Origin of the sequence: Mesorhizobium sp. M0518 (assembly GCF_040321125.1) — a bacterium.
GTDB lineage: Bacteria > Pseudomonadota > Alphaproteobacteria > Rhizobiales > Rhizobiaceae > Mesorhizobium.
The window spans coordinates 278,094-333,137 of the sequence record NZ_JAMYQY010000002.1; the positions used below are offsets into that span (position 1 = coordinate 278,094).

59 protein-coding genes and 1 pseudogene (1 of these 60 cut by a window edge) are annotated in these 55,044 nt (G+C 61.5%); 22 read left to right on the top strand and 38 right to left on the bottom strand.

Annotated features, from left to right (window positions below; translation table 11 throughout):
- Window positions 1-270: 270 nt before the first annotated feature.
- The 4 genes from NKI66_RS04335 (at window position 271) to NKI66_RS04350 (ending at window position 1,692) form a co-directional block, all read left to right on the top strand.
- Window positions 271-570 (top strand): PRC-barrel domain-containing protein, encoded by a 300-nt coding sequence (locus tag NKI66_RS04335; protein ID WP_013531539.1) that lies wholly within the window; start codon window positions 271-273, stop codon window positions 568-570.
- An 81-nt stretch (window positions 571-651) separates the two neighbouring features.
- Complete coding sequence (locus NKI66_RS04340) at window positions 652-1,086, top strand: GFA family protein (RefSeq protein ID WP_352751030.1); 435 nt, start codon at window positions 652-654, stop codon at window positions 1,084-1,086.
- Between the two features lie 80 nt (window positions 1,087-1,166).
- Window positions 1,167-1,367 carry a KTSC domain-containing protein gene (locus NKI66_RS04345; protein ID WP_023811991.1) on the top strand — a complete coding sequence of 67 codons (201 nt, stop codon included), beginning with the start codon at window positions 1,167-1,169 and terminating at the stop codon, window positions 1,365-1,367.
- Between the two features lie 160 nt (window positions 1,368-1,527).
- Window positions 1,528-1,692, top strand: coding sequence for a hypothetical protein (locus NKI66_RS04350; protein WP_023811992.1), 165 nt, complete (start codon window positions 1,528-1,530; stop codon window positions 1,690-1,692).
- 62 nt (window positions 1,693-1,754) lie between these two features.
- On the opposite strand, the gene NKI66_RS32645 is transcribed toward NKI66_RS04350, so the two are convergent.
- From NKI66_RS32645 to NKI66_RS04370, 4 genes are all read right to left on the bottom strand, one after another.
- Window positions 1,755-2,111 (bottom strand): DUF6894 family protein, encoded by a 357-nt coding sequence (locus tag NKI66_RS32645; RefSeq protein ID WP_502897967.1) that lies wholly within the window; start codon window positions 2,109-2,111, stop codon window positions 1,755-1,757.
- Window positions 2,059-2,298, bottom strand: a complete 240-nt coding sequence (locus NKI66_RS04360) for a hypothetical protein (RefSeq protein ID WP_352552075.1) — start codon at window positions 2,296-2,298, stop codon at window positions 2,059-2,061. Before NKI66_RS04360 ends, NKI66_RS32645 begins: the two co-directional genes overlap by 53 nt.
- Window positions 2,299-2,503: 205 nt before the next feature.
- Entirely contained in the window at window positions 2,504-3,682 is a 1,179-nt protein-coding gene (locus NKI66_RS04365) for an acetate/propionate family kinase (protein WP_352751032.1), read from the bottom strand.
- Entirely contained in the window at window positions 3,679-6,090 is a 2,412-nt protein-coding gene (locus NKI66_RS04370; protein WP_352751034.1) for a phosphoketolase family protein, read from the bottom strand. Before NKI66_RS04370 ends, NKI66_RS04365 begins: the two co-directional genes overlap by 4 nt.
- 262 nt (window positions 6,091-6,352) lie before the next feature.
- Between NKI66_RS04370 and NKI66_RS04375 the strand changes: the two genes are divergently transcribed.
- The 4 genes from NKI66_RS04375 (at window position 6,353) to NKI66_RS04390 (ending at window position 9,411) form a co-directional block, all read left to right on the top strand.
- The gene (locus tag NKI66_RS04375) at window positions 6,353-8,344 is read left to right on the top strand and encodes a protein-L-isoaspartate(D-aspartate) O-methyltransferase (RefSeq protein WP_352751036.1); all 1,992 of its coding nucleotides are present in this window, start codon (window positions 6,353-6,355) and stop codon (window positions 8,342-8,344) included.
- A gap of 101 nt (window positions 8,345-8,445) precedes the next feature.
- On the top strand, window positions 8,446-8,652 hold the full coding sequence (locus NKI66_RS04380) for a hypothetical protein (RefSeq protein WP_013531530.1): 207 nt from the start codon (window positions 8,446-8,448) through the stop codon (window positions 8,650-8,652).
- A gap of 45 nt (window positions 8,653-8,697) precedes the next feature.
- Window positions 8,698-9,168, top strand: a complete 471-nt coding sequence (locus NKI66_RS04385; protein ID WP_352751038.1) for a YbhB/YbcL family Raf kinase inhibitor-like protein — start codon at window positions 8,698-8,700, stop codon at window positions 9,166-9,168.
- Between the two features lie 84 nt (window positions 9,169-9,252).
- Window positions 9,253-9,411 carry a hypothetical protein gene (locus tag NKI66_RS04390; RefSeq protein WP_128304463.1) on the top strand — a complete coding sequence of 53 codons (159 nt, stop codon included), beginning with the start codon at window positions 9,253-9,255 and terminating at the stop codon, window positions 9,409-9,411.
- 110 nt (window positions 9,412-9,521) lie between these two features.
- Here NKI66_RS04390 and NKI66_RS04395 read toward each other — a convergent pair whose 3' ends face one another.
- On the bottom strand, window positions 9,522-9,950 hold the full coding sequence (locus tag NKI66_RS04395; protein ID WP_128304515.1) for a hypothetical protein: 429 nt from the start codon (window positions 9,948-9,950) through the stop codon (window positions 9,522-9,524).
- A 191-nt stretch (window positions 9,951-10,141) separates the two neighbouring features.
- Here NKI66_RS04395 and NKI66_RS04400 point away from each other — a divergent pair, with 191 nt between their 5' ends.
- Window positions 10,142-12,043, top strand: a complete 1,902-nt coding sequence (locus NKI66_RS04400; RefSeq protein ID WP_023812001.1) for a multicopper oxidase domain-containing protein — start codon at window positions 10,142-10,144, stop codon at window positions 12,041-12,043.
- 55 nt (window positions 12,044-12,098) lie between these two features.
- On the opposite strand, the gene NKI66_RS04405 is transcribed toward NKI66_RS04400, so the two are convergent.
- Both NKI66_RS04405 and NKI66_RS04410 read right to left on the bottom strand, forming a co-directional pair.
- Window positions 12,099-12,257, bottom strand: a complete 159-nt coding sequence (locus tag NKI66_RS04405) for a hypothetical protein (protein ID WP_023812002.1) — start codon at window positions 12,255-12,257, stop codon at window positions 12,099-12,101.
- A gap of 150 nt (window positions 12,258-12,407) precedes the next feature.
- Window positions 12,408-12,635 (bottom strand): hypothetical protein, encoded by a 228-nt coding sequence (locus NKI66_RS04410; RefSeq protein ID WP_023812003.1) that lies wholly within the window; start codon window positions 12,633-12,635, stop codon window positions 12,408-12,410.
- Between the two features lie 251 nt (window positions 12,636-12,886).
- On the opposite strand from NKI66_RS04410, the gene NKI66_RS04415 reads away from it, so the two are divergent.
- Window positions 12,887-13,282 carry a hypothetical protein gene (locus NKI66_RS04415; protein ID WP_352751041.1) on the top strand — a complete coding sequence of 132 codons (396 nt, stop codon included), beginning with the start codon at window positions 12,887-12,889 and terminating at the stop codon, window positions 13,280-13,282.
- A gap of 453 nt (window positions 13,283-13,735) precedes the next feature.
- Window positions 13,736-13,921 carry a hypothetical protein gene (locus tag NKI66_RS04420; RefSeq protein WP_023812005.1) on the top strand — a complete coding sequence of 62 codons (186 nt, stop codon included), beginning with the start codon at window positions 13,736-13,738 and terminating at the stop codon, window positions 13,919-13,921.
- Window positions 13,922-13,959: 38 nt separating this feature from the next.
- Here the strand turns inward: NKI66_RS04420 and NKI66_RS04425 are convergent, their stop codons facing one another.
- On the bottom strand, window positions 13,960-14,709 hold the full coding sequence (locus NKI66_RS04425; RefSeq protein WP_352751043.1) for a metallophosphoesterase family protein: 750 nt from the start codon (window positions 14,707-14,709) through the stop codon (window positions 13,960-13,962).
- Window positions 14,702-15,511 carry a nucleotidyltransferase family protein gene (locus NKI66_RS04430; RefSeq protein WP_023812007.1) on the bottom strand — a complete coding sequence of 270 codons (810 nt, stop codon included), beginning with the start codon at window positions 15,509-15,511 and terminating at the stop codon, window positions 14,702-14,704. The genes NKI66_RS04425 and NKI66_RS04430 overlap by 8 nt, the downstream gene beginning before the upstream one ends.
- 366 nt (window positions 15,512-15,877) lie before the next feature.
- On the opposite strand from NKI66_RS04430, the gene NKI66_RS04435 reads away from it, so the two are divergent.
- On the top strand, window positions 15,878-16,789 hold the full coding sequence (locus NKI66_RS04435) for an agmatinase (RefSeq protein WP_352751045.1): 912 nt from the start codon (window positions 15,878-15,880) through the stop codon (window positions 16,787-16,789).
- 2 nt (window positions 16,790-16,791) lie between these two features.
- On the opposite strand, the gene NKI66_RS04440 is transcribed toward NKI66_RS04435, so the two are convergent.
- The 9 genes from NKI66_RS04440 to NKI66_RS04480 form a co-directional block, all read right to left on the bottom strand.
- The gene (locus tag NKI66_RS04440; protein WP_352751047.1) at window positions 16,792-17,448 is read right to left on the bottom strand and encodes an imm11 family protein; all 657 of its coding nucleotides are present in this window, start codon (window positions 17,446-17,448) and stop codon (window positions 16,792-16,794) included.
- Between the two features lie 64 nt (window positions 17,449-17,512).
- Window positions 17,513-18,175: a glutathione S-transferase family protein gene (locus NKI66_RS04445; protein WP_352441524.1), complete on the bottom strand. Its 663-nt coding sequence runs from the start codon at window positions 18,173-18,175 to the stop codon at window positions 17,513-17,515.
- 40 nt (window positions 18,176-18,215) lie between these two features.
- On the bottom strand, window positions 18,216-19,088 hold the full coding sequence (locus NKI66_RS04450) for an aldose 1-epimerase family protein (RefSeq protein ID WP_352441525.1): 873 nt from the start codon (window positions 19,086-19,088) through the stop codon (window positions 18,216-18,218).
- Window positions 19,089-19,264: 176 nt separating this feature from the next.
- Window positions 19,265-19,981, bottom strand: coding sequence for a Bax inhibitor-1/YccA family protein (locus NKI66_RS04455; protein ID WP_023812012.1), 717 nt, complete (start codon window positions 19,979-19,981; stop codon window positions 19,265-19,267).
- Between the two features lie 23 nt (window positions 19,982-20,004).
- A complete protein-coding gene (locus NKI66_RS04460; RefSeq protein ID WP_127294473.1) occupies window positions 20,005-20,796 on the bottom strand; it encodes an anti-sigma factor family protein in 792 nt (263 codons plus the stop codon).
- Entirely contained in the window at window positions 20,793-21,308 is a 516-nt protein-coding gene (locus NKI66_RS04465) for a sigma-70 family RNA polymerase sigma factor (protein WP_245273246.1), read from the bottom strand. Before NKI66_RS04465 ends, NKI66_RS04460 begins: the two co-directional genes overlap by 4 nt.
- 251 nt (window positions 21,309-21,559) lie before the next feature.
- The gene (locus NKI66_RS04470) at window positions 21,560-22,093 is read right to left on the bottom strand and encodes a response regulator transcription factor (RefSeq protein WP_023812014.1); all 534 of its coding nucleotides are present in this window, start codon (window positions 22,091-22,093) and stop codon (window positions 21,560-21,562) included.
- Window positions 22,083-23,363, bottom strand: a complete 1,281-nt coding sequence (locus tag NKI66_RS04475; RefSeq protein WP_031213491.1) for an ATP-binding protein — start codon at window positions 23,361-23,363, stop codon at window positions 22,083-22,085. The genes NKI66_RS04470 and NKI66_RS04475 overlap by 11 nt, the downstream gene beginning before the upstream one ends.
- 38 nt (window positions 23,364-23,401) lie before the next feature.
- Entirely contained in the window at window positions 23,402-24,697 is a 1,296-nt protein-coding gene (locus tag NKI66_RS04480) for an MFS transporter (RefSeq protein ID WP_352751112.1), read from the bottom strand.
- 184 nt (window positions 24,698-24,881) lie between these two features.
- Here NKI66_RS04480 and cyoA point away from each other — a divergent pair, with 184 nt between their 5' ends.
- The 7 genes from cyoA (at window position 24,882) to mazG (ending at window position 32,292) form a co-directional block, all read left to right on the top strand.
- Window positions 24,882-26,051, top strand: a complete 1,170-nt coding sequence (cyoA, locus tag NKI66_RS04485; RefSeq protein WP_352751049.1) for a ubiquinol oxidase subunit II — start codon at window positions 24,882-24,884, stop codon at window positions 26,049-26,051.
- Window positions 26,052-26,066: 15 nt separating this feature from the next.
- Window positions 26,067-28,079 (top strand): cytochrome o ubiquinol oxidase subunit I, encoded by a 2,013-nt coding sequence (cyoB, locus tag NKI66_RS04490; protein WP_352751051.1) that lies wholly within the window; start codon window positions 26,067-26,069, stop codon window positions 28,077-28,079.
- A gap of 5 nt (window positions 28,080-28,084) precedes the next feature.
- Window positions 28,085-28,711 (top strand): cytochrome o ubiquinol oxidase subunit III, encoded by a 627-nt coding sequence (cyoC, locus tag NKI66_RS04495; protein WP_127270912.1) that lies wholly within the window; start codon window positions 28,085-28,087, stop codon window positions 28,709-28,711.
- Window positions 28,708-29,088 carry a cytochrome o ubiquinol oxidase subunit IV gene (gene cyoD, locus NKI66_RS04500; protein WP_352751052.1) on the top strand — a complete coding sequence of 127 codons (381 nt, stop codon included), beginning with the start codon at window positions 28,708-28,710 and terminating at the stop codon, window positions 29,086-29,088. Before cyoC ends, cyoD begins: the two co-directional genes overlap by 4 nt.
- Window positions 29,089-29,183: 95 nt before the next feature.
- Entirely contained in the window at window positions 29,184-29,885 is a 702-nt protein-coding gene (locus tag NKI66_RS04505; RefSeq protein ID WP_352751114.1) for an SURF1 family protein, read from the top strand.
- 257 nt (window positions 29,886-30,142) lie between these two features.
- The gene (locus tag NKI66_RS04510; RefSeq protein ID WP_352751054.1) at window positions 30,143-31,327 is read left to right on the top strand and encodes an amino acid aminotransferase; all 1,185 of its coding nucleotides are present in this window, start codon (window positions 30,143-30,145) and stop codon (window positions 31,325-31,327) included.
- Window positions 31,328-31,467: 140 nt separating this feature from the next.
- Window positions 31,468-32,292, top strand: coding sequence for a nucleoside triphosphate pyrophosphohydrolase (mazG, locus tag NKI66_RS04515; RefSeq protein ID WP_352751056.1), 825 nt, complete (start codon window positions 31,468-31,470; stop codon window positions 32,290-32,292).
- A gap of 6 nt (window positions 32,293-32,298) precedes the next feature.
- Here the strand turns inward: mazG and hflX are convergent, their stop codons facing one another.
- The 8 genes from hflX to dusB all read right to left on the bottom strand — a co-directional run bounded on the left by hflX (window position 32,299) and on the right by dusB (window position 42,426).
- Window positions 32,299-33,690: a GTPase HflX gene (hflX, locus tag NKI66_RS04520; RefSeq protein WP_352751058.1), complete on the bottom strand. Its 1,392-nt coding sequence runs from the start codon at window positions 33,688-33,690 to the stop codon at window positions 32,299-32,301.
- Entirely contained in the window at window positions 33,691-33,936 is a 246-nt protein-coding gene (gene hfq / locus NKI66_RS04525; protein WP_006202172.1) for an RNA chaperone Hfq, read from the bottom strand.
- Between the two features lie 145 nt (window positions 33,937-34,081).
- Complete coding sequence (locus tag NKI66_RS04530; RefSeq protein ID WP_352751060.1) at window positions 34,082-34,945, bottom strand: D-amino-acid transaminase; 864 nt, start codon at window positions 34,943-34,945, stop codon at window positions 34,082-34,084.
- Between the two features lie 99 nt (window positions 34,946-35,044).
- Entirely contained in the window at window positions 35,045-36,406 is a 1,362-nt protein-coding gene (gene ntrX / locus NKI66_RS04535; RefSeq protein WP_023812026.1) for a nitrogen assimilation response regulator NtrX, read from the bottom strand.
- A complete protein-coding gene (locus NKI66_RS04540; protein WP_023812027.1) occupies window positions 36,396-38,681 on the bottom strand; it encodes a sensor histidine kinase NtrY-like in 2,286 nt (761 codons plus the stop codon). The genes ntrX and NKI66_RS04540 overlap by 11 nt, the downstream gene beginning before the upstream one ends.
- Window positions 38,682-38,810: 129 nt before the next feature.
- On the bottom strand, window positions 38,811-40,271 hold the full coding sequence (gene ntrC / locus NKI66_RS04545; RefSeq protein ID WP_023812028.1) for a nitrogen regulation protein NR(I): 1,461 nt from the start codon (window positions 40,269-40,271) through the stop codon (window positions 38,811-38,813).
- The gene (locus NKI66_RS04550) at window positions 40,268-41,410 is read right to left on the bottom strand and encodes a two-component system sensor histidine kinase NtrB (RefSeq protein WP_023812029.1); all 1,143 of its coding nucleotides are present in this window, start codon (window positions 41,408-41,410) and stop codon (window positions 40,268-40,270) included. The genes ntrC and NKI66_RS04550 overlap by 4 nt, the downstream gene beginning before the upstream one ends.
- On the bottom strand, window positions 41,407-42,426 hold the full coding sequence (gene dusB / locus NKI66_RS04555; RefSeq protein WP_502900921.1) for a tRNA dihydrouridine synthase DusB: 1,020 nt from the start codon (window positions 42,424-42,426) through the stop codon (window positions 41,407-41,409). Before dusB ends, NKI66_RS04550 begins: the two co-directional genes overlap by 4 nt.
- Here dusB and NKI66_RS32650 point away from each other — a divergent pair.
- The 3 genes from NKI66_RS32650 to NKI66_RS04565 all read left to right on the top strand — a co-directional run bounded on the left by NKI66_RS32650 (window position 42,310) and on the right by NKI66_RS04565 (window position 44,406).
- Window positions 42,310-42,636: a hypothetical protein gene (locus tag NKI66_RS32650; protein ID WP_502900924.1), complete on the top strand. Its 327-nt coding sequence runs from the start codon at window positions 42,310-42,312 to the stop codon at window positions 42,634-42,636. The genes dusB and NKI66_RS32650 overlap by 117 nt on opposite strands.
- A gap of 61 nt (window positions 42,637-42,697) precedes the next feature.
- Window positions 42,698-43,927: a bifunctional 2-C-methyl-D-erythritol 4-phosphate cytidylyltransferase/2-C-methyl-D-erythritol 2,4-cyclodiphosphate synthase gene (locus NKI66_RS04560; protein ID WP_352751062.1), complete on the top strand. Its 1,230-nt coding sequence runs from the start codon at window positions 42,698-42,700 to the stop codon at window positions 43,925-43,927.
- Window positions 43,924-44,406 (top strand): CinA family protein, encoded by a 483-nt coding sequence (locus NKI66_RS04565; RefSeq protein ID WP_352611734.1) that lies wholly within the window; start codon window positions 43,924-43,926, stop codon window positions 44,404-44,406. Before NKI66_RS04560 ends, NKI66_RS04565 begins: the two co-directional genes overlap by 4 nt.
- A gap of 45 nt (window positions 44,407-44,451) precedes the next feature.
- Here NKI66_RS04565 and plsY read toward each other — a convergent pair whose 3' ends face one another.
- The 12 genes and pseudogenes from plsY to eno all read right to left on the bottom strand — a co-directional run.
- A complete protein-coding gene (plsY, locus tag NKI66_RS04570; protein ID WP_352552030.1) occupies window positions 44,452-45,126 on the bottom strand; it encodes a glycerol-3-phosphate 1-O-acyltransferase PlsY in 675 nt (224 codons plus the stop codon).
- Window positions 45,127-45,136: 10 nt separating this feature from the next.
- Entirely contained in the window at window positions 45,137-45,592 is a 456-nt protein-coding gene (locus tag NKI66_RS04575; RefSeq protein ID WP_128304450.1) for a type II toxin-antitoxin system RatA family toxin, read from the bottom strand.
- Between the two features lie 12 nt (window positions 45,593-45,604).
- Window positions 45,605-46,570 carry a lipoyl synthase gene (lipA, locus tag NKI66_RS04580; RefSeq protein ID WP_352751065.1) on the bottom strand — a complete coding sequence of 322 codons (966 nt, stop codon included), beginning with the start codon at window positions 46,568-46,570 and terminating at the stop codon, window positions 45,605-45,607.
- Between the two features lie 137 nt (window positions 46,571-46,707).
- Complete coding sequence (locus tag NKI66_RS04585; protein ID WP_023812036.1) at window positions 46,708-46,965, bottom strand: GlsB/YeaQ/YmgE family stress response membrane protein; 258 nt, start codon at window positions 46,963-46,965, stop codon at window positions 46,708-46,710.
- Window positions 46,966-47,054: 89 nt separating this feature from the next.
- Complete coding sequence (lpdA, locus tag NKI66_RS04590) at window positions 47,055-48,500, bottom strand: dihydrolipoyl dehydrogenase (protein WP_352441534.1); 1,446 nt, start codon at window positions 48,498-48,500, stop codon at window positions 47,055-47,057.
- A gap of 12 nt (window positions 48,501-48,512) precedes the next feature.
- A pseudogene (locus NKI66_RS04595) lies at window positions 48,513-49,147 on the bottom strand (SGNH/GDSL hydrolase family protein).
- On the bottom strand, window positions 49,144-49,560 hold the full coding sequence (locus NKI66_RS04600) for a hypothetical protein (RefSeq protein WP_352721382.1): 417 nt from the start codon (window positions 49,558-49,560) through the stop codon (window positions 49,144-49,146). Before NKI66_RS04600 ends, NKI66_RS04595 begins: the two are co-directional and overlap by 4 nt.
- A gap of 13 nt (window positions 49,561-49,573) precedes the next feature.
- Complete coding sequence (locus NKI66_RS04605; protein ID WP_352677855.1) at window positions 49,574-50,941, bottom strand: pyruvate dehydrogenase complex dihydrolipoamide acetyltransferase; 1,368 nt, start codon at window positions 50,939-50,941, stop codon at window positions 49,574-49,576.
- Between the two features lie 18 nt (window positions 50,942-50,959).
- The gene (locus NKI66_RS04610) at window positions 50,960-52,363 is read right to left on the bottom strand and encodes a pyruvate dehydrogenase complex E1 component subunit beta (protein ID WP_023812041.1); all 1,404 of its coding nucleotides are present in this window, start codon (window positions 52,361-52,363) and stop codon (window positions 50,960-50,962) included.
- Window positions 52,364-52,378: 15 nt separating this feature from the next.
- The gene (gene pdhA / locus NKI66_RS04615) at window positions 52,379-53,416 is read right to left on the bottom strand and encodes a pyruvate dehydrogenase (acetyl-transferring) E1 component subunit alpha (RefSeq protein ID WP_023812042.1); all 1,038 of its coding nucleotides are present in this window, start codon (window positions 53,414-53,416) and stop codon (window positions 52,379-52,381) included.
- A gap of 194 nt (window positions 53,417-53,610) precedes the next feature.
- Window positions 53,611-53,934 (bottom strand): FtsB family cell division protein, encoded by a 324-nt coding sequence (locus tag NKI66_RS04620; protein ID WP_023812043.1) that lies wholly within the window; start codon window positions 53,932-53,934, stop codon window positions 53,611-53,613.
- A gap of 270 nt (window positions 53,935-54,204) precedes the next feature.
- Window positions 54,205-55,044, bottom strand: partial view of a phosphopyruvate hydratase gene (gene eno, locus NKI66_RS04625; protein WP_023812044.1) — the 3' portion only. It continues 435 nt past the right edge of the window; the window shows 840 of its 1,275 coding nt (coding positions 436-1,275); its start codon lies off the right edge, out of view; its stop codon occupies window positions 54,205-54,207.

Sequence of the window (55,044 nt, forward strand, 5' to 3'; positions counted from 1 at the left end):
GCAGACCGGGGTGCTCGGGCTCCTCGCCATGCAAGGCCATGCCTCGTGATGGGCAAGAGCGATGGTCACTCCCAAGCGTCAGCGCCCAACTGTGCTGCTGACGATTTTCCTTTGTACGCTTCCGTACGGAGCTTTGCGAGTCAATTCGGGCCGAGGCTGATTTTGAGGGTTCTTGCATCCTTGCGTCGTCCGTCCGTCGCCCCCGAAATTGTTCGGAACGATTGCTCGGCTGAGAGGTTCAGATATTCCACCCAACAGGAGTCTCGAACGATGGATCACACCAACCACGTACGCCTCACAAGCACCGAACTGACGCCAGACATTCTCGAAGACGCCACGATTTACGACGCGGACGACAACAAGGTCGGCAGCGTTTCGCATGTCCACGGCTCTGGAGCCGCCAGTCAGGTCGTCATCGATGTCGGCGGCTTCCTCGGCATAGGCGCCAAGCCAGTGGCCGTTCCCGCGAGCCAGTTGGAATTCATGCGCGATGAAGACGGCGACGTTCACGCGGTGACGAACTGGACCAAGGATCAGCTCAAGAGCATGCCCGAGCATCACGATGCATGATTTCAGCGACTTCACCTTGAATGGGAGCGGCCGTTCGGCCGCTCTCTGAACGTCCCTTGGGCGCGACAGGATGGACAGACGATGCGGCGCGAGACCGGAGCCTGCTTCTGCGGACGGATCGCGGCAGCCGTGGATGGAGAGCCTTTCTGGATATGCTACGATCACGACGACGATTGTCGCCGGGCCATCGGAAGTCCGCTGACGATCTGGGTCGGTTACCGGCCGAAGCAATTTCAGCTTCTTAGGGGAACTCCGAAGGCCTTTTCCAAAACGCCAGGCGTCACCCGCACGTTCTGCCCAGACTGTGGAAGCTCGATAGGCTATAGCGACGAAGGCCTGCCGGACGAGTTCTATGTGACCATCGGCTTCCTCGACAAACCTGAAGGTTTTCGGCCGCAAGCCCATGCCTATTGGGACCTGAGGCTACCGTGCATCGAGTTTGATGACAGCCTGCCACGCATCGACCGATATTCGAGGAAGCGCGACCCGACGTTCGGCAACCCGCGCGACCGGTAGTCGCGGTGCGAGCCGCGAGGGCATCGGCGGAACCTGACTACCGCTAGCGGGTTATTCGGGCAGACCCGTCGGGTGCCACCATGCCATCGACCGTGATCCAAAACACACAATACGATCCCGCCACCAAGATCCTCTCGGTCTGGTTTGTGCCGAGCGGCAGACGTTACGATTATGAGGGTGTTGCGCCGGCAACTTATGCCGCTTTCACCAAAGCCTCCTCAAAAGGCCGCTTCTTCAATGAATTCATCCGAGATCGCCATCGATACCGCCGCGTGGCGTGACAAGTTCAGCCATGAGCAGGCGATGCACGGAACCTGACCGGCATCGTCTCGTTGACGTCTCGTCGAAGCAAACCAGGCAACGACAGTTCATCTGGATATGGTCGGGCGTTGGCACCGGCAAAGATCGATCGGAACAGGGCTTCAAGGGAGTTCAAGAGCCATGACGGCCAAGAAGCAGAAGACCGAAAGCAAGGACAAGAAGGCGCTGCGCTTGGCAGAGACCACCGACGTCTCACCCAAGCAGGCCAAGGAGCTCATGCGAAAGCATGGCAAGGACAGCCCCAAGGTCGAGAAAGAAGCCAGAAACTTCAAGGCGGAAGGATAGGATCCGCATTGACGCCCGACCTGTATGACCCTGCAAGCGATCGGCCGCCAGGCAATTCGGTATTAAGGGGGTGCCCCGGCCTTTTCGGCCGCGAGCGCAAAGGGGAAGCGCAGCACTAGGTTGCGGTTCTCGTCAAAAATCTCGAAGGCCAATCCGGTACGCAGCGGCTTGCCATGCAGCAGCTCTTCGGCGAGGATTTCCTTCGCCGACGCCATCGCGTTTTCCTCGGCGCTCGCGAGATCAGGAAATTCCTGGCCCTCCGGATCCTCCTGCAAGCTTCCGCTCTCATCTCGAAGGTCGAAAAAGTATCTGGACATGCCGACTGAACTCCTGCTCATCGCGATGGTGGCCTCGGAAGCGCCAGCCTCAGATTTCAGTGCCTGATATACCCGGATTGTCGAAGAGCACGGCGAGGCCATGCTCTATGGCGCAGGCCGCAATCAGATCATCGAAGGCCTTTCCCGAAAGCGGGCAACTTGGCATCACCTCTCGGATTGCGGTTCCGGCCTTGGCTGTAGAGATCACATCGTGGCGCTTCTTGCGTGTCTCGACATATTGCTCGACCAGGATTTTCAGGCGCCTCACCGCAACGTCGTCCGTAAACATGGATTCCTCAGCCAATGCCTGAAGTAAGGCTGTCGGCCTGATCATCGTGCCGACGGTCTCGGGGTTAGCCGGGATTGCTCGCACAATATTTCCATGGACAGTTGGTTCCCCCGACGGCTCGCTTGGTAATTTTCGTACAGGGAATACCCTTGCCCCGCGCTTTCATCGGGGCGAACCGACAGCCGATTTCCGAAATGGCGAGCCTTCAGGCTTGCATCACCTTGCGGCTGTGACGCGCAACGACACTTTCCTCATCGGTCGCAATCACGCGCACCTCCACCTTGCTCTCCGACCGACTGATGATTTCGGCGTGGGTGTCGTTGGCGTGTTCTTCAAGCACCACGCCAAGCCAGGTCAATTTTTCGCATATGGCGTTGCGGATAGACGCGGACCGTTCGCCGATGCCGGCGGTGAATACGAGGCGTTCAAGACCACCCATCGTGTTTGCAAGCGCCGCGGCCTCTCTCGCGGCGCGAAAGGCGAAAAGCGCCATCGCCTCATGAGCGCGAGGATCATTGCTCGCTTCCAGCGTCCTCATGTCGCCCGAAATACCGGATACGCCGAGCAGTCCCGACTTCTCGTAAAGGATTGTCTGCAGTTCCTCAGCCGCGATGCCTCTTTCCAGTAGGAAGTACAACAGCACGCCGGGATCGATGGCGCCGCACCGCGTGCCCATGACGAGGCCATCCAGCGCCGAAAACCCCATCGTCGTATCGATGCTCTTGCCCTGCTGCAAAGCGCAAAGGCTGGCACCATTGCCGAGATGGGCGACGATGGTGCGTTTCGCCGCAAGAGTTGGCGATATCACGCTGAGCCGCCCGGCGATGTATTCATAGGAGAGACCGTGAAACCCGTAGCGGCGCAAGCCTTGCCCTTCATACTGGCGCGGAAGGGCGAAGCGCCGCACGAGCGGATCGATCGTCTGGTGGAAAGCGGTGTCGAAACAGCCAACCTGTGGCAAGTCCGGTTGCAAGGCAGCTATCGCGCGGACCGGCGCGAGACTGCGAGGCTGATGCAGCGGAGCAAGCGGCGTCAACCTGTCGATGGCGTCGATGATGTCTGGGGTCAGACGGACAGGTTCGATGAATTCGCTTCCGCCATGCACGACGCGATGGCCGGCGCAGAGCAGGTTTCTTTCGCCAATTTCGCTCTGCACCAAATTCAGCATCTCGCCTATGGCCGCATCACGCGGCTTGTCGGCGGCGAGCTGCCGCTCGCACTGCACCGTTCCGTCGGCCGCCTTTGCGCGGAGTGTGGGTGTGTCGCCCAAGTCCAACGTGCCGCGTGAAACGAGCTGCAGATCCTGCGACGAGGCAATATCGTAAAGCGCGAACTTTATGCTGGACGAACCGGCATTCAGCGCCAGGATCGACCGGTGGGTCATCGGCGCGCCTTTGCCGCGCTTTTGCCGGGCCAGCTCCATTCCTGGATTTCGGGCATGTCTTCGCCGTGCTCGCGGACATAGGCCCTGTGCTTCACCAGCCGGTCGTGGAGTTCGCCCGCAAGCCCTTCGGCCCTTTCGGCCAGTCCCGGCACGCGTTCGATGGCGGCGAGCGCGAGGTGGTAGCGATCGAGTTCATTGAGCACCACCATGTCGAACGGCGTCGTCGTGGTGCCCTCCTCGCGGAAGCCATGCACATGCATGTTGTCATGGTTGGCGCGACGGTAGGTCAGGCGATGAATGAGATAGGGATAGCCGTGATAGGCGAAGATGACAGGCCGTGTCTTCGTGAACAACGCGTCGAAGTCTCCATCGGCGAGGCCGTGCGGGTGCTCGGTGTTCGACTGCAGCGTCATCAGGTCGACAACATTGACGACACGTATTTTCAGGTCGGGGATCGCAGAGCGCAGAATGTCGGTCGCGGCCAACGTTTCCAGGGTCGGCACGTCGCCGGCGCAGGCCATGACCACGTCGGGCTCCTCGCCCTGAGCAACCGTACCGGCCCATTCCCAGATGCCCGCCCCCGCCTTGCAATGCGCTTCGGCTTCTTCAATGGACAGCCATTGCGGTGCCGGCTGCTTGCCGGCGGTAATGACATTGATGCGGTTATAGGTTCTCAGGCAATGATCGGTGATCCACAGCAGGGTGTTGGCGTCCGGCGGAAAATAGAGCCTTACCGTATCGGCCTTCTTGTTGGCGACCAGATCGGCAAAGCCCGGATCCTGATGGCTGAAACCATTGTGGTCCTGCCGCCAGACATGGGAGGTCAAAAGGTAATTGAGCGAGGCGATCGGCTTGCGCCAGGCAAGCTCGCCGGAGGTCTTCAGCCATTTGGCATGCTGGTTGACCATCGAATCGACAATGTGGATGAAGGCTTCATAGCAGGAGAACAGGCCGTGCCGGCCGGTGAGCAGATAGCCTTCGAGCCACCCTTGGCAAAGATGCTCACTGAGCACTTCCATGACACGTCCGTCACGGGAAAGATGGACGTCGTAGGGTTCGATGCGCTGCATCCAGATCCGATCGGTAACTTCGAACACCTCATCGAGGCGGTTGGATGACGTCTCGTCCGGCCCCATCAGGCGAAAATTCCGCGCCTCGGCATTGAGGCGGAACACCTCGCGAAGATAGCTTCCGCAAATCCGCGTCGCTTCAGCGATGACGCCACCTGGACGCGGCACTTCCAGCCCCAGGCTTTTCCAGTCTGGAAGCACAAGATCGCGCTTCAGCAGTCCGCCATTCGCGTACGGGCTTGCACCCATGCGCTTTGTCCCTGTTGGGGCAAGTGCCGCTAGCTCTGGCAACAGGTGTCCGCTTTCATCGAACAGCTCTTCCGGTTTGTAGCTTCGCATCCAGTTTTCGAGGATCGTGCGGTGGTCCTCATTTCCGCGTGCGTTCGACACCGGCACTTGATGCGAGCGCCAGAAACCCTCAACCTTCTCGCCATCGACCTCCTTGGGACCTGTCCACCCCTTGGGGCTGCGCAGCACGATCATCGGCCATTGCGGGCGTTGACCATGCCATCCCGGAGCCCGTGCCTGCTCCTGAATGGACCGGATGCGATCGAGCACCGTGTCGAGCGTCGCGGCCATCGACTGGTGCATGGAAAGCGGCTCGTGGCCTTCGACGAAGAACGGTTCGTAGCCATAGCCGGCGAAAAGCTTTCGCAATTCCTGGTCGTCCATGCGGCCGAGGATCGTTGGGCTGGCGATCTTGTAGCCGTTGAGATGCAGGATCGGCAGGACGGCGCCGTCCGACATCGGGTTCAGGAACTTGTTGGAATGCCATGCCGCCGCGAGCGGACCGGTCTCGGCTTCGCCGTCACCAACGACGCAGGCAACCACCAGGTCCGGATTGTCGAAGGCCGCACCGAAGGCATGGACCAAGGCATATCCCAGTTCACCGCCCTCATGGATTGAGCCGGGCGTCTCGGGCGCGGCATGGCTTGGCACGCCGCCGGGGAAGGAAAACTGCCGGAACAGTTTCCTGAGGCCGTCTTCGCCCTGCCCGATATCGGGATAGATCTCGCTATAGGTGCCCTCGAGCCAGGTGTTGGCAACCATTGCGGGACCGCCATGGCCCGGGCCGCAGATAAACAGAACATCAAGGTCGCTTTCGCGGATAACGCGGTTCATATGCAGGTAGAGAAAATTCAGCCCCGGCGTCGTGCCCCAATGTCCAAGCAGCCGCGGCTTGACATGTTCGGCCTTCAACGGTTCGCGCAACAGCGGATTGTCGAGCAGGTAGATCTGGCCGACCGAGATATAATTCGCGGCGCGCCAGTAACGGTCCAAGAGGTCGATCCGTTCGTGGCCGATAGCCTGCGGCGTCGCGGCTGCCTTGTCGTTCATCGACATCTCCAGCTTCGGTTCGCTGGTGATAACTGGGGCATTTTTGCGCTTGAGCAACCCCCGACTGCCGCCGTCCGGGGCGGCGTCGCGACCCGCGCAGCCAAGAGACCGGACGCTATCCCGGCGGGCACACGGCTCTGTCCGCAGATAGTCGGGAACCTTGAAGTCTTCTGGCGGTTAGAAACTGGAATCGCGAAGGCAGGCTCAAGGCAGGTACCGCGAAGGATCGCCTCGAAGCGTTGCACCAAAGGGGAGCTAAAAGATGCTCGATCTTCCTCGTGCCCGTGATCGAATGGTCAAAATCCATGTCGGCCGGCGCGGCATCCATGACCGTGAGATTCTGCAGGCTATGCGCGAAGTTCCACGCGAGGCCTTCGTCGAACCCGGCTTCGAGGAATTTGCTTATGAAGACACGCCGCTGCCGATCGCCGACGGCCAGACCATATCGCAACCCTACATCGTCGCGTTCATGATCGAGATGGCGGATGTCAAACCGGGTGACCATGTGCTCGAAATTGGCACCGGCTCGGGGTACGCGGCCGCGGTGATGAGCCGGATCGTCGAACAGGTCTACACGATAGAGCGTCATCCCGGTTTGGCCGAAACCGCGAAGCGGCGGTTTGAAAAACTCGGCTACCAAAACATCGAGGTTCGGACGGGCGATGGCACCAAGGGCTGGCCGCAGGCAGCGCCGTTCGATGCCATCGTGGTGACAGCCAGCGGTCCCGGCGCACCGCTCGCCCTTCAGGAACAACTCGATGTCGGCGGCAGGCTCGTCATTCCGGTCGGCGACGACCCGGATTTGCAACGTCTGCTCAAAGTCACCCGGACAGGCGCCGCAACCTATAGCGAGGAGGATTTCGGCGGTGTGCGCTTCGTCCCTCTGATCGGCGAGCAGGGTTGGTCGGAAAACGGCACAGTCACCGACGTCGGTCGTCCGCTTCGACATCCCCATCCGATCAGCCTGCCTGATATGATCGCGGCCGCGGCCGAACCCCTGCCCGATTTCGACGATCCGGCCTTCGGCGCATTGTTCGATCGGTTCGCCGACCGGCGCATTGTTCTGCTTGGCGAGGCAAGCCATGGCACGTCCGAATTCTACAGGGCGCGCGCGGCAATCACCCGCAGGCTCATCGAACGCCACGGCTTCACCATCGTCGCGGTCGAGGCGGACTGGCCCGACGCGGCGGCGATCGACCGCTACGTTCGCCATCGTCGGCCGCGAACCGGCACTGGTGCGCCATTCCAGCAATTTCCGACGTGGATGTGGCGCAACACCGATGTCGCGGCCTTCACCGACTGGATGCGCCGTCACAACGAGAAGCTAGAGCCTTCGGAGCAAGCAGGGTTCTACGGCCTCGACATCTACAATATGAGCGGTTCCATCGGCGCGGTCCTCGACTATCTCGACCGGGTCGATCCCCAGGCAGCCAAGATCGCGCGCGAACGCTATGGCTGCCTGACGCCCTGGCAACACGAACCGTCCACCTACGGCCGCGCGGTGCTCACCGCCGGCTATCAAAAATGCGAAAAAGCGGTGCTGGAACAATGCCGGGACTTGCTCGCCAAACAGCTCGAATATGCAAAAAGGGACGGCACCGACTTTCTCGATGCCAGTCAGAATGCCCGGCTGATCGCGTCCGCCGAACACTATTACCGGATCATGTACTATGGCGGCGCGGAGTCCTGGAACCTGCGCGACACGCACATGTTCGAAACGTTGGAACATTTGCTGCATGCCGACGGCCCCAAAGCCAAGGCCGTGGTGTGGGCGCACAATTCCCATATCGGCGATGCCCGCTTTACCGAGATGGGCGTCGTCAGGGACGAACTGAACATCGGCCAACTCTGCCGGCAGCGTTTCGGGGATGAGGCAGCGCTGATCGGTATGGGCACGCATTCCGGCACTGTAGCGGCCGCCAGCAACTGGGATGGCAAAATGGAGGTGAAGCAAATTCGCGCGTCGCACGCCGACAGTTACGAACGGCTTTGCCACGATTCCCTTGTGTCGCGGTTCCTGCTCGACCTCGGGCGCGACACAACGCTGCGTGAGCGGTTGCTGGAACGCAGGCTGGAGCGATTTATCGGCGTGATTTACCGGCCGGAAACCGAGCTGGGCAGCCACTATGCGGACGCTTCCCTGCCCCGGCAGTTCGACGCGTTCCTATGGTTCGACAAAACCGCGGCAGTGACGCCGCTTGGCCCGGAGCATGCAAGAACCGGCGTTCCCGACACCTATCCATTCGGGCTTTAGCCGGCGCGCTGCGAACCAATGAAGAAGCCGAGGCGTGGAACCGGAACGAATTATCCGCTCTGCGATTTCAAAACTGCAATCCCCGTCGAAGGAGTTTTCTCATGACCGGAACCAAACATCCGAAATGGAAAAAACCGAGCGATGCCGACTTGGCGAACAATCCTGGTATCGGGACTTCCAAGGGAACGATCAAGGAAGGCGAAGAGTTCGAGCTTGAAGGCGAGAACACGGTCGAAGGTGACGTCGAAAACGACACGACCGCCGCTGGCGGAATCGATCCAAGACAAAAGATGCGGACCAACAAATAGCTGCCCTGCGCGTCGCTGGGATCAACTTCGCCGGAGGAGTGAACCATGCCACTTGCCCTTAGCAGTGCCGCCTTTGCCGAAGGCGGACAAATTCCCGAAAGATACACACGAGACGGGAAAAACGTATCGCCGCCGCTGAAATGGTCTGGAGTGCCAAATGAAGCAAAGAGCCTTGTTCTCGTCGTTCAGGATCCTGACGCGCCGAGCGGAACGTTTGGTCATTGGGCGGTGTTCAACATCTCCCCGGACACAAGGGAACTTCCCGAGGCCGAAAGCGGCAAGCCGGGTCCGGGCGCCCTCAGGCAAGCAACGAATGATTTTGGCAACGCCTATTACGACGGCCCTGAGCCGCCGGTCGGACATGGCGTTCACCATTACCATTTCCGGCTGGCCGCGCTCGACACCCCGAGCCTTGCCATTCCAGCCAGCGTGGGCATCGAGCGCATCTGGCGGGAGGCGCAGAAACATTCGCTTGAGCAGGCTGAACTCATCGGAACCTACGAGCGCAATTCGTAAGTTAATGACCAGGGGCGACCGAGGTGGCCTGCTGCGCGGAACGGTTCTCCTCCTCGCCGGTTGTCTGGGAAAGGAGATGGCGCCATGTTTGGAGATATCATGTGGTTGGTCGTCGTTGCCGGCGGCCCATTGCTGCTGATCGTGCTGATGGCCTATGCCGTTATCGCACGCCGTCGGCGTGGACCCGCCGAACGAAGGGAGAGCGACCGAGCGACCGACCGGCTATACCAGGACAAGCGTTGATCCGCATCGGCGAGACCTCCGATTGGCAAGACATCCAATCGGCAAGACATCCAATCGGCAAGACAGGGGATCGTATGCCGCACCGAAGCGACGACGATCCCCAACTACGGTCAGCGCATTATCCTTTGCCGCAACCACGCAAAGAACCTGCCGCTGATGGCTGAGCGGACCCGCGTCGCAGCCCAGCGCGCTTTCATGGTTGAGCCGACGTGGCAATCGCAGACGATGTCGTGCAACTGCCAGTCGTTCAACTCGAAAAAGCGCTTTGCCTCACCATATGTGTCGTCTTTCAAACCCGATGCGCGCAGCACTGGATCTTCGAAGGCAACCGAAATTGCCGTACCCTCGCCCCGCATCATCGCACGTGCTTCAGGGTGCAAATGTTCAGTCCCTGCAAAGGCCCCAAGGCATCGCTCGGGACTACGCTCCAGCAGTTCAGCCCAGCGCTCTACGCGCTGATTTCGTGTCATTGCGGAATAGGCAGCCGACGATTCAATCTTGGCGACGGCATGCAGTTGGTCGAGTGTTTGATGTTTCATGGCCAGCTCCTGTTGAGGCAGCGAAGCGCCCACGCCTTCAAGGGAATTACCGCGCGTTAATGCTTCGACAAGAGCGCCAGGCTGGAGAATTCGACACAACCGGATTGGGCCGGCGGGATCATAAACACGCCGGCTGCGTTCATCGACGGGGCTGCTTGTGACAAGCCACTGATCCGCGACGGGATGCATCCATGTTCATCCAGCCAATCGACTATTTCCTTGCCGTCTGGTTCGCTCTTGCCGCCGCCTCGACGCTTTATGTCGGCTTCGATCAATACCGCAACAATCCCGAACCGGTGGTGATGAAATGGGGTTTCATCCTGGTGACCCTCTATATGGGTCCATTGGGGCTGCTGCTTTATGTGCTTGCAGACAAGGAGCCACGGCCGGGCGAGCATGAAGACTTTACCAGGCCGCTGTGGAAACAGGGGGTCGGTTCGACCATCCACTGCGTTGCCGGCGATGCGACCGGCATCATTCTCGCCGCAGTCATCACGGCAACGCTTGGCTTGCCGATGTGGCTCGACCTCATCGTCGAATATCTGGCGGGCTTTGCCTTCGGCCTGTTCATCTTCCAATCGCTGTTCATGAAATCGATGATGGGCGGCACCTACTGGGAGAACGTGCGCAAGAGCTTCCTGCCCGAGTTCATCTCGATGAATTTCATGATGGCCGGCATGGCACCCGTCATGAGCTTTCTGATGATGGGGCGCGACATGCGCGCCATGGAGCCGAACGAGCTTTTGTTCTGGGGCGTGATGTCGATCGGCGTCATCGCTGGCTTCACGCTCGCCTATCCGGCCAATGTCTGGCTGGTCGCGCGCGGGCTGAAGCACGGATTGATGACGCAGCGCCCGCAGGCGAACGAAACGAGCAGTGGAGAGCCGACCGCCCACCAACAGCATGCTATGCATCACCCCAACGCCGGCGACGGCCGACGAAGCCGCAACACCTCCCATAAGTCCAAACGCAGCGGCCACCAGATGGAGACGGACGCTACCACGCCGCAGATTGCGGCCCTCGGTATTGTGTCGGTGTTGGCGCTGGCGATCGGCATGGCCGCGCCGGCCAACTGGCTGAACCTGACGCTTTCGGCGCGTGACGTCGGCGGCGCGATCATGCCGCAAGGCATGATCATGGGTCGCGACACGCCGGCGGAGGCCATGCGTGACATGGCTGCAACCGATCCGCGTCGCGTTACCTCGTCCTATGCTCTTGCCGCCAAGGGCGACCAGGAACTGCCATTCCGCCTGGAGAACGGCGTCAAGGTGTTCGAGCTCAGACCATCGGTGGTCCGCTGGCAGATCCTGCCCAACGTCGCGGTCGACGCCTATGCCTACAATGGCCAGATTCCCGGTCCGCGCATCCACATTCGCCAGGGCGATAAGGTTCGCATCGACGTCACCAACGACCTGCCCGAAGAAACCACGGTGCATTGGCACGGCATGATTCTGCCGAACCAGATGGATGGGCCTGCCGAGATCACCCAGCCGCCGATCGAACCTGGACAATCCTATTCCTATGCATTCACCGCGACCCAGCACGGGACCTATTTCTATCATCCGCATGCCAAGCCGGACCGCACCCAGGCGCTGGGGCTTTATGGGGCGCTGATCATCGATCCCGCCAATCCTGCCGACGAGGTTCCGGCTGACCACGACTATGTCATCGAACTTCAGGAATGGCTGGTGCGTGATGGGCTGACCTACCCCTCAATGCCAATGGAAGGCGGCATGCCGAACTTCTTCACCATCAACGGTAAGGCCTATCCCGCAACCGACACCATTCCTATGAAGGTGGGCGAGACGCTGAAGGTGCGTTTCATCGGCACCAACAACGGCTTCGTCCATCCAATGCATATCCATGGCGGACCCTTCGAGGTCGTCGCCCGTGACGGTGAGACGCTTTCTCCCTCGGCACGCTTCCTGGCCGATACCATCAATGTCGGACCGGGACAGCGCTATGACGTCGTGTGGAAGGCGCTGCGTCCCGGCAAGTGGCTCATTCACTGCCACATCCCGCATCACACGACGAACAACAATGTCGAGGAGAAGGGCGGCGGCGGGTTGATGGTCGTCATCGACGTCGGCTAGATCTGCCAACCCCTGTGGATTTACCGATGTTATTCGGAGGCCGCGTTGTTGCGCGCTACTTCTTGATAATGGTTCCGTTGCGCAAGTCGAATGCTTCGGTACCGCGAGCCTGACGGTAGAAATCGTCCTGCAATTCGCCCCACTCGCCGAGAAAGGCGCCGCAATTGCTGCAATGAATTGGCGTCGATTCCTCCGCGTTGTCGGGAATGTCCATTTGGATAGTCCCACAAGCCTTGCAATCGAGTTTGTCGTCCAACCGTCGTCCCATTTCCCAATGATTGCGCATTTTCGGCCATGAGCCAATTGTCGATTTCGTACCAAATCGCTTCAACCGCCGGTGAGTCCTCCAGCCATGGCTCATCGGTCAATCGCGAGAGTCAAAAAGGACGGCCAGCCCCAGTTCCCGTGCCAGCTCGACGATCGTCTCCATCAACTCATCGTCTGTGTCCTGCAAATAAGGCGCGTCCCTGCGAGCGGCCTCTATCGCCGCTTTGACCGAAACAATGTCGCCGTATCGCGCACTTCGAAGCTCCTCTGCCAGAAACGCCTTGGCGGTACCGACAGGTCTTATTGCCCATCTGGCGATGCTCATGCGGCTCCCTCCCATGGTCACCTCTGCTTGATTTTGATCCTGTCCAAGGTGCAGATCAATCGATGGTACGATTCCGTACGAAACCGCCCAACCGGTTGGGAGACAGCCGTGTGACGGACGCCCTGGCCAAGGTTTTCGGCGTCTCTCTGGGGTGAGTTGGGACGAAATCGCCCGGCGGGACCAGCCCCGCGGGAACCATCGCTCAGCATGGGGGTTTCTTCAAAATCTCCTCGAGGATGCAAGGAGCGACCATGCGCATGTTGACGATAGCTCTCGTACTTTCCGGGGCGGTCATCATTCAGCCCGTCTACGCCCAAACTGTTGGCCCGCAGCCTCCCCAGGTGACGCCACCGCAGGGCGAAGTGCAACCGGAGCTGGCGCTGCCAGATCCAGGCTCTGCTGATTTGAATTTCACCGGCGTTGCCATTATCGCCGTCGAGGATTTGCCTGACGAAATCAAGGCGCAGGCGGATGCCGTGATCAATCAAACCAGCGCCGAAGATTTGCTTCGCCTGCAAAACTCAGTCGATGCTTCGCCTCAGGCGACATCGGCTTTGAGGGCGAATGGGCTCAATTCCTCGCAGGTTGTCGCTGCAAACATAGATGGCGATGGCACGCTGACCCTGATCATCCAGACGACGACTTGAGGCGCCGAAGCAACCATTCAACTTTGCCGATCTGCAGGCGATGGGCTTTCTGTCTCGAGGTTGCGCACTTGCCCCGCGATAAAGAAGCTCCCCTTCGTCTATGCGTGGACGGGAGGCTCTTCATTCTCGTCGGGATTGGGCAGCGGGGTCTCGTCCGGGAGCCTTTCCGGTTCGGGTTCCTCGATCGGCTGGGGCTTCCATGTTGGAGGCGGCACGGGCACATCGCGATTTGGGTCTGGCTGTCTTGGCTGTGGCATCTAACTATCTCCGTTCAGTCGGAACAACTCGTGCGCCGTGCCATGGTTCCTGGCAGAATCCAGCCATCGAGATCGTTACGCCCTCAGGGCACGCGCATGTTGGTCCGCCCAGGTGCCGGCCCAAAAGTTTGCAGATCGTTCGGAACCGGTCGGATTTTCGAGCCGTTGTCATCGACAGGGATCAAGGAGAAGCGCGATGAAGGACAAGCAAGGAAATATCGACCATACATTGCCGCAGGTCGCCATCGACGATCAGCAGGTGCGACAACTGGCGGCCACGACCGATTTGCCGTCCAGGCAGGCTCGCGAACTGGTGCGCCGTCACGGCAACGATCCCCGGAAGCTGGAAGAGTTGGCGAAGTCGATCAACGCCACCAATTGAGTTCAGGCCAATGGGCACCACGGCGCATGCCGCTGGCGTCAGATTTCGAGCAAGGCGTAGGGGCGGCCGCTTGGCTTGGTCACATGCATGGCGACGTTGTAGACCTTGGCTCCGCCAGGCGTTTGACCTTCGTAAGAACCGCGATGTGCATGACCGTGCACGACAGCACTAACCTGGAATCGATCGATCGTCTCCGCCAGGCGTGAAGAGCCCAAAAATGGAAATATCTCCGGCGGTTCTCCCGCGACTGTGTCGGCAATCGGCGCATAGTGGAGGATCACCAGCGTGCGCTTCGCCCGCACCTGGCGCATCGCGTTTTCAAGTCGCATTGCCTCGTTCACGCTTTCGGCGACCATCGTTTTGATGGCCGGTTCACCGAATGAGCCGAGCATGCGTGACCCGAAGCCGCCTATGAATCCCTTCACGCCGACAAAACCCACCTCTTGGATTTCGACTGCCTGCCCGTCGAGGAGATGAACATGCGCCTGGCGCAGGATGTTCGTGACGTCTTCCACCGCACCAGACTCGTAGTCATGATTGCCGAGCACCGCCACGACCGGGATCGAGCAGTTGCGCAGATCCTCGGCCAGCATCTCCGCTTCACGAGGCTTGCCGAGATTGGTCAGATCTCCCGTGAGAACGAGAATGTCCGCTTCGCTCGAAATCTCGCCGAAGAGGTTTCGATACGAGGTTTGCGCATCTTCCCGCACATGGAGATCCCCGACCGCGGCAACTTTGAGCGCGCGTGCGCCGTCCTTGGGCCCGCTGCTCTTGACGGGATCAGCCATCACGGAATTCTCCCACACCACCGACGCCGGCGAAGCCCCATTCCTTGACGTCGATTTCGTAATCGGTTTGCGAAAGCAGTCGCCCACGGCAGATCTTCATTCTTGGAGACGGCAACTGCCGTTGCTTGGCGAGGCGGTCGAGCAATTCATCGAGCAGCCACGCCGGGATATGATCGCGCTCGCTCGGATAGATCCATCTGAAATTGATAAGCTGCATCAACAGAACCTCCCAGTGAACCTCCAGATAAGAAAGCAGCCGGTGCCAATCGATCTGATCGCCCGCCTTGAGAATCGTATGAGCGATATCGGCGCCATCGTGTCGCCCTCTGTCCTGGATAAAGCATTTGGACCAGATGAGTTCGGTCGGGCCGATGATCCGCACCCTGCTGCCCAACAGCTCTGTTTGGCGGGCGTGTTCCAGCCACAGGTCGCCAACAGGCACCGTGCCGTTGGCCGAGCCGAATATGACGTCGAAGAAATGCGTGCCCTTGAACACCTTGCCGAGCCACCGGTCATCCTCGATTTCGACGGCATATCCAAGCTGCTTGAAATGGGCGAGGATCCGCGCGTAATCGCCTGCCTTGCAGAAAATATCGAGGTCCTTGGTCTGGCGGGTGACACCCGTATAAGCGCTTACCGCGTAAGTCCCGGCGACCAGAAAGGGTATGTCGGTGGCGGTAAGCTCGCGGATTGCTTCCGTGTAAAATACCTCCGCCTCGGCATTTTTGAGCGTCGGCGCCGCTTTTGCATCGATCTTGGGAAGCGAGACCAGAACGTTTTCAGGCAATGGACCATTGGTCATGAAACGATGACTCCGAATCCGGCAACCGGTAGTCGCCCGCTGTGGTAACAACGTGAACCTCGCCTGGTTCCGCTACCAGGCGACCAGCCAAGGTTCATTCTCGTCACGCACTGGAAATTTCGGGATCGCGCCTGCCGATCCAAACTGCCAACGTCCTCGTCAGCAGCGCAATGTCGCCTCGAGATCGGCCCATGCCACCGCCAATGTCCCATTGGCCCAAATTTGAAACACCAGGTGGGTGATCGATCCCGATTGTTTTAGAGTTTATTGGGCTTACCCAATCGGCCCACAAAGCTGAAGCCGAGGCGCTTGACTTAGACGCAACCGATTGGCGTGCGCTAAGCCATCATCAGGATCCATCAAGCCATGACACCCTCGCCTCCCTTTCTCGGCTTTCCCGATCGCCTGACAGATGGCCACATGCCCCGCGCAGTGATCTTCGGAGCCGGTCACGGCAGCACTTATCCCGGCAAGGACAGCCGCGGCCATGCCTTGGCGGCGGATGCCATCCGAACTGCGAGCCAGGACGATGCCGCGCTCGTCGAGCACTGGAATTTCGATCTCGGCGGCCCGCTGTTCGACGGCAAGCCGGCCTCTTGCATCGACGTCGGCGATATCTTGACCACCATGCATGACAATGCCGGCAACAGGGTCAGGATTGAGGCAAAAACGCGCGAAATCCTGGTATTGCCGGCCGTGCCGATCCTGATCGGCGGCGACTGTTCCATGACCATTCCCTTCCTCTCCGGCTTTGCGGAGCACGGGCCGGTCTGGGTCCTGCAGATCGACGCCCATATCGACTGGCGCGACGAGGTTCAGGGCGAACGCTACGGCTATTCGAGCCCGATGCGCAGGGCGAGCGAGATGCCGCATGTCGCAGGCATGGTGCAAGTCGGCCTGCGCAGCGTTGGCAGCGCACGCATCACCGAGATCGAAGCGGCACGGCGCTATGGCAGTCGCTTCGTGACCGCCCGCGAGGTTCACGCTCAGGGCGTCGAAGCCGCGCTCCGGCATATTCCGGAAGGCGCGCGGGTTGTCGTCACCCTCGACTGCGACAGCCTCGATCCAAGCATCATGCCGGGCGTAGCGGCGCGTACACCCGGCGGCCTCACTTACTTGCAGGTGATCGACCTGATCGCCGGCCTCGGTAGACGGGCCCGGATCGCAGGGTTCGACCTTGTCGAGTTCTATCCTCCGGCCGATATTGACGGCCTGTCAGCGCTGACCGCCGCGCGCCTTCTCGTCAATGTGGTTGGCACCGTCGTCCGGCAGGTTTAACGTCAAAATCCTGCTCTCCGCCGCAGACCTGCCCAAAAGCGCGTGAGCGAGCTTGCGGTTGAAATGCCCTTTTCCACACCTGGGTATTCGATCCTGCCTTGTCCGACCGGCTCGTCGCTCCAGACCAAGTTGAAAGCAATGCCCTTGAGCCCAAGCTCCCCGATCCGGCGTACGATCGTCTCCTGCAGATAGATATCGGATATTCGCACCCCGTCCGCACGCTCGGGCAGCTTGAATATCTCGGTACCGCCGATTGCGTTCGCTCGAAGGACGAGGCTTTCGATCACCATTATGCCGCCATCGTCAAAGCGAACGATCTTTGAACGTTCCTCGTCCAGCGCATCGATCACGGTGGTGACATTGCAGAGCGATATTGGCTCGTCAGCACGAAGCGGCAGGAATTCACCGTACGGTTCGAGGGTTGGCCGAAGCAACTTCAACGCCCTCGCCCGCAGGATGAGCACATGCTCGCCAAGCCATGGAAAATCTGAATATTGCCGGAACGTACCGTCGTCGTGTTCGCGCAGGATCTCCATCCCGGGCGGATGCCATTGTGTCTGCTTCCGGCCGCAGAGCGTCGAAAACAGCTGGTAGTCGTCCGCCTGTCGAGGAAGGACCCATTCCTGTCCTTCGACCACACTCAGGACATAGATATTCATCCGATCCCCCGCACATCATTGCCTTGGTAGACTCGGCCTGCTGCGCGGCTCTTCGCGCGCGTTCTCACCGCTGGTCCGCGACAGCCGTTTGCGGCACCGGCGGCAATTCGGGTGCATCCATCCCCTTGAAAGGGTCACGCCAGGCGTCGATGTCTTCAAGCCGACGGTACCAGCGGCTGACAGAGGAATAATCGTCGAGCGGCAATCTGGCGGCATCGTTGAACGGCAGAAAGGTCGCCATTCGAAAATCGGCATAGGAAACCGAATTCCCGACCAGCCACTGCCGCTCGGCAAGCACGGCGTCGAGTATTGCCGCGGCCGTATGGAATTGGTTTAGGCCCTCCTCCACCCGCTTCTGATCGATCGGGCCGATGCCGTACCGCTGTTTGGTCCCACGTTCGAAATGCACCGTGTCGCAAGCGAGTGCGAAGTGCTCCTTGCCCCAGCTGAGCCAACGGATCATCTCGGGTTCGTCATCGCCGGTGCGCCAGAAATCCGAATGCGCGTCGCGCGAGAGCCTGCAGGCTATGGCGTCTGCCTCCCAGAGGCTCTTTCCCTCATCATCCACAAGGATGGGCAGTGAGAGATTGGGATTTAACGGCCGATATTTCTCCGCCTGCCCCGGAGCGAAGGGCGAGGCGAATTCAAATTCGACTTTCGCGTCGAGATGGAGTGCCGCCGCGACCGCCAATCGAGGATTGGGATTGCGGCTGAAATGCAGCTTCATAGGGCACTCCCGGCGTGACTGGATCTGCCGATCAGGAACGTCATAGCAGCCGTATCTGATAGCTCATCACGCGCTTTGCCCCCGGCGCGATCACCATCAGGCCTGGTTTGTCGACAAAATCACCATCGAAGTCGACCGGGCTTGCAATGCCGTGCCAGGGTTCGATGCAAAGGAATGGCGCGCCGCCCGGCTTTGACCAGACGCCCAACTCCCGAACCCCTTGCCAGGACATCTCCAGAGCCAGGCCACGCTCGGCGGCATAACGCACGCTGGAGCTGGCGATCTGGTCCATGATCACCGCGTCCTCGTCGAACAACCGCTCAGAGAGCGGGAGTATGTTGCCTTCGACAGGCGTCGGCTGTGGCGTTTTCAGCAGCAGTCCGTCCTTAAGGCGGCGGATCGGCGCCGGCTCATCATCGGCAAAGATCAGCCGGTAATCCGTCTTGGCCAAATCCGGCTGCAAGGGCCAATTGAACGCCGGGTGCGCCCCGATCGATGCCGGCAGGAACTCATCACCGGTGTTGGTGATGTCGAAAGTCACATCAAGCTGCTGGCGGACCAGCGTATAGGTCACTTCAAGCCGAAAGGCGAATGGATAGCGCGCCCAGGTGTCGGCGTCGTCAGTGAGCACCAGCGTGCAGGATCGCGCCCCCTTCTGCGTCCAGGCAAACGGCTTGTCGCGCGCAAACCCGTGCTGCGTCATTGGATAGGTCCGGCCGCGATGGCGCAGATGATCGCCCGCCAGCCGCCCCACGATCGGGAACAGCACCGGCGAGTGCCGCCGCCATTCTGGCCCCGCCTGCCACAGGAATTCAGATCCGTGCGCGTCTTGCAGCGAAATCAGTTCGGCACCCTGCGCGACGATGGTCGCCGAGATGTCGTCGCCATGAAGCGTTTGGCTGTCCTGTGCCACATTTCCTCGCGGGTCGTTGTTGAAGGCCGGCGCGGTCGGCAGACTAGCAAAAGCTCTTGGGGACTCAAGGTGTAAGCTTGGTTCTGCAGGAACGAATTGTGGCCGGAGGATCTCCCTCCGGCCACCTCTCCGCATCAAGAGCAATAACCCTCGCTCTTGCCCACAGCGGATAGTCGTTATTCGCGTTCGCCGGTAAAATTCAGCAGCAGCTGGAAGATGTTGATGAAGTTCAGATAGAGCGAGAAGGCGCCGAAGACGGCAAGTTTCTGGCGCGATTCCGCGTCGAAATTCTCGGCATACTGTTCTTTGATCGTCTGCGTATCCCAGGCGGTCAGGCCGATGAACACGGCGATGCCTATCACCGAGATGGCGAACTGCAGCGCGGTCGAGCCGAGGAAGATGTTGACGATGCTGGCGATCACCACGCCGATCAGGCCCATGATCAAGAACGACGAGAACTGGGTCAGGTCGCGCTTTGTCGTGTAGCCGTAGAGACTGGTGGCGCCGAACATGGTGGCGGCGATGAAGAAGGTGCGCGCGATGCTGGTTCCGGTGAAGACCAGGAACACGGAGGCGAGCGACAGGCCCATGACCGCGCAGAAGGCCCAGAACATCGCCTGGGCACTCGCCGCCGACATGGTCTGCATTTTGAACGAGAACAACATGACGAAGGCGAGCGGTGCCAGCATCACCACCCATTTCAGCGGGCTGGAGAAGATCGGCACGTAGAGCGCCGGCGTCGATGAGATCATGAAGGCGACGAGGCCGGTGACCACCAGGCCGACGCCCATGTAGTTGTAGACGCGCAGCATATGCTGGCGCAGGCCCTCGTCGAAGATGGCTCCGGTTTGGGCGCCGGCGCCGACGCGATATCCCAGATTGGGGGTGTTCATTTGCGTTCTCCTTTGTGGATCGATCAGTAAAGCGTCTTGGCAAGCGTCTCGGCGGCGCGGTCGAGGTCGTGAACCTCGCTTCGTCCGACCACCGCATAGGCGACATCGCCGATCTGGAAATAGGCCGACGAAATGTCGCCCGAGGGCGCTATCGTCGGCTTGACGACGTCGAAGGTTCCGGGCCGGATCGCAAACAGCGACACCAGCCCCATGTCTTTCGTCTCGACCGCCATCTCGACGCTCGGCCCAAAGCGCGACGGATAGATCTGCACGTCGCGCACCCTCCAATCCGTCGGCAGCGACGGCATGACGATGGCAGTGGCGGCGCGGATTTCGCCGGCGTTGTAATTGGGCGCTTCCGGCTGCGACGGCATGCTCTCGCGCACCAGCGTCGTCCTGTGGGCCTGCACCGCCTCGTCGACATAGGCGGGCGGCTGCGGCGAGGCGACGACCTTGGTCACCGACATCGGCCCGATGATGCCGTTTGCCAGCCAGCCGGCGGCGACGAAGCCGGCGACCGCCGCCGCGCGCTGCAACACGCCGAAGAGCCGGCCGCGGGCAAGCCCCCTCTCCAGCCGCCGCGCGGCATCGGCGGTCGCGGGCCGCGCCATGCCCTTGGAGCCGGCCAAACCTGCGGAACCGGCAAGCGCCACGCGCAGTTCATCGCGGGTCCTGAGATCCGACATCACGCGCGCCGCCGCCTCCGGGCGAGCGGACAAGAATGCTTCGACCTCGATGCGGCGGGTGACGTCGACCTGATCGTCGACATAGGCGTCGAGGTCGATATCGGTCACGGGATCGACAGTTGCGGTCATGACGGGCCTCCAACGATCCTGAGATGGTTTTTTGCCTTCGCCGGCTCCTCCATCTCGCGCAGTGCGGCGCGCGCCCTGCCGATGCGCGACATCAGCGTGCCGAGCGGCACGCCGCTGGCATCGGCGGCCTGTTGATAGGAGAGGCCTTCGATGGCGACGAGGTGCAGCGCTGAACGCTGTTCTTCCGGCAGGCTGAAAAAAGCCTCGCGCACCTGCGCCAGGCGCACCGAATGTTCCTGTGGTGCCGGCGTGCTGCCGTCGGCTAGGTATCCAGCCTGTTCGACGCGCGACGCTTCGGACTTGCGGGACCGCATCTTGTCGATGAAGGTGTTGTGGACGATCGACAGCAGCCACGCGCGCAGGTTTCCGCCGGAGCGGAACGTGCTGCGCCGCTCATAGGCACGCACCAGCGCGTCATGGACAAGATCCTCGGCGTCGGTGCTGTCGCGCGTCAGCGAGCGCGCATAGCGACGCAGCGAACCGAGCTGTCCTAGGATGTCAAAGCGTGGCATCGACGGTTTCATGTCCTGTTTACGGAGCATGTGGGGATTTTAATCCCTGCCCTGCCCATTTTTTCCCTTTGAGGACATCGTTCGCCTCTACCCTCGCCTCGCAGCATCGAGCGGCTATCCCTGGAACCGCATGATGAAGCCGAGAAATACAAGCTCCCGGAATCGTTGTGCGGGTGATTTCCATCGGTGCATCGACGGCAGGCATGGCGGCAGTGGGCCCAATGTGGCGACTGGAATGCAGTAGATCGTGCCTACTTCACACGCCTCTTCTCCAGCTTCCTCGCCAGCGTCCGGCGGTGCATGCCCAACCGTCGTGCTGTCTCGGAAATGTTGAAGTCGGCCTCCACCAGCATTTCGTGGATGCGCTCCCATTCGAGGTTCTTTATCGAGGTTGGTCGCTCGGCGAGCGGCACCGAAGCATTGCCCTCGACCTGGCCGAAAGCGGCTTCAATGTCGTCGGTGTTGGCGGGCTTGGCAAGATACTGGCAGGCGCCGAGCTTGATCGCCTCGACAGCGGTGGCGATGCTTGCAAAGCCGGTCAACACGACGATCCGCATTTCAGGATCGTGCTCGTGCAGCGCCCTGACGCATTCCAGGCCCGAGCCGCTGGCAAGCTTGAGATCGACGACGGCATATTGGAAGGCAACGGTGCCGATCAGCGCATGCACGCCGTCGACGCTCCGGCAGCTATGCGTTTCGTAGTCACGCCGTTCGAAAGACCGGCGCAGTGCGTTGGCAAAGGCGATGTCGTCCTCGACGATCAACAGCGTGCGTTTAGTCGGCATTGTGCCCTCGCGGAGACAGAGCAGCCAGCGGCAGATGCAACGTAACCGAAGCTCCCCCCTCGGTTCTATTTCTTACGGTGACGCTACCCCCCAGCTTGCGGATGACATTGACGACCAGAAACAGGCCGAGCCCGCTACCTGGCCGGTTTTTGGTCGACGTATAGGGCTTGCCGAATTCAGCAAGCATGGCTTCTTCAAATCCCGGTCCCGCGTCGACAACTTCGACGATAAGATCGTCAGCGTGGCGGCTGACGATCAACCCGACCCATAGAGGCGACGCTTCAAGTGCGTTGTCCAGTACATTGAACATCACCTGTTTGAGCGCAGGATCGGAGACGATCTCCTGGTTGGCGCCGAAACGCCTGGTGTATTCGAAACCTTGCGGCAGCCGTGTCGATTTCCATTCGGCCACCAGCTCCGCCAGGAAGGTGTCGACGGAGGTGCGAACCGTGCCTTCGCCGCGCAATTCGCCCGACGACATCAGGATTCCCGAAACGATCTTCTTGCAACGGTCCAACTGGCCCTGCATCTCCCGGATTTCCTGCGCCAGATCCGGATCGGCCTCGAGAGCCGGCATGCGCTGCCAGTCGTTGAGGATGACCGAAAGCGTGGCCAGCGGCGTGCCGAGCTCATGCGCGGCGCCAGAGGCGAGCAGGCCCATCCTGACGATGTGAGCCTCCTCCGCCGACTGCTGGCGCAAATCCGCAAGATGGGCGTCGCGGGTGCGAATGTTGTTCTGGACCCTGGTGATGAACAGCACCAGAAGCGTTGCCGCCAGGACGAAACAGATGAACATGCCTTGGATGTGCAAGCTGAACAGCCCGGCACCGTGTGCGGCGGGCAGGCTGATCTCACGGTAGAAAGTGGTCAGCGCGATGAAGCACGTGCTTGCAATGAGAACAAGGGCCCAGACCGACCATGTCTCCAGCAGCACCGCGCCCAGGATGACCTGGAGCAGGTAAAGCGAAATGAAGGGATTGGACGCGCCGCCGCTCAGGTAAAGCTGGACCGTCAACGCGGTGACGTCGAGCAGCAGCCCAAGAAACAGCTCGGTGTTGGTGATCGCGTCCTGGCTGCTGTGCCGGCGCAGGCTGGCGACATTGAGAGCGATCAGCAGCAGGATCACCACCGCCATCGGCACCAGCGGCAGGCCGATGCCAAGCGCGTAGCGGACGAACAGGATCGTCACGATCTGACCACCGACCGCGATCCAGCGCAGTTGGATCAGAAGCAGGAAATTCTGTTTGTTGGTCTTGTCGTGCAGAGTCATTGGGCCGGGAGGTCCCCAGCCCTGGCCAAGCAGGTCACTCAAGCGGGCGTCCGATCCAGGCGCTGGTTGAGCCTCAGCGCCAGCAACGTGCACAGCGCTCCCGACAACAGATAGGCGCCTGACGAGATCAGCCCGAAATGGGCGGACAGGAACAGGGCGACTATGGGGGCGAAGCCGGCGCCGAACAGCCAGGCGAGGTCCGAGGTCAGCGCAGCACCTGTATAGCGGTAGGTCTTTGAAAAGTTCGAGGCGAGTGCTCCTGAAGACTGGCCGAACGACAGGCCGAGCAGGACGAAGCCCAATACCATGAAGACGGACTCTCCGACGAAGCCGCCATCGAGCAGCTGTGGCGCGAAACCGCTGAAAACGGCGATGGCCACCGCCGAGCCTCCTAGCAAGGGCCAGCGCCCAACCCGGTCGGCGACGAAGCCCGAGATCGCGATTGCCGCCAGGCCGAAGAAGGCTCCGATCGTCTCGATGACCAGGAACCGGGCCGGTCCCTCGCGCGTGAACAGGAAAATCCAGGACAGAGGAAACACCGTCACCATGTGGAACAGGGCGAAGCTCGCCAGCGGCGCGAAGGCGCCGAGCACGACAGTGCGCCCTTCGGCGCGCAACGTCTCGCGGACGGAAGTCGGCTCCAGTTCCTGGCCTTCGAACAGTTTGGTGTATTCCGGCGTCACCACGATGCGCAGCCGTGCGAACAGGGCGACGACATTGATGGCGAAGGCGACGAAGAACGGGTAGCGCCAACCCCAGCTGAAGAAGTCTTCGGCCGACAGGTTGCCGACGAAATATGCAAACAGGGCGCTGGCAACGATGAGCCCGAGTGGTGCGCCCAGCTGCGGGATCATCGCATACCAGCCGCGGCGCTTTTCGGGCGCATTCAACGCCAGCAGCGAGGCAAGTCCATCCCATGTCCCGCCCAGCGCCAGTCCCTGACCGATCCGGAACATGGCCAGCAGCCAGGCCGAAGCCGGGCCGATCTGGTCGTAGCCGGGCACGAAGGCGATCGACACGGTCGAGGTCCCCAGCAGGAACAGCGCGATGGTGAGTTTGGCGCTGCGTCCGTAGGCGCGGCCGAGCGCGGTGAAGATCGCCGTCCCGATCGGCCGCGCGATGAAGGCAAGCGCGAAGATGGCGAAGGAGTAGAGCGTGCCGGTCAACGGGTCGGCATAAGGAAATACGAGCTTCGGAAAAACGATGACGGAAGCGATCGCGTAGACGAAGAAGTCGAAGAATTCCGACGTCCTGCCGATGATGACGCCAACGGCGATTTCGCCGGGCTTCACCTCATGATGCCGCGCGTTGATCCGTCTTGCGTCGGCTTCCATCTTCGAAGTTGGGCTCACAGCATTCTCCGTCGCCCCGCCGCGGTGTCATACGATCGCTTGCCATGTGCGCGGGCCAGATGCTTTGATGACGCCTGCCGCGTCATTGCGGCATTGGACAAATTGTCCAATGCCTTCATTGCCGCGGTGCGGCTAGCACTGGGGGGAACAACCGACAGGTCATACATTGAGCCGTCTCCGTACCCTTTTCCTGCTGCCCCTGCTGGCATCGCTCGGCTCCTGCAGCATGGTCGTCATGAACCCTGCCGGCGACGTCGCCGCGCAGCAGCGCGACCTGCTGATGGTGTCCACGGCACTGATGCTGATCGTCATCATACCGGTGATGGCTCTCACCATATTCTTTGCCTGGCGATACCGCCAGTCCAACCGCGAGGCGCGCTACGAGCCGGATTGGGACCACTCGACCCATCTCGAGCTCGTCATTTGGGCTGTGCCGCTTCTGATCATCATCTGCCTGGGCGCGGTGACGTGGATGGGGACGCATCTGCTCGACCCCTATCGGCCGATCGGACGTGTATCGGCCGGCAAGCCGCTGCCGCCGGACGTGCGCCCGCTTGAGGTCGAAGTCGTCGCGCTCGACTGGAAATGGCTGTTCATCTATCCGCAGTACGGCGTCGCCATGGTCAACGAACTGGCTGCGCCGGTCGACCGGCCGATCAGCTTTCGCATCACCTCCGCATCGGTGATGAACTCCTTCTACATTCCAGCACTGGCCGGCCAGATCTATGCAATGCCGGGTATGGAAACCAGGCTGCACGCCGTCATAAACAAGTCCGGCGACTATGAAGGGTTCTCCGCCAATTACAGCGGCGCCGGCTTCTCGGGAATGCGCTTCGCGTTCCACGGCCTAGACGATGCCGGTTTCCAGGCATGGATCGCGAAGGCAAAGGACGGCGGCGGCAAGCTCGACCGAAACGGCTATCTGGAGCTCGAACAGCCCAGCGAGAACCAACCCGTGCGCCACTATGCGACGGTGGATGCCCATCTCTACAAGGCGATCCTCAACATGTGCGTCGAGCCCGGCAAGATGTGCATGAGCGAGATGTCGCAGATCGATGCCAAGGGCGGTCTGGGAATGGCCGGCATCCGCAACACCCTGCCGCTGCTGTATGACAAGTTCGCCCGGCGCGGCACGATATTCGGCCCTGCCCCATCCTATGTCGCCAGCATATGCACGACCGAAGAAGCACTGGCGGCTTCGAAGGCCGATCAATCCGTCACGCCGATGACCTCGACGCCGATAGTCGGCGCTGGTCTGCAACGGCCACCGCCCCTGTCGATCCGACTGCCGTCACCTTCCGCAACCGGCACGCTTCGGTCGCCCTTCAACTCCTGAGGCGCCACGCAAGACATGTTCGACAATCCTGCTCTTCTCAAGGCGATCTTCGGCCGGCTCACGCTCGAGTCGCTGCCGCTGCACGAACCCATCGTGGTCGCGACCTTCGTAGTCGTCGCGCTGGGCGGCATCGCCCTCGTCGGCGCGCTGACCTATTTCAAGCTCTGGGGCTATCTGTGGCGCGAATGGTTCACCAGCGTCGACCACAAGCGCATCGGTGTGATGTACATGGTGCTCGGCATCGTCATGCTGCTGCGCGGCTTCAGCGACGCCATCATGATGCGGCTCCAGCAGGCGATGGCCTTCGGCGGTTCGGAAGGCTACCTCAATTCGCATCACTACGACCAGATCTTCACCGCGCACGGCGTGATCATGATCTTCTTCGTGGCGATGCCGCTGGTGACGGGCCTGATGAATTTCGTCGTCCCGCTGCAGATCGGCGCGCGCGACGTGTCGTTTCCGTTCCTCAACAATTTCAGCTTCTGGATGACGGTCGGCGGCGCGGTCATCGTCATGATGTCGCTGTTCGTCGGCGAATTTGCCCGCACCGGCTGGCTTGCCTATCCGCCGCTGTCGGGTATCGGCTACAGTCCCGATGTCGGTGTCGATTATTATATCTGGGCCCTGCAAGTGGCGGGCGTCGGCACGCTGCTATCGGGCGTGAACCTGGTCTGCACCATCGTCAAGATGCGCGCGCCAGGCATGACCATGATGAGAATGCCGATCTTCACCTGGACCGCGCTCTGCACCAATGTGCTCATCGTCGCCGCCTTCCCGGTGCTGACGGCGGTGCTGGCCCTGCTGGCTCTCGACCGTTATGTCGGCACCAACTTCTTCACGAACGACTTCGGCGGCAATCCGATGATGTACGTGAACCTGATCTGGATCTGGGGCCACCCCGAGGTCTACATCCTGATCCTGCCGGCCTTCGGCATATTTTCCGAAGTGACCTCGGCCTTCTGCGGCAAGCGGCTCTTCGGCTACACATCGATGGTCTACGCAACCATCGTCATCACCATCCTGTCCTATCTGGTCTGGCTGCATCACTTCTTCACCATGGGATCGGGAGCGAGCGTCAACTCGTTCTTCGGCATCACAACGATGATCATTTCGATCCCGACAGGGGCCAAGATATTCAACTGGCTGTTCACCATGTACCGTGGCCGCATCCGCTTCGAACTGCCGATGATGTGGACCGTCGCTTTCATGCTGACCTTCGTGGTCGGCGGCATGACCGGCGTGCTGCTCGCGGTTCCGCCGGCCGACTTCGTGCTCCACAACAGCCTGTTCCTGGTCGCGCATTTCCACAACGTCATTATCGGCGGCGTGCTGTTCGGCCTGTTTGCCGGCATCAGCTACTGGTTCCCCAAGGCATTCGGCTTCCGGCTCGATCCGTTCTGGGGAAAGATGTCCTTCTGGTTCTGGGTGGTAGGCTTCTGGTTCGCCTTCATGCCGCTCTACATACTTGGCCTGATGGGCGTAACGCGTCGGCTGCGCACCTTTGAGGATCCCTCGCTGCAGATCTGGTTCATCATCGCCGCCTTTGGCGCCTTCCTGATCCTGCTTGGCATCCTGTCCTTCCTCATCCAGATCTTCGTCAGCGTGCGCCGGCGCGAGCAGCTTCGCGACGATACCGGCGATCCGTGGGACGGGCGTACGCTCGAATGGGCAACCTCGTCGCCGCCGCCAGCCTACAATTTCGCCTTTACCCCGGTCGTCCATGATCTAGATGCCTGGGCGGACATGAAGAAGCGCGGCTACCAGCGTCCTCTGACGGGCTTCCGCGACATCCACATGCCGCGCAACACAGGAGCTGGCGTCATCCTGGCGGGTTTGAGCGTGGTGCTTGCGGTAGCGCTCATCTGGTACATCTGGTGGCTGGCGATCGTCAGCTTCGTTGCCCTGATCGGCTACGCCATCGCGCACACCTTCAACTACAGCCGGGATTTCCACATTCCTTCCAGTGACGTGACGCGCGTCGAGGACGAGCGGACGCGTCTGCTCGCGGCAAACGGCCAGGCAGGGTGAACAGCATGGCACACGCCGACACGGTGATCGACGACACGGTCTTCCACCTGGAAGACGACCACGGCCATGCCGAGAGCGGCAGCAGCACCATGCTCGGCTTCTGGATCTATCTGATGAGCGACTGCCTCATCTTCGCGATGCTGTTCGCGGTCTATGGCGTGCTCGGTGGCAATTACGCGGCCGGACCCGCGCCGAAGGACCTGTTCGATCTTCCGCTGGTCGCGCTCAACACCACCATGCTGCTCCTGTCCTCCATCACTTACGGCTTCGCGATGCTGGAGATGGCGAAGGGACGGGTGAAGCCCATGCAGGTGTGGCTGGTGATCACTGGCCTGTTCGGCCTCGCCTTTCTCAGCATCGAACTCTACGAATTCGCCCATTTCATCCACGAGGGGGCGACGCCGCAGCGCAGCGGCTTCCTGTCGTCGTTCTTCACGCTGGTCGGAACGCACGGCCTGCACGTCACCTTCGGCCTGGTCTGGCTGGTGGTGCTGATGGTGCAGGTCTCCAGGCACGGGCTGATCGCCGCGAACCAGCGGCGCCTGATGTGCCTGAGCATGTTCTGGCACTTCCTCGACGTCATCTGGATCGGCGTCTTCACCTTCGTTTATCTGATGGGAATGTTGCGATGAGCGCCGGCCACCACACAGACACCAGCGACCAGAGCCACGCGCATCACGGCGTCGATCACGGCTCGCTGAGCGGCTATCTGACAGGCTTCGGCCTGTCCGTCGTGCTGACCGCCATTCCCTTCTGGCTGGTCATGACCAACGCGCTCGGCAATCAGATGGCGTCGGCGATTGCCATCATGGCCTTCGCCGTCGTGCAAATCATCGTCCACATGGTGTTCTTTCTGCATATGAACACCAGGTCGGAGAGCGGCTGGACCATGATGGCCCTGATCTTCACCCTCATCCTGGTGGTGATCGCGCTGACGGGCTCACTCTGGGTCATGTACCATCTGAACGTCAACATGATGCCCGGCCATGACATGGGTCAGATACCCTGAGAGAGGGACCTGGCTTGGACGAACAGGCACGGACGACACCGCATTCGAATACAGGCGACGGCCAAAGGGTTACGCGTTCACCATGGACGCTGTTGGTGCTTTGCCTTTGCGGGGCCATCGGCATCACCGGCTTTTCGGCGCTTGGTGTCTGGCAGCTGGAGCGCCGCGTCTGGAAACTCGACCTGATCGAGCGTGTCGACCAGCGTCTCAAGGCAGTACCTGTGGCCGCCCCGGCGCCTTCGGCCTGGCCAGAGATCAACGCCAGGGATGACGAGTATCGCCAGCTTGCCGTCACGGGCCGGTTTCTCGGTGATCGCGAAACCCTGGTCCAGGCGGTCACCGATCGCGGCGGTGGCTTCTGGGTAATGGCGCCGTTCCGCACCGATGATGGCTTCACGGTTCTGGTGAACAGGGGCTTCGTGCCGACGGACAAGCGCGATCCGGCAACCCGCCTCGCAGGCAAGCCCTCGGGCAATCACACCGGAATTCACGGCCTGCTGCGCATCAGCGAACCGAAAGGCGGCTTCCTGCGTAACAACGATCCGGCCGCCAACCGCTGGTATTCGCGCGATGTGCAGGCGATCGCCACGACGCAAGGCCTCGGGCAGGTCGCTCCTTATTTCATCGATGCCGATGCCACGCCCAATCCGGGAGGGTGGCCGGTCGGCGGCTTGACGGTGGTTTCGTTCCACAACAACCATCTGGCCTATGCCCTGACATGGTTCGGGCTGGCCTTGATGGTGCTGGGCGCGATCGCCTATCTGTTGCGGCAGGCTGGGAAATACGGTGGGGCCTGACTACTGGCCCTGGCAAAGCCGAAATTGCGCACGGAACCGCTCCTGCCGGCGCGGACGATGGCGTGGTGGCTCTGTTGATGTTGGCTGGTCATTTTCCCACGCGCATCAATGGGTTCCGCATCAAACCCCGTCCACATCACAGGAGCGTGCAGAGCAGGCTTCCCGGCACCCCCGTCTAGGGCTGGATCACCCAGCTAAAACCGCTGGCGAAACGTGACCGATTTGCGTATCACTCCGCCGCCATTGGAGCCGTATCGATGTTTGAAGCCCTGCAGCCCGCCCCCGCCGACAAGATCCTGGCCCTGATCGGCCTTTATCGCGCCGATCCGCGCCCCGACAAGGTCGACCTCGGCGTCGGCGTCTACAAGGATCGCGACGGCAAGACGCCGGTCATGCGCGCCGTGCGCGAAGCCGAAAAGCGGCTATTGGAGGGTCAGGACACCAAGACCTATCTCGGCCTTGCCGGCGATACCGGCTTCAACACAGTGATGGCCAAGCTCGCCTTCGGTCCAGGCGCCGACATGACGCGCATCCGCGCCGCACAGGCGCCCGGCGGTTCCGGCGCGCTGCGGCTGGTGGCGGAACTGCTGAAGCGGACGCGCTCGGATGCAACCATCTGGCTATCGGATCCGACCTGGCCGAACCACATGCCGGTGATGCGCGCCGCCGGCCTGCAGATCCGCGAGTACCCCTATTTCGATGCCGCCTCGGGCGCCGTTCGTTTCGACGACATGCTGGTGGCCCTGCGGACCGCAAAGAGCGGCGACGTCGTGTTGCTGCATGGCTGCTGCCACAACCCGACCGGCGCCAATCTGGATGCGGCACAGTGGGCAGCCGTTACCGATCTGGTCGTCGAGCGCGAGCTGCTGCCCTTCGTCGACATCGCTTATCAGGGCTTTGGCGATGGCCTCGAGGCCGACGCCCTCGGCTTGCGCCTGCTGGCCGCGAAAGTTCCGGAGATGGTCGTCGCGTCGAGCTGCTCGAAGAATTTCGCCGCCTACCGCGACCGCGTCGGCGCGGCGATGATCCTGGCCAGGGACGGCGCACAGGCGGATGTGGCGATGAGCCAGATGCTGTCGGCGGCGCGCGCCATGTATTCGATGCCGCCGGACCATGGTGCGGCAGCCGTGCGCATCGTGCTCGAAGACGCCGCCTTGCGCGCCGACTGGGAAGCCGAGCTCGAAGAGATGCGCCTGCGCATGCTCAGGCTTCGGGTCCAGTTCGCCGAGGCGCTGCGCCGGCAGTCCAATTCCGACCGTTTCGATTTCGTCGCCAGCCATCGCGGCATGTTTTCTCGCCTTGGCCTCACCGAAGCGCAGGTCGAGCGGTTGCGCGCCGAGCACGGCATCTACATGGTCGGCGACAGCCGCATCAATGTCGCCGGCCTACCCGAGGACGGCATGGACGAACTCGCCAAGGCGATCGTTTCGGTTCTTGATTGACGCGGCTCATCTGTGGACAAGGCTCCCGCGCCGACCGACAGCGTTGGCCGCGCGGCCGGTCGCGGGATAGCATCCGATAGACTGTTTTGACGCAATTCCGGACAGAAAACCGTTTCACACTTTTCCTGGAATAGCTCTAGATGACGCCATCGAAAGACATTTCGCGCCTGATCGAGATCATGGCGGCGCTGCGGGCGCCGAAGACTGGCTGCCCCTGGGACATCGAACAGGATTTCTCGACCATTGCGCCCTATACGATCGAGGAAGCCTATGAGGTGGCGGACGCCATCGCGCGCGGCGACCTCGACGATCTGCGCGACGAGCTCGGCGATCTTCTGCTGCAGGTCGTCTACCACGCGCAAATGGCCGAGGAAGCCGGTGAATTCGCCTTCTCTGACGTGGTGCAAGCCATCACCACCAAGATGATCCGACGCCATCCGCATGTCTTCGGCGACGAAGAAGCCCGTAGCGCCGGCATGGCCAAGGGCATGTGGGAAAAGATCAAGGCAGAAGAGAAGGCGGAGAAACGAAGCGCCCGCCTCGCGCGTGGTCTCGATCCCGAAGACAATGGCAAGGGGTTTCTGGACAGCGTGCCGGTCGCCCTGCCCGCACTGACCCGGGCGCTGAAACTACAGGAGAAGGCCGCCCGCGTCGGCTTCGACTGGAGCGAGGCGGCGCCCATCCTCGACAAGATCGAGGAAGAGATCGGCGAATTGCGCGAGGCACTGGCCAAGGGCGACACCGCCTCGATCAAGGACGAGTTCGGCGACATGCTGTTTGCCGTCGTCAATCTCGGCCGTCATCTCAAGCTCGATTCCGAAGCAGCGCTGAGCGGCACCAACGAAAAATTCCGCTCGCGCTTCCACTATGTCGAACAGGCATTGGAGAAAGCCGGCAACACGCTGGACAAGGCTGATCTGGCCGAGATGGAAGCACTATGGCAGGAAGCAAAGACTGCGAAGTAAGTTACATTAGCCGTTGTTTTTACGACGCAATCTGCTTTCGATCTCTTCGCGGGCGCTTTGCGTGGCCTTGAGCGAGATGGTGGCGCTGCCGTCATCATTGTCGCTTCGCGAAACGACATCGCCATTGCGGTAAAGCCAGTCGACAAGGCCGAACTGTGCCGGCTCGATCGTCACGGTGAGGTCTTCGAGTTCGCCCGCCATCCGCGTTTCGATGATCGCCTTCAGCGCATCGATGCCCTCGCCGGTCACAGCCGACACCGCAATCGGCGGCGCCTTGCTGGCATTGGCGCCGTCTGCAAGCAGCCGGGTCCGGTTGCCCTCGTCGAGCCGGTCGATCTTGTTCCACACTTCGATCACGCGCTTGGCGTCGCCGGCGTCGACACCGAGGTCGGCCAGGATGCGCTCGACATCTTCCGCTTGTGCCGCAGTGTCCGGATCGGAAATGTCGCGCAGATGAAGCACGAGATCGGCCTCGACCACCTCTTCCAGGGTGGCGCGGAAAGCCGCGATCAGATGCGTCGGTAGGTCCGAGATGAAACCGACAGTGTCGGAGAGGATGATCGGCGTGCCATGTGGCAGGCGCACGCGGCGCAGCGTCGGATCGAGCGTGGCGAACAGCATGTCCTGCGCCAGTACATCTGCTCCTGTCAGCCGGTTGAACAGCGTCGACTTGCCGGCATTGGTGTAGCCGACGATCGCCACCACCGGAAACGGCACCTTCTTGCGCTTGGCGCGGTGCAGGTCGCGGGTGCGGCGCACCGTTTCCAGCTCTTGCTTCAGCTTGATGATCTTTTCCTGCAACTGCCGCCGGTCGGATTCGATCTGCGTTTCGCCAGGGCCGCCGAGGAAGCCGGCGCCGCCGCGCTGGCGCTCCAGGTGGGTCCAGCTGCGCACGAGACGGCCCTTCTGGTAGTTGAGATGGGCGAGCTCGACCTGCAGCGTGCCTTCCTTGGTGCGCGCGCGCTCGCCGAATATCTCGAGGATCAGCCCGGTGCGGTCCAGCACCTTGGCGTCCAGCTCCTTCTCGAGATTGCGCTGCTGCACCGGGGTCAGCGGATGGTCGACGACGACCACCTCCGCGTGTCCCTCTTTGACGATTTCGGCGAATTCGGCGACCTTGCCGCTGCCGAGCAACGTCGCCGGGCGCGGATCGTTGATGGTAACCACCGCAGTGTGGACCAGGTCGAGGTTGATGGCGCGGGCAAGGCCAACTGCCTCGTCATGACGAGCATCAGCCGAACGCATCAACCGAGGACGGTTGGTCTCGTCGTCGTTGCGCTGGTGGCGGGTAAGGACGGGCACAATGACAACAGCCCGGGTCGGGCCCTTGGCTTCCGTCCCGGGATGATGTGTTGGTTTTCCGCGAACGGTGGCGTCCGCGTCTTTCTCACGTGCCAATCAGGCGCCCTGGCTTTCCTCGCCATCGAACATCTGAACCGGCTGGCTCGGCATGATCGTGGAAATGGCGTGCTTGTAGACGAGCTGGGAGTGACCGTCGCGGCGCAGCAGGACACAGAAATTGTCGAACGAAGTGACCACGCCGGTCAGCTTCACGCCGTTGATGAGGAAGATGGTGAGCGGGTTCTTGCTCTTGCGAACTGAATTCAGGAACAGGTCCTGAAGGTTTTGCGATCGTTCCGCCATTGTTCTTGTCTTTCGCCGATCCCCTTCGGTTTGCAAGCCAATGCGCCAAATTAACGGGCGCATGTCAAGCTCGCAAACACCGTCTTGTCGTCAGTAACGACAAGCAGAACGAGATATATTGATGTTCATTCCACCTGTGCGGTTATCAGGCTGGACTTTTTTCCGCAATGTCAAAAAAGGCCTGCCGCAACGAAAGTGTTATTGAGCCGGGGTGCCCATTGGCGACCGTATCGCCGTCGATGGCCACCACCGGCATGGCGATTGTCGTTGCGGAGCTGATGAACGCCTCGCGTGCCGCCTTGGCCTCGGCGACGGAAAAGCCGCGCTCCTCGATCTTCAGGCCAAGCTTGGCCGCCACTTCGAACATGGTCGTGCGGGTGATGCCGCGCAAGATGCCGTGCTCGGCCGGCCTGGTGACCAGGACGCCGTCCCGGGTGACGATCCAGGCATTGGACGAGCCGCCTTCTTTTACGTTGCCTTCATCGTCGACGAACCAGGCTTCCTGCGCACCGGCTTCCTTGGCCTTCTGCTTGGCCAATACATTGGGCAGCAGCCCGACGGTCTTGATGTCGACGCGGTCCCAGCGGTTCTCCGGCACGGTGATGACCGCGATGCCGGTCTCGGCTCGCTTTGCGCCAGCGGCAGGATCGGCCTTCCTGGCAGTCACCACCAGGGATGGCTTGGTGTCGGCGGAAGGGAACACAAAGTCGCGGCTGGCAACGCCGCGCGTCACCTGGACATAGACCAGGCCATTGGCGACCTGGTTGCGATTGACCACCTCGCGCAGAATGAGTGGCAGCACGCGGGAGGTGACCGGCCAGGCGATCGACAATTCGGTCAGCGAGCGGTTCAGCCGGGACAGATGGCGCGGCATGTCGACGATGAAACCACGCGCCACCTCGCAGACCTCATAGACACCGTCGGCGAACTGATAGCCACGGTCCTCGATATGGACGGCGGCATCGGCGTGCGTGACATAGCGCCCGTTGACATAGGCAATGCGCGGCATGGGCAACCTCTAGATATTCTCGGGGCTTTCTTATGCGATTCCACCGCCGCCGTAACCGGCAAATGCTCGGCCCGGGCGCGGCGGCTGGATATGTCGCGCTCAGACGCCCAGCGACTTCAGCTTGCGATGCAGAGCGGAGCGCTCCATGCCGATGAACTCGGCGGTCTTCGAGATGTTGCCGCCGAATCGGTTGATCTGGGCGATCAGGTAATCCTTCTCGAACTGCTCACGCGCTTCGCGCAGCGGCAGCGCCATGATGTGCTGGTCGGATTGATTCGGCGTGCGCGGCATGACATCGCCGATCTCGGCCGGCAAAAGGTCGGCGGTGATCGGCGCATCGACGTCGTCGCCGCGCGCAAGGATCATCAGGCGCTCGACATTGTTGCGCAGCTGGCGAACGTTGCCCGGCCAGTTGTGCGCCTGCAACACGGCCAGCGCGTCGTCGCCGATGCGGCGCGGCTTGATGCCGGCCTGGCGGGCGATCTGCTTCATGAAATTGTCGACGAGGTAGGGAATATCCTCGCGCCGCTCGGCCAATCCCGGCACGATGACCGGAACAACCGCCAGGCGATGGTAAAGATCCTCGCGAAAACGCCCGTCGGCAATCATCGCTTCGAGGTTCTGCGAGGTCGAGGAGATGATGCGGACATCGACCTTGACCCGCTTGGTTCCCCCTACCCGCTCGAACTGCTGCTCGACCAGCACGCGCAGGATCTTGTTCTGCGTCTCGCGCGGCATGTCGGCCACCTCGTCGATGTAGAGGATACCGCGATGGGCCTCCTCCAGCGCCCCGACCTTGCGCTCGACGCCATTCGATTCGGTGCCGAACAGCTCGATCTCCATGCGCTCGGGCGTGATGTTGGCGGCGCTCAGCGTCACGAAAGGTGCGCTCTTGCGCGCCGACAGCGTGTGGATGGCGCGCGCGGCCAGTTCCTTGCCCGAGCCAGACGGTCCGATGATCATCACGCGGCTGTTGGTCGGCGCGACGCGTTCGATCGTCTGGCGCAACTGGCTCATCGCCGACGACATGCCGATCAGATCGAAGGTTTCGCCGCTGCGCAGCTTGAGGTCGGAAACCTCGCGCCGCAATTTCGAGGTCTCCAGCGCACGCTCGGCAATAAGGATCAGCCTGTCGGCCTTGAACGGCTTTTCGATGAAGTCATAGGCGCCGCGACGGATGGCGGAGACCGCCGTTTCGATGTTACCGTGGCCGGAAATCATCACCACCGGCAAGGTCGGATGCATGGTCTTGATCTCGTCGAGCAGCGCCAGCCCGTCCAGGCGCGAGCCCTGCAGCCAGATATCGAGGAAAATCAGCCGCGGCGCGCGATCAGCTATAGCAGCGAGCGCGCTGTCGGCATCGAATGCCGTGCGGGTTTCGTGACCTTCGTCGCTCAGTATGCCCGCGACGAGTTCACGGATGTCTTCCTCGTCATCGACGATGAGAATATCAGACGCCATTACCGACCTTTTCAGTTTCTCTTTCGTTTTCCGCCCTGCTTTCGCCGCGCGGAGCCGTTGCGGCCGCAGGCGGCAGGATGATGCTGATCATCGCGCCGCGCCCATCGTGGAAGTCCGCTGGAGCATCGTGTAGTTCCAGCCTGCCGCCATGGTCCTCCACGATCTTCTTGACGATAGCGAGGCCAAGTCCGGTGCCCTTCTCGCGTGTGGTCATGTAGGGCTCGAGCAGCCGTTGGCGATTCTCGCGCGGCAGGCCTTTGCCATTGTCGATGACGTCGATTCGAATCGCACCATTCTGGCGCCCGGCTTGAATCCGGATTATGCCGTGCGAACCGTCCTTCTGTTCCAATCCGTCGATGGCCTCGGCGGCGTTCTTGATCACATTGCCGAAAGCCTGCGCCATCAAGCGGCTGTCGAAAGTGCCCTTTAGCGGCTCCGTGCCGAAAATCCGCTCGAAAGTGATGTCGGCGCGGCTGACCTCGACCAGGAACGAGGCCTCACGCAGCGATTCGCGCAGATCTATCGCCTTCATCTCGGGCTTTGGCATGCGCGCGAACGCCGAGAATTCGTCCACCATACGGCCGATATCCTCAACCTGACGGATGATGGTGTCGGTGCATTGGTCGAAAACCTCGCGGTCCTCGGTAATCACCTTGCCGTAACGGCGCTTGATACGTTCGGCCGAGAGCTGGATCGGCGTCAGCGGGTTCTTGATCTCGTGGGCGATACGCCGCGCCACGTCCGCCCAGGCCGACGAGCGCTGCGCCTGAACCAGGTCGGTGATGTCGTCGACCGTCACCACATAGGATTTTTCCTCCGAGCCGTCGTCGCCGGCCTCGATCGTGATCTGCACGTTGAAGGTCCGCTCGGCACCGGCGCGGTAAAAGGTCACCTGCTCACGATAGACGGGTTTGCCGGACTTGCGGCCGATCTCGAAGACGCGGCCGACATGCGGCAGCACGGCGGAAAGATTCTGCCCAAGGGCTGCGCTGGCCGAAATCGCCAGCATCGCCTCGGCCGAGCGGTTGACGATGGTGACGATGCCGTAGGGATCGACGCCGATGACGCCGGCGGTAACGCCGGCAAGCACGGCTTCCGAGAAGCGGCGCCTCTCATCGATCAGGTCCTTGGCGGACAGGATCTCATTGCGCTGCGATTTCAGTTCGAGAAGCATCTTGTTGAACGTATCGCCGAGCGACGCGACATCGCCGTCCGAAGGCCTGACGGGAACCGCGACGTCGAGATTGCCGGTCGCGACCTCGTCGGCGGCGCCGATGAGCTGGCGAATGGGCCGCACCAGACGGTCGGCGACCGCAATGCCGGTCCAGATCGCGGACAGGATAATGATGAGCGTCAACGACAGATAGGGCAGCGCGAAGGCCACCTGAGAGGTACGGCGGTTATCTTCCAGCCCCCGATATTCGTCGGTGTTGGACCTGACGATCTGCCTTGCCTTGATCACTTCGGGGTCGACGAGCCGAATGGTGTAGAGGTAGAGTCCTTCGATCTCCCGCAGCTTGACGATGGCACCCATGATGTTGCGCGTTTTCGGTTCGATCAGCACCGGCTTGCCGTCGGTAGCGCTGGCCACCGCGCCTTCCGGCGGCTCGGGCATGGCGAAATCCGTATCGGTCTTGGCGCTCATGACGAAAGAGCCGTCCGGCTTGATCAGCGCCGCATGGGCCAGCGAACGGCCCACGGCTTCCTTGTTCATCAGGTCGAGAAAGCCGGTACGATCAAGGCCGTAGAGCGTGCGCGACGCATCGAGATCATAGGCCATGGACAGCGTCGTGCCCTGGAGGTTGCGGGCATTTTCCTGGACATAGGCGTCGGCGATCGACAGCGATGAATTGACGATCGTCTTGGTGCGGATCTCGAACCAGCGGTCGAGGCCGATGTCGAGCGTGATCGACGCGATGATGGCCACCATGATGGCTGGAATGGCAGCAACCAGGGCGAACATGGCGACAATGCGCACATGCAGCCGCGAAGCGGCCTTGCCATGCCGGCGCGCCATCAGGATGCGGTGCACCTCACGCCCGACCAGCGCGATAAGAAACAGGACGAAAGCCGTGTTGAGGGCAATCAACGCCAGCGTAGTCGACTCGTTCGGTGTGATCGGCGTGGCGCCAACGAGGATGGCGAACGAGATCGCCGCCGTCATCAGCGCGCCGACGACCGCGATCACGCCTGGCAGCGCAAGCAGCCGGCGCCCGTCACGAGCGCCGGGTTCGCTGAAAAGCGGTTGGTTTGTTGTCGGTGCCTGCGGAGCCATGTCGCCGTCTAGAGCCATGATTGCGTCGGATGTATGCAACGCATTGTGGCGATTATGCAACAAGTGTGACCGAGACGGAAATCTTTCGCGAGCCGATCCCCTGAAAAGAGCGCGGGCTCAGATCAAGGCTCAGCCCTGCCGCGATGATTTGTAGACGTTGACGCCGAGCTCGCGAATCTTCTTGCGCAGCGTGTTGCGGTTCAAGCCCAGCAGTTCCGCAGCCTTGATCTGGTTGCCACGCGTTGCCGTCATCGAGGCCAGGACAAGCGGAAACTCGACCTCGGACAGGATGCGCTGATAGAGCCCGGCAGGAGGCAAGTCGCCGGCAAACGACGCGAAATAGCGCTGCAGGAAATGCTCGACCGCCTGGCCAATCGACAAATCGTCGGGAATGAGGTTACCGCCTCCCGGCACTACGGGGCGCTCGCCGGTCTTCAGCTCGGCCTCGATGATCTCGGCGGAAATTTCGTCCTGCGAATAGAGCGCGGCAAGCCTGCGAACCAGGTTTTCCAGTTCGCGAACATTGCCTGGCCACGGATAGCGCTTCATCAACTCGATGCCGCCGGAAGAAATGCGCTTGGTCTGTAGGCCTTCCATTTCGCCGAGCTTGAAGAAGTGGCGGACGAGGTCCGGCACGTCCTCGGAGCGCTCGCGCAGCGCTGGCAGCCGGAGCGGCACGACATTGAGGCGATAGAAAAGATCCTCGCGGAAAAGCCCCTGGTTGATCAGCGTGCGCAGATCCTTGTTGGTGGCGGCGACGATGCGCACGTCGGTCTTGATCGGCGTGCGTCCGCCAACCGTCGTGTATTCGCCCTGTTGGAGCACGCGCAGCAGCCGCGTCTGCGCCTCCATCGGCATGTCGCCGATTTCGTCGAGGAACAGCGTGCCGCCTTCAGCCTGCTCGAAGCGCCCGGTCGAGCGATTCTGTGCGCCGGTGAAGGCACCCTTCTCGTGACCGAACAGTTCCGATTCGATCAGGTCGCGCGGGATCGCCGCCATATTGATGGCGACGAAGGGGCCGCCGCGGCGGCGGCCATATTCATGCAGCGCGCGCGCCACCAGCTCCTTGCCGGTACCGGATTCGCCCGAGATCATCACCGTCAGGTCGGTCTGCATCATGCGCGCCAGCATGCGGTAGATGTCCTGCATGGCGGCCGAGCGGCCGACCAGCGGCATTGCATCGGGCTGCTCTTCCGGCCGCGCGTCGATCTTCGGCCGACGCGGCTCGGAAAGCGCGCGGTTGACGATGTTGAGCAGTTCGGTCAGGTCGAACGGCTTAGGCAGATATTCATAGGCGCCGGTTTCGGAGGCGCGGATCGCCGTCATGAAGGTGTTCTGAGCGCTCATGACGATGACCGGCAGCTCCGGCCTCGCCTTCTTGATGCGCGGCAGCATGTCGAAGGCGTTCTCGTCCGGCATGACCACATCGGTGATGACAAGGTCGCCCTCGCCCGCCGCCACCCAGCGCCACAAAGTCGAAGCATTGGAGGTGACGCGCACCTCGTGGCCGGCGCGCGAAAGCGCCTGGTTGAGGACGGTACGGATCGCCGCGTCGTCGTCGGCGACGAGAATATTGCCGCGAACGGTCATTTGCGGTCTCCTTCACCGTCATCATCGGCGCCGTTTGGCGCTTCTTTCCAGGCCGGCATCAGGATGCGGAATGTGGTGCCGCGCGGCGTCGATTCGCATTCGATGATGCCGCCATGCTCGCCGACGATCTTGGCGACCAGCGCAAGACCCAACCCGGAGCCGTTCGGCTTGGTGGTGATGAACGGGTCGAACAGGATCGGCAAGATGTCTTCCGAAACGCCGGAGCCGTTGTCGCGCACGCAGAATTCCAGCGGCAGCGACACGCGGTCCTGCGTGCCCGGAACGGAAACACGGATGCCTGGCCGGAAGGCGGTCGACAGCACGATCTCGCCCTGCGGGTCGCTGCCGATCGCCTCGGCGGCGTTCTTGACCAGGTTGAGGAACACCTGGATCAACTGGTCGCGGTTGGCAAACACCGGAGGCAACGAAGGATCATAATCCTCCAATATCTTGATTCTCTTGGCAAAACCGTTCTTGGCAATCGCCTTCACATGGTCGAGAACGACATGGATGTTGACGGGGTAGCGGTCGATCGGCCGCTCGTCGGAAAATACCTCCATGCGATCGACCAGCGACACGATGCGATCGGTCTCGTCGGTGATCAGCCGCGTCAGCGCGCGGTCTTCGTCGGAAGCCGACAGTTCGAGCAACTGGGCAGCGCCGCGGATGCCTGAGAGCGGGTTCTTGATCTCATGGGCAAGCATCGCCGCCAGACCGGTGACCGAACGTGCCGCGCCCCGATGCGTCATCTGCCGGTCAATCTTGTCGGCCATCGACCGTTCCTGGAACATAACCACCACCGAGCCCGGAAATTCCGGTACCGGCGCGACATAGAGATCGACGACCTTCTCGATGCCGAGCCGCGGCGACGACACGTCGACGCGGTACTCGTTGACCGGAGCCCGGCGCTCGCGCACCTGGTCGACCAGTGTCAGCAGCGGGCTGCCGAAGGGAATGAGTTTTGACAGCGTGTTGCGGGCGAGCATGGTCGCGCTCGAGCGAAAAAAGTCTTCCGCATCGGCGTTGGCGAAGGTGATGAACCCCTCCTCGCTGATCATGATCACCGGGCGGCGGATGGTGTTGAGCACGATTTGGGCGGCATCCGCCATTTCGGCGCCCTGGCCGGCGGCGGCGTTCATGCGGCGCTCCGCAGGTTCAAGGGTTGCGGATCGCGCGAAAACACATCGCGCAGCAAGGCAATAACGCGCGCGGGCTCGAATGCGGTCAGTATAGCCTTTCGGCTGTCGTCGGCGACGCCGCCGGCATGCCGATCAAGATACCAGCCAAGATGCTTGCGCGCCTGGCGCAGGCCGCTTTCGGCGCCGTAGAGCGCCAGCATGTCCTCGTAGTGGGCCACGATGTAGTCGGCGACCGCGGTCGAGTCCCGTGGCATGTTTGGCGTCGCCTCGCCGGTCGCCGCGGCCGCAATGCCGCCTGCGATCCAGGGCGCGCCATAATGGGCACGGCCGATCATCACGGCGTCGGCACCCGATTGATCGAGAATGTCGGCCGCTTCCGCCGGCGAAGAGACGTCACCATTGGCGACGACCGGGATGGACACGGCTTCCTTGACGCGGGCGATGGCGCGCCAGTCGGCCTTGCCCTGGTAGAACTGGCAGCGCGTGCGGCCGTGCACGGTCACCATGCTGACACCGGCCTGCTCGGCGCGGCGCGCGAGCATCGGCGCGTTGAGCGCGCCTTCGTCCCAGCCAAGCCGCATCTTGACCGTCACTGGCACCTCGACCGCGCCGACAACGGCGTCGATCAGCGACAGTGCGTGGTCGAGATCCAGCATCAATGCCGAACCCGCATAACCGCCGGTAACCTTCTTGGCCGGGCAGCCCATGTTGATGTCGATGATGTCGGCCCCCTCACCGGCTGCGATTCTGGCACCTTCGGCCATGTGCATCGCCTCACGGCCTGCAAGCTGAACCATATGGACGGGCAGGCCGGAGTGGCGTATGCGCAGGTTGAAACCGGCCCTGCCCTTGGCGAGCTCTCCGCTGGCAACCATTTCGGACACGACCAGGCCTGCTCCATGCGCGTGGGCACGCTGCCGGAACGGCTCGTCCGTAATCCCCGACATTGGTGCGAGGAACACGCGATTGCGGAGTCTCACACCGCCGACATCAAGCGGCCCTGCCAATTTGGTCATGTCAGGCAATTTGGTCAAGTTAACCATGCACAAAAACCAAGCATCTTCATTCGTTGCACATTCTCTAGCCAGAACCGGCGCAATGTGCAACGCGGAATGACGCCACATTTAGGCGCAATTGGGAAAATGCTGGCCTTCGGCTTTGGCCGCGACCAAAGCGCCGCGCGTCCCTCAGGACGCGCAAAGGACGCTTTGGAATTTCATACTTAGCGCACGATCTTTCCGAAAACCGATTACACTTTTCGGGATCGTGCGCTAGGACCAAACGGGCATGACTGACGCAAGTGAAAATCACGTTTCGGATGCGGATGGCAAGGTCGCGGTGGTGATCGTTGCGGCCGGCCGTGGTGCGCGCGCCGGACAGGCCAACGGACCGAAGCAATATCAACACATTGGCGGCTTTGCCGTCATTGCACACACGCTGGACATTTTTCTGGCCCACCCGCGGACCAGCGAGATCGTCGTCGCCATTCATGCCGATGACCACGAGCTGTTTCGGCAGGCGGCGGGCGCCAATGTAGAGCGCGTCACCGCCATCATGGGCGGGGCGACGAGGCAGGAATCCGTCCGGCTCGGCCTGCTTGCCCTTAGAGGCCACGCGCCGGCGCAGGTTCTGATCCACGACGCCGTCCGCCCGTTTGTCGATGCGGACCTGATAGATCGCACCATCGCCGCCATCGGCGAGCGCGAGGGCGCGTTGCCCGCTTTGCCCGTCGCCGACACGCTGAAGCGCGAATCGGCCTCCGGCGTGGTTGGCGAAACCGTTTCGCGCAGCGGTCTTCACGCGGCGCAAACGCCACAGGGCTTTCCGTTCTGGCCCATTCTTGCCGCGCACGAGAAAGCCCATCATCTGGGAAGAATGGATTTTACCGACGATGCCGCGATCGCCGAATGGGCGAATATTCCGGTCAAGATCGTTCCGGGCTCGCCGGACAATGTCAAACTCACCTGGGCACGGGATATTGCGATGGCGGACCAGCGGCTTTCCGGCGAACGCGTGCGCTTTCCCGATATCCGTACCGGCAATGGCTACGACGTCCACGCCTTCGACCCGGGAGACCATGTCACTTTGTGTGGCGTCGCCATTGCACACGACAAGAAGCTGTCCGGCCATTCCGACGCCGATGTCGGTCTGCACGCCTTGACCGATGCGCTGCTGGCGACTTGCGGCGCAGGCGACATCGGCACGCATTTTCCGCCATCCGACCCGCAGTGGAAAGGCGCTGCGTCGCGCATATTCGTCGAGCATGCGGCAAGGCTGGTGCGCGCGCGCGGCGGCCGCATCGCCAATGCCGACATCACGCTGATCTGCGAAGCGCCGCGCGTCGGGCCGCATCGCGAGGCCATGACCGCAGCCCTTTCTCAGATGCTGGCGATTACGCCGGATCGCATCTCGATCAAGGCCACAACCAATGAGAAGCTCGGCTTTGTCGGGCGCGAGGAAGGCATAGCGGCGATTGCCACCGCCAGCGTGGTGTTTCCCGGCGAGGTGCCGGAATGAGCAACAACGAGCTGGCAAATGCGCTGCTGCAAGCCTGCCAGAAGCGCGGCATCATGCTAGCAACGGCGGAAAGCTGCACCGGCGGCATGATCATCTCCGCGCTCACCGACATCGCCGGTTCCTCGGCCGTGGTCGATCGCGGCTTCATCACCTATTCCAACGAGGCCAAGATGGACATGCTCGGTGTCTCCGCCGCCACGCTTGAGGCGCACGGCGCGGTTTCGCGCGAGACGGCGATCGAGATGGCAACAGGCGCGCTTGTCCGTTCGCGCGCCGGGCTGACCCTGGCGGTCACCGGCATTGCCGGGCCTGGCGGCGGTTCGGCGGGAAAACCGGTCGGCCTGGTCTGGTTCGGGGTTGCGCTGGACGGCCGACCGATTGTCGCCGAGCACCAGCTCTTTGCAGACAAAGGCCGCGATTTCATTCGTCGCGAAACGGTCCGGCAAGCGCTGGAACTGGGCCTACAAGCACTCGGATAGGGTTATAAAAACGTTGGGCGGGCGGGCCCGAAAGCTGGATTGCGGTTACGTTTTCGATTCCGGGCTGCTTTGCCCTAAGCGTGGCTCCGTCCCAGCCAGCAGCCGCTGAATGTTGGCACGATGGCGCGCAATCACGTAGATGCTGCCCGCAATCACCAGCAACCGATAGGCCAACGGTTGCTCCAGGCCACAGATGAGGGCGATCGCGGTCAACGCCGCTACCATCGAACTCAGGGAAACTATCCGAGACGTAGCCAGCACAGCACCAAAAGCCGCCGCAGCCCCCACACCTACCGGCCAAGACAGAGCCAGCAACACGCCAAGCCCCGTCGCAGCGGATTTGCCACCTGTAAAATTCAGCCAGATCGAACGGCCATGTCCCAACAACACGGCAATTCCGGCCAGGCAAACAGCCCAAGGCACCCAGGTTTGCAGGTCAAGCGGGGTCGATGGCGTAACCAACGGCAACGTGATGAACCAGGGATAGAACCAGCGGGCAAAAACGATCGCCGCCGCGCCTTTCAGCACATCCAGCAGCAACACCACCAACGCAGGCCATTTTCCCAAGACCCGCAAGACGTTCGTTGCCCCGGTGGATTTGGAGCCATGCTCCCGGATATCGATGCCCTTGAGCAGCTTCCCCGCCAGATAACCCGTGGGCATGGTACCGAAGAGATAGGCGATTGCCAGTCCAACGGTGCTTGCTATCCAGAAAAGCATGCGCAGGGCCTCAAGACGGTTTTGCACCGTAGATGACGTCGGCGCGCCTCTCAAAGGCTTCGGCGAACATGCGGAAGGCGCGATCGAACATGGTTCCCATGACCGCGCCCAGAATACGGCTCTTGAACTCGTAGTCGATGAAGAAGCGGACGGCGCAACCGGCGCCGTCGGGTTCGAAACGCCAGACATTGCTCAAATATTTGAACGGCCCGTCGATGTATTTCACGTCGATGGCGTTCTCGGCGGGCTTCAGCAGCACCTGCGTCGTGAACGTTTCGCGGATGGCCTTGTAGCCGATGCTCATGTCGGCAAGCAGAACAGTGCGCCCGTCACGCTCCTTGCGCGAGCGAACCGTCAGCGCTTCGCAAAGCGGCAGGAATTGCGGATAGGATTCAACATCGGCGACCAAAGCGAACATCTGCTCGGGTGTATGGGATACGCGTCGGGTGGCTTCGAATTTTGGCATGGAACCAGCGAGTTAAGCTGATTTCTTGAGAATCGCTTCCCGTGCCGCGCGCAGCTTGGCGAAATCGTCGCCGGCGTGATGCGATGAACGCGTCAGCGGACTAGACGCCACCAGCAGGAAACCCTTGGTCCGGCCGATCGTCTCAAAGGATTTGAACTCCTCCGGCGTGACGAAGCGGATCACCGGATGGTGCTTCTTCGACGGCTGCAGGTACTGGCCGATGGTCATGAAATCGACATTGGCGGACCGCAGATCGTCCATCAGCTGCAGGATTTCATTCCGTTCCTCGCCCAGCCCCACCATGATGCCGGACTTGGTGAAGATTGACGGATCAAGCTCCTTGACCCGCTGCAACAGCCGGATCGAATGGAAATAGCGGGCGCCCGGACGAACCGTCAGATAGTTCGACGGTACGGTTTCGAGATTGTGGTTGAAGACGTCGGGCTTGGCGGCCACGACGATCTCCAGCGCGCCGTCCTTGCGCAGGAAGTCGGGCGTCAGGATTTCGATCGTCGTCGAAGGCGTCGCGGCCCGGATGGCACGAATGACTTCAGCGAAATGCTGCGCACCGCCATCGGAGAGATCGTCGCGGTCGACCGAGGTGATGACGACATGGGTCAGGCCCATCTGCTTGACGGCGTGCGCGACACGGGCCGGCTCATCGGCATCAAGCGCTGTTGGAATGCCCGTGGCGACGTTGCAGAAGGCGCAGGCGCGGGTGCAGATCTCGCCCATGATCATGAAGGTGGCGTGCTTCTTTTCCCAGCATTCGCCGATGTTAGGGCAGCCGGCCTCTTCGCAGACCGTCACCAGCTTGTGCGATTTGACGATTTCGCGCGTTTCGGCATAGCCCTTCGACACCGGCGCCTTGACGCGGATCCAGTCGGGCTTGCGCAGCACGTCCTGATCAGGCTTGTGCGCCTTTTCCGGATGCCGCAAGCGCGGGGCGTTGGCGATCGTATCGAGGACAGTGACCATCGGGAAACCTGGTTCATTCGCGACGCCAGTCAGGCGTTCGCTGTCATAACGTCATCTAAGACTTTTCAACGCAAAGAAAAAGGCCGCCACGGCGCATGCCGCAACAGCCTTTTTCGCATAGCAACTCTTCAGTGATGCTAACGGCGCACCAGACGCCCGGCCCAGATCAGCAGGCAGGCACCGATAAAGCCGGTGATCAGATAGGCAATCCAGCCGACGCCGAACGGGCCAAAATTGAGAGCCTGCAGAATGGCGTTCAGCACGACCGCGCCGACGATGCCCATGACGATGTTCATGAAGATGCCGGTGTTGCTCTTCATGAACATTTCGGCGAACCAGCCTGCCAGGCCGCCGATGATGATGGCTGCTATCCAGCCGACGCCATTCAGGTGCATATGCCTTCTCCTTGTGGGATACGTGAAAACGCATTCGCAAACGAAGTACCTTGCCGCCGGGTTCCATCTGTAGCAGCGCTTTCAATCTATCAGGCGTTGAGCGCGCGGCCATAGGCGTCGAGCACGCTTTCCTTCATCATCTCCGACAGCGTCGGGTGCGGGAAGATGGTGTGCATCAGCTCTTCCTCGGTCGTCTCCAGGTTCATCGCCACGACAAAACCCTGGATCAGTTCGGTCACTTCGGCACCGACCATGTGGGCGCCGAGCAATTGACCGGTCTTCTTGTCGAAGATGGTCTTGATGAAACCCTGATCCTCGCCGAGCGCAATGGCCTTGCCATTGGCGGCGAACTGGAAGCGCCCGACCCGGATGTCCTTGCCCTCGGCCTTGGCCTTGGCTTCCGTCAGGCCTACCGAGGCGACCTGCGGATTGCAGTAGGTGCAGCCCGGAATCTTCAGCTTGTCGGTGGCATGCACGCCAGGAAAATCTGCGATCTTCTCGATGCACACGACCCCCTCATGTTCGGCCTTGTGAGCGAGCATCGGCGGGCCGGCGACATCGCCGATGGCGTAGATGCCCGGCACGTTGGTCTTGCCGTAACCATCGATGACGACGCAGCCACGCTCCGTTTTCACGCCAAGCGCCTCGAGCCCGAGGCCCTCGATGTTGCCCTGGACGCCGACGGCCGAGATCATCCGATCGGCGGTGATCTTCTCGACCTTACCGTCCTTCATCTCGACATGCGCGGTGACCGAGTTGGCACCCTTCTCGACCTTGGTCACCTTGGCTTCGAGGATGATCTTCATGCCTTGCTTCTCGAACTGCTTCTGCGCGAATTTCGAGACTTCGGCATCCTCGACCGGCATCACCGCAGGCAGCAGCTCGACCACCGTCACTTCGGCGCCCATGGTGCGGTAGAAGGAGGCGAATTCGATGCCGATGGCGCCCGACCCCATGACCAGCAGCGACTTCGGCATCTCCTTCGGCACCATGGCTTCAAAATAAGTCCAGATCAGCTTGCCGTCCGGCTCGATACCGGGCAGTGCGCGCGGCCGGGCGCCGGTCGCCAGGATGATGTGCTTGGCGGTATAGGTGCCTTCGCCTTTGACGCCTTTCGGCACTGGCGGCTGCGGCTCCATCGGCTTCTTGGCCGTCTTCGACACGACGATCTCGCCCGGCTTCGAAAGCTTGGCCTCGCCCCAGATGACGTCGACCTTGTTCTTCTTCATGAGGAAGGCAACGCCGCCATTGAGCCGCAGCGACACCTTGCGCGAGCGGTCGACCACGGCTGACGCATCGACGCTGACCTTGCCGTCGAGCTTCAGCCCGTAATCCTTCAGGTGGTCCGAATAGTGCATGATCTCGGCCGAGCGCAGCAGCGCCTTGGTCGGGATGCAGCCCCAGTTGAGGCAGATACCGCCGAGATGCTCGCGCTCGACGATCGCCGTCTTGAAGCCGAGTTGCGCGGAACGCACCGCGGTGACATAGCCGCCAGGGCCGGAGCCGATGATGATGACGTCGTAGTTCTCAGCCACGGTTTTTCTCCTTCACAATTCCAGCATGACGCGCACGACGGGTGCCAGCGCCTTGCCGATGTTTCGCGTGTTTTCGGCATCGAGATGGACGCCGTCGAGCGGGGTGGTTTGCGCCACGCTGCCGGCGTCGAAGAGGCCGCAGCCGGCCTCATCGGCAAGAGCGGCATAGAGCGGCGCCAACCGCGTCGAAGCCTCGTCACCGCCGGCGACATCTCCTTGAATTCGGCATTGTCTGTACGGCTGACCACAGGCGGCGAAACGATCAGGATCTGCGGCGCCGGCCAGTCGAACGGATAGTCGTGACCGCGCACGATGTCGATCAGCCGCTGGATGCCCTGCTTGGCCGCGACGGGATTGCCGTGGATCCACGGCTTCATGTCGTTGGCGCCGAGCATGATGACAATCAGGTCGATCGGCGCATGGGTCGTCAGGACGGTTGGTAGCAGTTTTGCACCGTTGCGGTCCGCACCGGCCAGATGATCGTCGAAGGCCGTGGTGCGGCCGTTGAGGCCATCGGCAATCACTTGCACGTCGGCGCCTAACGCTGCCTGCAGCACGCTCGGCCAGCGGTCTTCCAGCGCATGGCGGCCACCTTCGGCATTGTAGCCCCAGGTCAGCGAGTCGCCGTAACAAAGAACCGTCTTCATGCGCCCACCTGTGCGTTAATCGAGCTGCGCCTCAACCGCCAGCGCACGAACAGCCAGTGAACCAGCACAGTGGCCAGGTTCGGCAAAACCAGGCCGGCGACGATCGGCAGGTCACCTTCCCACTGGCGCTTATCGACCGGCTGAGAGAACGTCCAACCGATCAGGCCGAGCCCGATCAGCACGAACAGGACAATTGCGCAGAGGCCCAGCCAGTTGATGATCGACGGTGCGTTCGAAAAAAGCTGCGCGATGAAAAACACGATCGTCGCGACAATGGTGACAAGCACCGACGTCATGAACACCAGAATGTATTCTTCCTGCGCATGGGTTGCGACCGCCAGCTGTTGAGCAACCAAGCCGCCTGCCAATCCTGACAGGAAAAACGCCATAAGGGAGGTGAAGAAGATCCGCACCGCCCTCTCCGTCCTAAACCAGCATGCCCATCGGGTTCTCGATCAGGCGCTTGAAGGCGACCAGCAGTTCGGCACCCAGCGCGCCGTCGACGGCGCGATGGTCGGTCGACAGCGTCACCGACATCACGGTGGCGATTTTGATCTCGCCGTTCTTGACCACCGCCCGCTCCTCGCCGGCACCGACGGCAAGGATCGTCGCATGCGGCGGGTTGATGACGGCGGCAAAGTCCTTGATGCCGAACATGCCGAGGTTGGACACCGCCGTGGTGCCGCCCTGATACTCTTCCGGCTTCAGCTTGCGGCTGCGCGCCCGGCTGGCCAGATCCTTCATCTCGTTGGAGATGGTGGACAGCGTCTTTTCGTCGGCATGCCGAATGATCGGTGTGATCAGGCCGCCCGGGATCGACACGGCGACGCCGACATCGGCATGCTTGTGCTTGACCATGGCGCTTTCGGTCCATGAGGCATTGGCATCCGGCACCGCCTTCAGCGCCATCGCCATCGCCTTGATGACCATGTCGTTGACCGACAGCTTGTAGGCGGGCGCATCGCCTTTGTCGGTCTTCTTTACCGGGGCTGCGGCGTTAATCTGCGTGCGCAATGCGAGGAGTGCATCGAGCTCGCAGTCGAGCGTCAGGTAGAAATGCGGGATGGTGGTCTTGGCCTCGACCAGGCGGCGCGCAATGGTCTTGCGCATATTGTCATGCGGGACGAGATCGTAGGAGCCAGCCTCGAACAGCTTCAGCACCTGATCGTCGGACATCGCCTTCACAGCAGGAGCAGTTGCCGGAGCCCCGGCGGGTGCTGCCTTGGCGGCAGGCTTGGCGCCGCCACCGGCAATCGCGGCGTCGATATCTGCCTTGACGACGCGGCCATGCGGGCCGGTGCCGGTCACGGCAGACACATCGACGCCGGCTTCCCTGGCGATGCGACGTGCGAGCGGCGAGGCGAAGGTGCGCTCGCCGGCCGCATGACCATTGGCAACTGGAGCCGCCTCTGCCTTGGGTGCGGTCGCGACCGGTTCCGCCTTTGATGCTTCCGCCTTTGGTGCGTCAGCCTTGGGCTCCTCCGCTTTCGGCGCCTCGGCTTTCGCTGGTGCGGCACCGCCACCGCTTTTCGCGACGGCGCCTGCATCCTCGCCCTCTCCGGCGAGCACGGCGATCAGCGCATTGACCTTGACGCCCTCGGTGCCGGCGGGAACGACGAGCTTTGCAACCGTGCCCTCATCGACAGCTTCGACTTCCATCGTCGCCTTGTCGGTCTCGATCTCGGCAATGACATCGCCCGGCGAAACCTTGTCGCCTTCCTTGACGAGCCACTTGGACAGATTGCCCTCTTCCATCGTGGGCGACAGGGCCGGCATGGTGATGTTGATTGGCATTTTGTCCTCCCGCCCGGTTCAGCGATACGTGACGGCTTTGACCGCCTCGATGACTTCGCCGACATTCGGCAACGCCAGCTTCTCGAGGTTGGCCGCATAAGGCATCGGCACATCCTTGCCGGCGATGGTGATGACCGGCGCGTCCAGAAAGTCGAAGGCGCGCTGCGACACCTGGTTGGCGATATGGTCGCCGACCGAGTTCTGCGGATAACCTTCCTCCACCACCACCAGGCGGTTGGTCTTCTTGACCGAGGCGATGATGGTGTCGAGATCGAGCGGCCGGATCGTGCGCAAGTCGATGATCTCGGCATCGATGCCAAGGCCACGCAGTTCCGCTTCAGCCTTGACCGCATAGGTCATGCCGATGCCGAAGGAGACGATGGTGACATCCTTGCCTGATTTATGGATGCGCGCCTTGCCGATCGGCAACACGAAATCGTCCAGCTTCGGCACGTCGAAGGACTGACCGTAAAGGATTTCATTCTCGAGGAAGATGATTGGGTTCGGATCGCGGATCGCTGCCTTCAGCAAGCCCTTGGCGTCAGCGGCGGTGTAGGGCATCACCACTTTCAGGCCCGGAATGTGGCTGTACCAGGCGGCATAGCACTGCGAGTGCTGGGCAGCGACGCGTGCGGCGGCACCGTTCGGTCCACGGAACACGATCGGCGCGCCCATCTGGCCGCCGGACATATAGAGCGTCTTGGCGGCCGAGTTGATGATCTGGTCGATCGCCTGCATGGCGAAGTTGAAGGTCATGAACTCGACGATCGGCTTCAGGCCGGCCATCGCCGCACCCACGCCAACGCCGGCAAAGCCATGCTCGGTGATCGGCGTATCGACGACGCGCCGCGGCCCGAATTCCTGCAGCAGGCCCTGCGTGATCTTGTAGGCGCCCTGGTATTCGGCAACCTCCTCGCCCATGACGAAGACATCGCCGTCGCGGCGCATTTCCTCGGCCATCGCATCGCGCAGCGCTTCGCGCACCGTGGTGGAGACCATCTCCGTGCCGGCCGGAATGTCCGGATCGGCGGCGATCTCCGTCTTCGGGGCGGCAGCCACCGGTGCGGCGGCCGGCTTTGTGGCCTCCGCCTTGTCCTCTGCTGCGGCCGGAGCCTCTGCCTTTGCAGGTGCTTCCGCCTTGGCGGGCGCCGCAGACTTGCCGATATCCCCGGCACTTTCGCCGTCCTGCAGCAGCACGGCGATCGGTGTGTTGACCTTGACGCCTTCGGTACCGGCGGCGATCAGGATCTTGCCCAGCGTGCCTTCGTCAACAGCTTCGACTTCCATCGTCGCCTTGTCGGTCTCGATCTCGGCGATAACGTCGCCGGCGACGACCTTGTCGCCCTCGTTCTTCAACCACTTGGAAAGATTGCCCTCTTCCATGGTCGGCGAGAGAGCGGGCATGAGAATTTCGATCGGCATGTCCTTGCCCTCCCGTTACAATACGATATCGGTCCAGAGCTCGGACGGATCCGGCTCCGCGTCGTTCTGGGCAAATTCGGCGGCGTCGGCGACGATGTCGCGGACCTCCTTGTCGATGGTCTTGAGCTCGTCCTCGGTCGCCCACTTCTTTTCCATCAGCCGTGCCTTGACCTGCTCGATCGGGTCATGGTCCGAGCGCATCTTCTGCACTTCTTCCTTGGAGCGGTATTTTGCCGGATCGGACATCGAGTGACCGCGGTAGCGGTAGGTCTGCATTTCGAGAATGATCGGCCCGTTGCCGGCGCGGCACCATTCGGTCGCCTGGTCGGCGGCAGCCTTGACAGCGCGCACGTCCATGCCGTCGACCTGGATGCCCGGGATCTTGAACGAGGCACCACGATGCGAAAAGTTGGTTTCCGCCGAAGAGCGCGACACCGAGGTGCCCATCGCATAGCGGTTGTTCTCGATGATGTAGATCACCGGCAGCTTCCACAGCGAGGCCATGTTGAAGCTTTCATAGACCTGGCCCTGGTTGGCCGCGCCGTCGCCGAAATAGGTCAGCGAGACATTGTTGTTGTCGCGGTAGCGGTTGGCAAAGGCGAGACCAGTACCAAGAGACACCTGCGCACCGACGATGCCGTGGCCGCCGTAAAAGTGCTTTTCCTTGGAGAACATGTGCATGGAGCCGCCCTTGCCCCGGGACAAGCCGCCCCGACGCCCGGTCAGCTCGGCCATGACGCCGCGCGGCGACAGCTCCATCGCCAGCATGTGGCCGTGGTCGCGATAGGCGGTGATCATCTGATCGCCGTCGATCAGCGCCATCTTCATGCCGGTGACGACCGCTTCCTGGCCGATATAGAGGTGACAGAAGCCGCCGATGAAACCCATGCCGTAAAGCTGGCCGGCCTTTTCCTCGAAACGACGGATGAGCAGCATGTGCCGGTAGGCGGCAAGCTCTTCATCCTTGGTGAACTCGGCGGGCTTGGGGGCGGAAAGCCCCGATTTGCCGTCGGATTTGGATTTGGCAGGCGCTTTTCTGGCTGCGGTGGCCATGCATCACTCCCTGTTGGCGTCTCTTCGTGGACATTAGAGCAGGATGAAATCTGCTCTGGGGAGATCAGCTCCTCCCCACCGATTTTAGGGAGGCTAACACGCGTCAAAGCGTTGCGCCATGCCGAATTTGCATAGCTGGCATGCGCCTAAGCAATTAAAATCGTTGAAAATATTGGCGATTAACTGGAAATCAGTTATTTCACCGAGGTCGGCAACATAATGGTGATTTCATCGGCTTGGGACAGATTGAGCGCCTTGCGTGCCTGCTCATCGAGCATGTCCTTCTCGAGCGTGCCTTCATGCATCAGCCGAACGCGGCGCTCGAGTTCCATGCGGCGCGCCTTGATCGCATCGAGCTGGCCTTGCAGCGCAACCGTCTGGGCTTCCAGCTGATATTTCGAATAGATGCCGAATTCGCCGTGATAGGCATGAAAGCCGAAATAGGCCAGGAACACCACGCAAAGCGAGGGAATGATCAGCCGGCCGGTGTTTCTCTGCTTGTGCTGACGCGTCCACATCGCCCGGTTCCTCTAGAGCGTGATGCCGAAATGTGTGAAGCGGTTTTCGGACGACAACATGCTCTATCTCTTTGATTTAGAGTCGGATTCAGACTTCAGGTCGAACAGACCTGAAATCATCCGGCTCTAGCCCGCGAACTCAGGCGGCTCACGATCTTTTTCGCCCGATTGTGCTTAACGGACGGTTACAGGTGACCGGTTTGGCGAACCGAAATGAAAAAAGGCGGGAATGCTCCCGCCCTTTCATCCGATATCCGAGTGTTTTCCGGATCAGCCCTTGATCACCGACTTGCCGGCATAGCTTGCCTGCTTGCCGAGTTCTTCCTCGATGCGGATCAGCTGGTTGTACTTGGCCATGCGGTCGGAGCGCGACAGCGAGCCGGTCTTGATCTGTCCGCAATTGGTGGCAACCGCGAGATCGGCGATGGTCGAATCCTCGGTTTCGCCCGAGCGGTGCGACATGACGGCGGTGTAGCCGGCCTTGTGCGCGGTCTCGACGGCGTCGAGCGTTTCCGTCAACGAGCCGATCTGGTTGACCTTGACCAGGATCGAATTGGCAACGCCCATGCGGATGCCGTCGCGTAGCCGCGCCGTGTTGGTGACGAACAAATCGTCGCCGACCAGCTGCGTCTTCTTGCCGATCAGGTCGGTCAGGTACTTCCAGCCTTCCCAATCGTCCTCGGCCAAGCCGTCCTCGATCGAGATGATCGGATAGTCGGCGGCAAGCTTGGCCAGGTATTTGGCCTGGGCCTTGGGATCGCGCGTCTTCTTCTCGCCCTCATAGACGTAGTTGCCGTCCTTGAAGAACTCGGTCGCGGCGCAATCGAGGCCGAGCGCGATCTCGTCGCCCGGCTTGAAGCCGGCCTGCTCGATCGATTCCATGATGAAATCGAGCGCCACCGGGGCGCTTTTCAGGTTCGGGGCAAAGCCGCCCTCGTCGCCGACATTGGTGTTGTGGCCGGCATCCTTCAGCTTCTTGCGCAGCGTATGGAAGATTTCCGAACCCCAGCGTACACCTTCGCGCAGCGTCGGCGCGCCGATCGGCAGGATCATGAATTCCTGGAAGTCGATCGGGTTGTCGGCATGCGCGCCACCATTGATGATGTTCAT

What these genes read in the sequence shown, in the direction of transcription:
- NKI66_RS04335 (WP_013531539.1), top strand. Translation starts at nt 271, where the DNA reads ATGGATCACACCAACCACGTACGCCTCACAAGCACCGAACTGACGCCA.
- NKI66_RS04340 (WP_352751030.1), top strand. Translation starts at nt 652, where the DNA reads ATGCGGCGCGAGACCGGAGCCTGCTTCTGCGGACGGATCGCGGCAGCC.
- NKI66_RS04345 (WP_023811991.1), top strand. Translation starts at nt 1,167, where the DNA reads ATGCCATCGACCGTGATCCAAAACACACAATACGATCCCGCCACCAAG.
- NKI66_RS04350 (WP_023811992.1), top strand. Translation starts at nt 1,528, where the DNA reads ATGACGGCCAAGAAGCAGAAGACCGAAAGCAAGGACAAGAAGGCGCTG.
- NKI66_RS32645 (WP_502897967.1), bottom strand. Translation starts at nt 2,111, where the DNA reads ATGGCCTCGCCGTGCTCTTCGACAATCCGGGTATATCAGGCACTGAAA.
- NKI66_RS04360 (WP_352552075.1), bottom strand. Translation starts at nt 2,298, where the DNA reads ATGTTTACGGACGACGTTGCGGTGAGGCGCCTGAAAATCCTGGTCGAG.
- NKI66_RS04365 (WP_352751032.1), bottom strand. Translation starts at nt 3,682, where the DNA reads ATGACCCACCGGTCGATCCTGGCGCTGAATGCCGGTTCGTCCAGCATA.
- NKI66_RS04370 (WP_352751034.1), bottom strand. Translation starts at nt 6,090, where the DNA reads ATGAACGACAAGGCAGCCGCGACGCCGCAGGCTATCGGCCACGAACGG.
- NKI66_RS04375 (WP_352751036.1), top strand. Translation starts at nt 6,353, where the DNA reads ATGCTCGATCTTCCTCGTGCCCGTGATCGAATGGTCAAAATCCATGTC.
- NKI66_RS04380 (WP_013531530.1), top strand. Translation starts at nt 8,446, where the DNA reads ATGACCGGAACCAAACATCCGAAATGGAAAAAACCGAGCGATGCCGAC.
- NKI66_RS04385 (WP_352751038.1), top strand. Translation starts at nt 8,698, where the DNA reads ATGCCACTTGCCCTTAGCAGTGCCGCCTTTGCCGAAGGCGGACAAATT.
- NKI66_RS04390 (WP_128304463.1), top strand. Translation starts at nt 9,253, where the DNA reads ATGTTTGGAGATATCATGTGGTTGGTCGTCGTTGCCGGCGGCCCATTG.
- NKI66_RS04395 (WP_128304515.1), bottom strand. Translation starts at nt 9,950, where the DNA reads ATGAAACATCAAACACTCGACCAACTGCATGCCGTCGCCAAGATTGAA.
- NKI66_RS04400 (WP_023812001.1), top strand. Translation starts at nt 10,142, where the DNA reads ATGTTCATCCAGCCAATCGACTATTTCCTTGCCGTCTGGTTCGCTCTT.
- NKI66_RS04405 (WP_023812002.1), bottom strand. Translation starts at nt 12,257, where the DNA reads ATGGACATTCCCGACAACGCGGAGGAATCGACGCCAATTCATTGCAGC.
- NKI66_RS04410 (WP_023812003.1), bottom strand. Translation starts at nt 12,635, where the DNA reads ATGAGCATCGCCAGATGGGCAATAAGACCTGTCGGTACCGCCAAGGCG.
- NKI66_RS04415 (WP_352751041.1), top strand. Translation starts at nt 12,887, where the DNA reads ATGCGCATGTTGACGATAGCTCTCGTACTTTCCGGGGCGGTCATCATT.
- NKI66_RS04420 (WP_023812005.1), top strand. Translation starts at nt 13,736, where the DNA reads ATGAAGGACAAGCAAGGAAATATCGACCATACATTGCCGCAGGTCGCC.
- NKI66_RS04425 (WP_352751043.1), bottom strand. Translation starts at nt 14,709, where the DNA reads ATGGCTGATCCCGTCAAGAGCAGCGGGCCCAAGGACGGCGCACGCGCG.
- NKI66_RS04430 (WP_023812007.1), bottom strand. Translation starts at nt 15,511, where the DNA reads ATGACCAATGGTCCATTGCCTGAAAACGTTCTGGTCTCGCTTCCCAAG.
- NKI66_RS04435 (WP_352751045.1), top strand. Translation starts at nt 15,878, where the DNA reads ATGACACCCTCGCCTCCCTTTCTCGGCTTTCCCGATCGCCTGACAGAT.
- NKI66_RS04440 (WP_352751047.1), bottom strand. Translation starts at nt 17,448, where the DNA reads ATGAATATCTATGTCCTGAGTGTGGTCGAAGGACAGGAATGGGTCCTT.
- NKI66_RS04445 (WP_352441524.1), bottom strand. Translation starts at nt 18,175, where the DNA reads ATGAAGCTGCATTTCAGCCGCAATCCCAATCCTCGATTGGCGGTCGCG.
- NKI66_RS04455 (WP_023812012.1), bottom strand. Translation starts at nt 19,981, where the DNA reads ATGAACACCCCCAATCTGGGATATCGCGTCGGCGCCGGCGCCCAAACC.
- NKI66_RS04460 (WP_127294473.1), bottom strand. Translation starts at nt 20,796, where the DNA reads ATGACCGCAACTGTCGATCCCGTGACCGATATCGACCTCGACGCCTAT.
- NKI66_RS04465 (WP_245273246.1), bottom strand. Translation starts at nt 21,308, where the DNA reads ATGCCACGCTTTGACATCCTAGGACAGCTCGGTTCGCTGCGTCGCTAT.
- NKI66_RS04470 (WP_023812014.1), bottom strand. Translation starts at nt 22,093, where the DNA reads ATGCCGACTAAACGCACGCTGTTGATCGTCGAGGACGACATCGCCTTT.
- NKI66_RS04475 (WP_031213491.1), bottom strand. Translation starts at nt 23,363, where the DNA reads ATGACTCTGCACGACAAGACCAACAAACAGAATTTCCTGCTTCTGATC.
- NKI66_RS04480 (WP_352751112.1), bottom strand. Translation starts at nt 24,697, where the DNA reads ATGGAAGCCGACGCAAGACGGATCAACGCGCGGCATCATGAGGTGAAG.
- cyoB (WP_352751051.1), top strand. Translation starts at nt 26,067, where the DNA reads ATGTTCGACAATCCTGCTCTTCTCAAGGCGATCTTCGGCCGGCTCACG.
- cyoC (WP_127270912.1), top strand. Translation starts at nt 28,085, where the DNA reads ATGGCACACGCCGACACGGTGATCGACGACACGGTCTTCCACCTGGAA.
- cyoD (WP_352751052.1), top strand. Translation starts at nt 28,708, where the DNA reads ATGAGCGCCGGCCACCACACAGACACCAGCGACCAGAGCCACGCGCAT.
- NKI66_RS04510 (WP_352751054.1), top strand. Translation starts at nt 30,143, where the DNA reads ATGTTTGAAGCCCTGCAGCCCGCCCCCGCCGACAAGATCCTGGCCCTG.
- mazG (WP_352751056.1), top strand. Translation starts at nt 31,468, where the DNA reads ATGACGCCATCGAAAGACATTTCGCGCCTGATCGAGATCATGGCGGCG.
- hfq (WP_006202172.1), bottom strand. Translation starts at nt 33,936, where the DNA reads ATGGCGGAACGATCGCAAAACCTTCAGGACCTGTTCCTGAATTCAGTT.
- NKI66_RS04530 (WP_352751060.1), bottom strand. Translation starts at nt 34,945, where the DNA reads ATGCCGCGCATTGCCTATGTCAACGGGCGCTATGTCACGCACGCCGAT.
- ntrX (WP_023812026.1), bottom strand. Translation starts at nt 36,406, where the DNA reads ATGGCGTCTGATATTCTCATCGTCGATGACGAGGAAGACATCCGTGAA.
- NKI66_RS04540 (WP_023812027.1), bottom strand. Translation starts at nt 38,681, where the DNA reads ATGGCTCCGCAGGCACCGACAACAAACCAACCGCTTTTCAGCGAACCC.
- ntrC (WP_023812028.1), bottom strand. Translation starts at nt 40,271, where the DNA reads ATGACCGTTCGCGGCAATATTCTCGTCGCCGACGACGACGCGGCGATC.
- NKI66_RS04550 (WP_023812029.1), bottom strand. Translation starts at nt 41,410, where the DNA reads ATGAACGCCGCCGCCGGCCAGGGCGCCGAAATGGCGGATGCCGCCCAA.
- NKI66_RS32650 (WP_502900924.1), top strand. Translation starts at nt 42,310, where the DNA reads ATGCGCGTGGGCACGCTGCCGGAACGGCTCGTCCGTAATCCCCGACAT.
- dusB (WP_502900921.1), bottom strand. Translation starts at nt 42,426, where the DNA reads ATGACCAAATTGGCAGGGCCGCTTGATGTCGGCGGTGTGAGACTCCGC.
- NKI66_RS04560 (WP_352751062.1), top strand. Translation starts at nt 42,698, where the DNA reads ATGACTGACGCAAGTGAAAATCACGTTTCGGATGCGGATGGCAAGGTC.
- NKI66_RS04565 (WP_352611734.1), top strand. Translation starts at nt 43,924, where the DNA reads ATGAGCAACAACGAGCTGGCAAATGCGCTGCTGCAAGCCTGCCAGAAG.
- plsY (WP_352552030.1), bottom strand. Translation starts at nt 45,126, where the DNA reads ATGCTTTTCTGGATAGCAAGCACCGTTGGACTGGCAATCGCCTATCTC.
- NKI66_RS04575 (WP_128304450.1), bottom strand. Translation starts at nt 45,592, where the DNA reads ATGCCAAAATTCGAAGCCACCCGACGCGTATCCCATACACCCGAGCAG.
- lipA (WP_352751065.1), bottom strand. Translation starts at nt 46,570, where the DNA reads ATGGTCACTGTCCTCGATACGATCGCCAACGCCCCGCGCTTGCGGCAT.
- NKI66_RS04585 (WP_023812036.1), bottom strand. Translation starts at nt 46,965, where the DNA reads ATGCACCTGAATGGCGTCGGCTGGATAGCAGCCATCATCATCGGCGGC.
- NKI66_RS04605 (WP_352677855.1), bottom strand. Translation starts at nt 50,941, where the DNA reads ATGCCAATCAACATCACCATGCCGGCCCTGTCGCCCACGATGGAAGAG.
- NKI66_RS04610 (WP_023812041.1), bottom strand. Translation starts at nt 52,363, where the DNA reads ATGCCGATCGAAATTCTCATGCCCGCTCTCTCGCCGACCATGGAAGAG.
- pdhA (WP_023812042.1), bottom strand. Translation starts at nt 53,416, where the DNA reads ATGGCCACCGCAGCCAGAAAAGCGCCTGCCAAATCCAAATCCGACGGC.
- NKI66_RS04620 (WP_023812043.1), bottom strand. Translation starts at nt 53,934, where the DNA reads ATGTGGACGCGTCAGCACAAGCAGAGAAACACCGGCCGGCTGATCATT.